We start from the raw sequence: 51,464 nt of genomic DNA, 5'->3' as shown, positions 1-51,464 counted from the left end.
CCGATCCCGGGGCCGATCAGCCACGCTTCGAGCCCCATGACCGCGATCTCCAGCAGGATGAACCAGCCGATCACCAGCAACGGGCCCGTCCAACCCTGCATGGTGAGCACGCTCACCAGGAACGGCAGGCTGGCGATGAGTATGGCGCCGACGAACGGCACGTAGCGAAAAGCGATGGCGAGCAAGCCCCATAGCGGCGCGAACGGGATGCCGATGACGTACAGGCCCAACCCGTAGGCGATGCCGAAGGACGAGTTCACGGTGAATTGAGTGAGCAACATGCGCGTGATGCGCTCGGTCGCCTCGTCGATGGCGCGCGTCGTGATCGGCAGGCGGCTGCGACCGGCGATGCCGAAGATGCGTTCGCGCAGGTCTTCGCGCCGCATGAGAATGAAGGCGAGCAGTGCGAACGCGAGCACCGTGCCGCCGGCGGCCGGCGCAGCCGAGGCTGCGTAGTCCGGCAGACGATCGAGCGTCAGTGGATTGTCCGGCTCGACCACCGTGACCTTCACGGCATCCGCACTGTCGGCGCCGGCCGCGGCCGCTGGCGGTCCGCTGATTTCCTTGTCGACCTTGCGCGCCACGTCGCGCAGCTTGCTGAAGAGCGTACCTTCCCCTCCGCGCAGGATGGCGAGCTTGGCGCGCAGGTTGTCTTCGTATCGCGGAAACGTATCCAGCAGGTCATTGCTCTGCTTCACGACCACCCAGGTGAGGCCGCCCAGCAACACGATGACCGCGAGGACGGCGGCGGTCACCGCGGCGACGCGTGGAATGCGATGCTTCTCGAACCAGCGCACGGCCGGCGTGAGCAGGAAAGCGAGCAGCACCGCGATGCCGATGGGGATCAGCACCGGCGCCGCCCAATGCAGGATGGCAATGGTGAGCGCAAGCGTTCCCAGCCCGAAGAAGGCGCCCGCCCAACGCGTCTTGCTGCTGCCGGAATGAATCATGGTCGCCCTGCTTCGTCTGGGGGCGTTCGAATCCGCGCCTTGCGCACAAACTGCAAGCGCCGAAACGGGCCGGGACCATGACGGCCCCGGCCCGCCTCGGCGCTACTGCTCGATAGCAACCGTTAGCGGCCGAACTCTGCGCGCGCCCGCTGCTGGCATTGGTCCTTCGCGGCGCCGGCGAGCGAATCGCAACGTTCGCGCGCCGCTTCATACTGTGAATCGCGGCTGTCCGCCGTGCCTTCGCGGCGGGCGTCGGCGACGCGCTCGCGCCCGCGGTCCGCGTTCTCGTTCGAGGCACGGGCCACCTTGGCATCGGCCTTCGCCTTGCTTTGCGCCGCCTTGGCGTCCTTCACGCAGACATCCTTGGCGTTGCCCGCCTTGTCGTCGCAGCGCTCCTTGGCTACCTCGTAGTCGGCCTCGGCGCGCGCGACACGCGCTTCATAGCGCGCCTCGGCGGTTGCCTTGTTACGAGCCTTCAACTCGGCCTTGGCGACCTTCTCCTGGCCCTTGGCCTCCGCCATGCAGATGTCCTTGGCGTTGCCCGAGCGGCCATCGCACGCGCGCTTGGCCGCGTCGTACTGCTGCTCGATCCGCTTTTCTTCCGCATTCACCTGGTCGCGCGTCATCGTGTCGGCGGCGGCAGCCGGAGCGCAGAACGCCAGACCGACCGCGGCGGCAACGAACGCTTTCAATGGCATCGTATTCATCCTGATTCCTTCCTCGTTTCGATCGCAACAATAATTGGATTGAGCGCTGGCAGCCCCAATCAGAAATCGCGCTGGCGGCCTTCCCACTCGGAGAGCTGCCGCTCGGCCTCGTCCTTCGCGATTCCGTAGCGCTCCTGAATCTTTCCCGCAAGCTGGTCGCGCCGCCCGGCGATCACATCCAGCTCATCGTCGGTGAGCTTGCCCCATTGCGCCTTGACCGCGCCCTTCATCTGCTTCCAGTTGCCTTCCACACGATCCCAGTTCATGGTTGTCTCCATCCGTGGTTGATTTCATGAGCCCTAAGGACTACAGGCGGGCCACAAGCACTCAGATGCACGTGCTGGGCCCGTGATCAGCGGGCGGCGGCATTTGCGGCGCAATGATCCTTAACTGTTTGGGACCGGCGGTGTGCAGGCGGTTTGGATGAATCACAAGCCGCCGGGGCAATTGACACCCGGAGTTGGAATCCTCATTAGCCGAACGCAGCGCGCGAACGGGTAAACTTCCGGTCGTCATAACCCGATGCATGAAGCGCCACATCGGTGCACGGAGCCTTCGGTTAGAATCGCCGCATGACGGCGAAGAACTGGCGCACGCCCGCGATCGTGCTGCTCGCGGGCGGGGTCGCAATGACCCTCGCGCTCGGCGCGCGGCACTCGTTCGGCTTGTACCTGCAGCCGATGACGAGCGATCTCGGCTGGACCCGGCAGACCTTCGCCTTCGCGCTCGCCGCGCAGAATCTCGTCTACGGCATCGCGCAACCGTTCTCCGGCATGCTGGCGGATCGTTTCGGCGCCGGGCGCGTCATGCTGGGCGGGGCGCTGCTCTACGTGGTGGGGCTGGTGCTGATGTCGGGCGCGACCACGGGCGTCGAGCTCACCTTCTCCGCCGGCTTGCTGATCGGCACGGCGGTCTCGTGCATCAGTTTCCCGATCGTGTTCGGTGTGGTGGCCCGCATCTTCCCGCCGGAGAAGCGCAGCGTCGCGATGGGCATCGCGGGTGCGGCAGGCTCCTTCGGCCAGTTCGTGATGCTGCCCTACGGCCAGGTGCTCATCAACCTGCTCGGCTGGCAACAGTCGTTGCTGGTGCTTGCGGCGACGGTGGCGCTGGTGGCGCCGCTATCGATGCTGCTCGCCGAAGAGCCGCGTGCGAGCGAGCGCAGCGCGCAGCAATCCATACCCGAAGCCTTGAAGGAAGCCTTCGGCCACCGCGGCTTCCTGCTGCTGTGCGCGGGCTACTGGGTGTGCGGATTCCAGCTGATGTTCATCTCGGTTCATTTCCCGGCCTTTCTCATCGATCGCGGCATGGCGCCCGAGACCGGGATGACCGCACTCGCCCTGATCGGGCTGTTCAACATCTTCGGCAGCTATTCGTGGGGTTGGCTGGGCGCACGCTTCAGCAAAAAGCGTCTGCTGAGCCTGCTTTATTTTCTGCGGGCGATCAACATCGCGGTCTTCATCGTCCTGCCGATTACCCCCTCGAGCGTCTATCTCTTCGGCGCGGTCATCGGTTTTCTCTGGCTCGGCACGGTGCCGCTCACCAGCGGGCTCATCGCTCACATCTTCGGCGTGCGTTACCTGTCCACGCTCGGCGGCTTCGCATTTCTCTCACACCAGATCGGCAGCTTCGTCGGTGTCGCGCTCGGCGGCTACCTGTTCGACCAGACAGGCTCCTACAGCGTCATGTGGACGATCGCCATTGGTGCGGGGGTATTCGCGGCAATCGTGAACTGGCCGATCGACGATCGGGAGATCGTGCGCCCGACGGGCAGGACCGCCACCGCCTGAGCGGTGGCCCTGTCAGCGCCGCACTCTGCCACCGCCTGAGCGCCGGTTCTGTCGGCGCCGGCCCTCTCAGCGCATCTCGTTGCCGGCCCCTTTTAGCGGCGTGCGATCAAGGCCGACATGCGCAACCCACGGAACACCGCGGAGCGCCGCCATAGGAGCGCGAACACCATCACGGCCAGGACCGCGGTGACGACGACGAACGGCCGCGCCCCGATCGCTTGCGCCCCGATACCCGCGATGAGCGAGCCGACCGAGATGAACGCGGGCAGCATCGGCAACACACTCGTCACCTGACCCCGCATCGCGTCCGGGGCGCACATCTGCAAGCTGGTGGTGGTGCTCGCTGCCAGCACCATCTCCGCCATTCCCGCGATCACCAGGAACACGATCGCGACCGCGACCGTGGCGCACGACGCGAACGCGATCAAGGCGAGGGCGAACGCAACCAGCGCGTACATCTGCATGCGCGCGACATGCTCATAGCGCGCGAGAGTCGCGGCGAGCGCTCCGCCGACGACGCCGCCGGCGCCGACCGCCGAGAGCATGAGCCCGAGTCCTTCCGGCCCGACCGCGAACACGTCGGCCGCGAATACCGGCATCAAGGCGCTGAACGACGGAATCAGCAGCAGCGGCGGCACCACGCCGAGGATCGCCATCGCGCGTGCGGCCGGATGGGCAGCGACGAAGCGCAAGCCCGCAAACATCGTTCGCCACGCCGCCGCAGGACGCGCCCCCGCAGGTGTGCGAGCGAGACGGATCATGAGCACACTGGCCGTCACGCCGGCGTAGGTGACGCCCTGAATCGCGAAATTCCATGCCGGCCCCAGCGCAGCGATCAGGATCCCGGCCAACGCCGGCCCGAGCGTCCGGGTCACGCTGAACGCGATGGTATTCAAGGCAACCGCATTGGCCGCTTCCTCGCGCGGCACGATGTCGAACACCATGGTGTTGCGCAGCGTGCGCTCGAACACCGTGCCCGAGCTGCCGACCAGCGAAAACAGGAAAAGATGCCAGACCTGCACCACATCGAAAGCGAGCAATCCGGCCAGCAGGAAGGAAACCAGGCAAGGCGCAACCTGGCTCAATGCCAGCGCGTAGCGCCGGTCGAAGCGGTCGGCGACCAGTCCGGAAAGCGGCGCCAAGGCGAGCATGGGCACCGCGCGCACGCCAAGCACTGCACCCAGCAATGCCGCCGAGCCCGTGATGTCGTACACCACCCAGCCGAGTGTGGCCTGCTGAATCCATTGCGCTGCGGTCGAAAAGAAGGTGCCGCACCACAACCAGCGGAAATCGCGGTGTCGCAATGCGGCGACGGTGGAAGCGAGGGATGGCAACGGGAGCGAAAGAAGCGCGCCGTTAGCCGGGCGCTTGAAGCTTCACGCCGGGCCGGGTACGGTCCGTGCGGCATGGCGCTCGAACGATAGCGCCGTGCCATTTGCGGGGAGCATGCCTTCCTGCCGAACGGACCGCGGCCTCGGCTAGGGCTCGGTGGCGGTTTGCACCGGGACGAGTATCCGGCACGAGAGGGAAGACAATGAAAATCTGGTTAATGACGATCGTCATGGCGGTAGCCGCCATGGCCTCGGGATGCAACACCATCGAGGGCGCGGGCCGCGATCTGGAGCGCGGCGGTGAGAAGGTGCAAGACACTGCTAAGGACGTGAAGCAAAGTATGTAGATATCGGTGCAACCGGCACGCTCGCCGGCGCAGCGTGCCGGCCGGTCTCGCGAGACTGCGAGCGACGTCGACCGCAACATCGGATCCGGTCACGCACCCGCTATGCCGTGTGCGTCGCCGGGCGCAGGCGCAACCGGGACGCTTTCGCGCGGGCGCGACGAGCGCCAGCAAGGCGGTGATTGCACGGGAAGAAGGGCGCGGATGAGCGTTCCACTGCCGGGCGCGGAAAGCACGTGCAGACTGCCGCCGCGGGCTTCGGTGCGCTGGCGCATTCCGAACAGTCCTTGCGCGCCGGAGCGCATCTCGCCGGCACGAAAGCCCCGGCCGTTGTCTTCGACTTCCAGCCTGCAGTGCAGCGGCTCGCATCCGAGCCGCACCCGCACGCGCGTCGCCTGCGCGTACTTGGTCGCATTGGTGAGCGATTCCTGCAGCACGCGAAACAGCGCGATCTCGACCTCCTCCGGCAACTGCGGATCGATCTCCGGCAGTTCCAACTCCACATCCCAGCCGGCGCGCTCCGCCACCTGTTCGGTCAGCTCGCGCGCCGCGGTGGCCAGGCCGAATGTCGACAGCGTGCTCGGCCGCAGGCCTTCGACGATGCGACGCTTCGCAACCATGCCCTGATCGAGATGTTGGATCACGCGCGCCAACTTCTGATGCAAGGCTGCATGTTCTTCTCCGAGCCGTCCTCGAATCCAGGCGATATCCATCTTGCTCGCCGTGAGCAGCGCCCCGAGCTCGTCGTGGAGCTCGCGCGCGAGCGCGGAGCGTTCCGCTTCCGCAGCCTCCTGCAGGCGCGAAGCGAGCGAGTCGAGTTGGCGCGTGCGTTCGCGCACGTGGCGGTTCAGCAGATCCTGTCGTTCATTGGAGACACGCCAGTCGCGCTTCAAGCCGAAAAACAGGGCAACGACCAGCACCACGTTGAGGGCCGCGACCAGTGCGATTCCGAGCCGGGACAAGGCAAGGCTCGCGTGCCAACCCTCAGCGATGGTGCGCGCCGAGTTGTCCTCGCGCCGCGAAAGATCCTCCAGCAGGAAGCGGATCTCATCCATGGTACGCTGGCCGACACCGCTCTGGACGATTTCGAGCGCCCGATCGATACGCGCATGCTCGGTGAGATCGAGGGTGAGGTCGATCTCGCCCAGCTTGGCACCGATAGCCGCGATCAGGGTGGCGTAAACTTTCTCGGCGTCCGCATCCGGATGCAGCGCGTAGTGCGGACGCAGCTCGTCCAGCAGCTTGCGGATTTGCGGCACGGCATCCTCGTACGGTTCGAGGTATTCGCGCTTGGCGGTGAGCAGAAAACTGCGCTGGCCGGTTTCGGCGTCCGCGAGCCGCGCCGACAGGGTATTGAGGCGCACGCTCGTGGCTATGGATTGCATGGCGGACTGGTAGCGATGGGTGATGCTGCGATGCCCGAGCTCGGAGACCACCAGGATCCCCGCCGCTACCACCAGGCAGCCGCCCAGCGCGAGCTCCCTGCGCCAGCGTGTCAGCCAAGCGTCCAATCCCAGAATCACCTGCTCCCTCTGTCGTTTTGCCGGGTGTACCGGAGTATTGTCGGAGCGTGCCGCCTGTCCCGTTTTCGTTCACGGCAAGCCTGTTCGATAATAGCTCGTATGGCTCGACGCGGTTTCAGGTGCGCGCGCGCAACGGCATGAACGCAACCCTCCCCATTCGCATTCTGATCGCGGACGACCACGCGATTGTACGCGCTGGCTTGGCGCAGTTCATCTCCGATCAGCCCGACATGCGCGTGGATGCGGAAGCATCCAGTGGCGAAGAGGCGATCCGCCTGGTGCGCGATCACGATTTCGACGTGGTGCTGCTCGACATCGCCATGCCGGACAAGAACGGTATCGATTGCCTGCGCATCATCCGGCAATCCAAGCCGCGCCTGCCCGTCCTGATTCTCAGCGGCTATCCCGAGTCGCATTATGCGATCAATCTGCTGCGTGCTGGAGCCCACGGTTACGTGCCGAAGGAGGCGGCCGCGGCCACGCTGGTGCACGCGATCCGCGTCGTGGCGCGAGGCAGAAAATATTTGAGCGAGACCGCCACCGAGCTGGTGTCGACCGAACTGCGCCGCTCCAGCGACAGGAAGCTGCACGAAACGTTGTCCGAGCGCGAATTCCAGGTCTTTCGCAAGCTTGCCGAGGGTCATACGCCGACCCATATCGCATCGGCGCTGTGTCTGAGCGTGAAGACCGTCAGCACTTATCGCGCGCGCATCCTGGAGAAGATGGGACTCAAGTCCAACGCCGACATCACCTATTACGCGATCAGCAACGGCCTGCTGGAGTAGCGCGATTGGAAGGTGTCAGGGTACGAGGGGTGCTCGCGTGAACTGTGCCCGGATGCGTTCCATGCGCTTGCGGTTGACGCCGAAATCGCTGTAACCCAGGCGCGCGGCCGAGCGCACGTGGACGACGCGAGCCGCAGCGTCGACATGGAATTCCAGATCGTCGACGAATCCGAACACGCGGCTCGACACTTCGGCGCGCAAATAACCCGCCGATTCGGCGACGATGCGCACGCGCTCGAGCCCGCTCAGGATCGACTTCAGCCGCGCCAGCGCGGCATCGGGCGCATCCGCGAATGCGAGCGGGGCGACGTAGTGCTTGCCCTGCGTCTGGCTGCTCACGCAATTGGGCGTTTCGGGACAGGGCTTGAGCCGGCCGTCGCGTACACCGAGATCGGCCGGAGGTGTGGCGGAAAACGTCATCGCGCTCGAGACCGGGCAGGCGCACGCGGCGACAATCGCAGCCGCCGCTCGCACGCAACCCGGCCGCACCCTCATGCTAGAACGGAATGTCGTCGTCCATGTCGGCAATCCCGGCGGGATTCTTGGCGGGCGCCTTGGCTGCCGCACCCGCGGCGGGCTTCGCAGCCGGGCGTGCGGCCGGCGCATCGTCGCCGGCATCGTAGGAGGGCGCGCCTGCGCCTGCGCGCGAACCGAGCATCTTCATCTCGGAGGCGATGATCTCGGTGGTGTACCTCTCCTTGCCTTCCTTGTCGGTCCACTTGCGCGTCTCCAGGCGCCCTTCGACAAATACCTGCGAGCCCTTCTTCAGATACTCGCCCGCGATTTCGGCCAGGCGCCGGTAGAACGTGACGCGGTGCCACTCGGTCTTCTCCTGCCGCTCACCGCTGGTTCGATCCTTCCAGGTGTCGGTGGTCGCGAGCGTCACGTTGGTTACCGCTTCGCCATTGGGCATGTAACGCGTCTCGGGGTCGCGCCCCAGGTTGCCGATCAGAATGACCTTGTTGACCGATGCCATCAGCTCTCTCCCGCAATGAGTTTCAACACATCCTCTTCGTCGAAGGCCCGCGCGTCGACCTTCACGTAAGCCATGCGCGTGCCCGCCTGCAACGTGACCTCGCGCACGCCCGGGAGCGCATGCAGCCGCTCGCGCAAACCGGCCGCACGCTGCCCGTCCAGCGGCGGAAGCGGGTAGGTTCGTATGCTGCTTGCATCATAGCTTCGCATTCCCCAGGCCGCGAGCAGCCATACCGCCATCAGCCCCAGGTTCATCGCCAGCAGCGCGGTGCGGCCCCAGTGTTGGGCGAGATAGCCGGCGAACGCGCTTCCGCACGCGGCGCCCAGGAACTGCACGGTGCTGTAGACCGCGATCGCCGTTCCGCGCCCGCCGGCCGGTGCCGCCCGCGAGACTTGGGCTGGCAGCGCCGCCTCCAGCAGCATGAACCCCGCAAAGAATACCAGCAGGGCAATGCCGATGCCGATAAGACTTTGGGCGCGAAAAAGGAGTAGGACCTGGCTCGCCGCAACGACCGCAATGGAGAGAAGAAACACCGGCCTGGAGCGGCCCTTGCGATCGCCGAAGTGCAGCGCCGGGACCACGTACAGAGCCGATCCGAGCAGCACCAGCGCGTACACCTTCCAGTGTTCGTGGCCGTCGAGCCCGGCCTCGACCAGATCGAACGGAACCGTGATGAACAGCGACATCAGCACCGCGTGCAGAGCGAAAATGCCGACGTTGAGGCGGTTCAACTCCCGGTCGCGCAAGACCTCCGCGACCCGGACCGGTGCGCGCGTCGCGTTCGGATTCGGTGCGGGCGGATCGGGCAGGCGCACGACCACGACCATCGCAGCCAGCGCCAGGATCGCGGTGAGATAGAAGATGCCATCGACGCCGACGACGCGCCCCAGCCAAGGTCCTAGGACCAGAGACGCCGCAAAGCTCGCGCCGATCATGGAGCCGATGATCGCCATGACCTTGGTGCGATGCTCTTCGCGTGTGAGGTCCGCCGCCATCGCCATCGCCACCGCTGAGACCGCACCCGAGCCCTGCAGGATGCGGCCCAGGATCACGCCGTGAATCGAGGTCGAATAGCCCGCGAGCACGCTGCCCGCGGCGAAGATCGTCAAGCCGATGTAGAGCAGCGGCTTGCGGCCGAACTGGTCCGACCAGCGTCCGAACGGGATCTGCAAGATCGCCTGCGACAGGCCGTAGGCCCCCAATGCAATGCCGACCAGCGTGAGATCGTTGCCGCCTTCGAGGCGGGCGGCGTATAGCGCGAACACCGGCAGGATCACGAACAGGCCGAGCATGCGCAGGCCGAAGATGCCCGCGAGGCCGATCGCGGCGCGAAGCTCGCGCGCGCTCATGCGCTCGGATGCGGACATCGGCCAAATGGGATTGGGAAACGAAGTCGAGTATATTAGCAGGTTTGACTTTGCCCGCTCCCAGTCGATGAAGCAGGATTCTTCCGCCGCGCTCGCCGCCGCATCCGACCGAACGGGCGCGGGCCAAGGCGTCATCCGCATCCGCGGCGCGCGCACGCATAACCTCAAGAACATCGATCTCGACCTCCCTCGCAACCGCCTGGTGGTGGTCACCGGCTTGTCGGGCTCGGGCAAGTCTTCGCTCGCCTTCGATACGCTCTATGCCGAAGGCCAGCGTCGTTACGTCGAATCGCTGTCGGCGTATGCGCGCCAGTTCCTGCAGCTGATGGACAAGCCGGACGTCGATCTCATCGAGGGGCTTTCGCCCGCGATCGCGATCGAGCAGAAGGCGACCAGTCACAATCCCCGCTCCACCGTGGGCACGGTGACCGAAATCCACGACTATCTGCGGCTGCTGTTCGCGCGCATCGGCGATCCGCACTGCCCCGAGCACGGCGTGACGCTGAGCGCGCAAAGCGTCTCGCAGATGGTCGATCACGTGCTCGCAGCGCCCGAAGATACGCGCTTGATGATCCTCGCGCCGCTCATCGTCGGGCGCAAGGGCGAGCAGGCGGATCTGTTCGAGGAGCTGCGCGCGCAAGGCTTCGTGCGCGTGCGCATCGACAGCGTGGTGCACGAGATCGACGCGCTGCCCACGCTCGCACGCAACCAGAAGCACACCATCGAGGCTGTCATCGACCGGCTGCGCGTGCGTCCCGACGCGAAGCAGCGCCTGGCCGAATCGTTCGAAACCGCGCTGCGCCATTCGGACGGCCGCGCCATCGCGGTCGAGACCGATAGCGGGCGCTCGCACATGTTTTCGTCGCGCTTCGCCTGCCCGATCTGCAGCTACAGTCTGCCCGAGCTCGAGCCGCGGCTGTTCTCGTTCAACAACCCGCTCGGCGCCTGCCCGCGCTGCGACGGCCTGGGCGCCATCACGCTGTTCGATCCGAAGCGCATCGTCGCCTTTGCGCACTTGTCGCTTGCCGCCGGCGCGATCAAGGGCTGGGACCGGCGCAACCAGTTCTATTTCCAGATGCTCACGGGGCTGGCGGCACACTACGGCTTCGATGTCGATACGCCGTTCGAGCAGCTGCCCGAAGCGGTGCGCGACGTGGTGCTCTACGGCTCCGGAAGCGAGCGCATCCGCTTCAACTATCTCGGCGAGCGCGGCAATCGGTATGTGCGCGAGCATGCGTTCGAAGGCATCGTGCCCAATCTCGAGCGGCGCTATCGCGAGACCGATTCGGCACTCGTGCGCGAGGAGCTGGCGAAGTATCTCAACACGCAGGTGTGCCCGGAATGCAACGGCACGCGCCTTCGCATCGAAGCGCGGCACGTGTTCGTTGCGGGCCACGCGATCTACCAGGTCTCCGCGCTCACCTTGCGCCAGGCCGCAACCCTGTTCCAGTCGCTGAAGTTGAACGGCAACCGCCAGGCGATCGCGGACAAGATCGTGCGCGAGATCCTGAATCGGCTGCGCTTCCTCAACGACGTCGGCCTGGACTACCTGTCGCTGGACCGATCGGCCGATACGCTCTCCGGCGGCGAGGCGCAGCGCATCCGTCTCGCCTCGCAGATCGGCTCGGGCCTGACCGGCGTCATGTACGTGCTCGACGAGCCCTCGATCGGTCTGCACCAGCGCGACAACGACCGGCTGCTCGCCACGCTGCGCAACCTGCGCGACCTCGGCAACTCGGTCGTGGTGGTGGAGCACGATCGCGACGCGATCCTGGCCGCGGATCACGTAATCGACCTCGGACCGGGAGCGGGAGAGCACGGCGGGCGAGTGCTCGCGCACGGCACGCCTGCGCAAATCGCGGCCACCCCCGAGTCGATCACCGGCCAGTATCTGAACGGCAAGCGCTCGATCGCCACCCCGGCGCTGCGGCTGCGGCCCGACAGGACGCGCATGCTCGTCGTTTCGGGCGCGCGCGGCAACAACCTGAAGGCGGTGGATCTCGAGCTTCCGGTGGGCTTGTTCGTGTGCGTGAGCGGCGTGTCCGGCTCGGGCAAGTCGACGTTGATCAACGATACGCTGTACCGGGTGTGCGCGCGCCATCTCTACGGCGCCGCCGACGAACCGGCAGCGCATGCGTCGGTCTCCGGGCTGGAGTTCTTCGACAAGGTCGCAGCCGTCGACCAGGGCCCGATCGGGCGCACGCCGCGCTCGAACCCGGCGACGTATACGGGCCTGTTCACGCCGATCCGCGAGCTGTTTGCCGGGGTGCCGGTGGCGCGCGAACGCGGCTACGGACCCGGACGGTTCTCCTTCAACGTCAAGGGCGGCCGGTGCGAGGCCTGTCAGGGCGACGGCGTCACACGCGTCGAGATGCACTTCCTGCCCGACATCTACGTGCCGTGCGACGTTTGTCACGGCAAGCGCTACAACCGCGAGACGCTGGAAGTTCAGTTCAAGGGCCGCACCGTGGACGAGGTGCTGGCGATGACGTGCGAACAGGCGCGGGAGTTCTTCGCAGCCATCCCGGCCGTCGCACGCAAGCTCGATACGCTGCTCGAGGTCGGCTTGGGCTACGTCAAGCTCGGCCAGAGCGCGACCACGCTCTCCGGTGGCGAAGCGCAACGCGTCAAGCTCGCGCTCGAGCTTTCCAAGCGCGACACGGGGCGCACGCTCTACATCCTGGACGAGCCCACCACCGGGCTGCACTTCCACGACATCGATCTGCTGCTCAAGGTGCTGCACCGGCTGCGCGATCGCGGCAATACCGTGGTCGTGATCGAGCATAATCTCGATGTCATCAAGACCGCCGACTGGGTCGTGGACCTCGGGCCCGAGGGCGGCGAGGCCGGCGGGCGGATCGTCGCCGCAGGACGCCCGGAGGATATCGCCCGCAATCCCGCAAGCCACACCGGGGAGTATCTTCGGAATTTGCTTTGACGCTCGCCGCCGGGCGCGGTCGGCCGGTTCGAGCTGCAGCGTGCCGCGGGAGCGAACAGCGCCGGAAGGATGCGACGATGTACCTGCCAAAGACGTTCGAGGAGACCGATGCGGCGCGGTTGCAGGAGTTCATCCGCCGCCATCCGCTGGCAACGCTCATAAGCAACGATGCGAACGGCCTCTGCGCCGATCACATCCCGATGCTGGTCGCGACCGGCGCCGATGGCGCAACGCTGCTGCGAGGACACGTGGCGCGCGCCAATCCGCTGTGGCGCAACCTCGGTGCCGGCGCTTCGGTGCTCGCGATCTTTCAGGATGCGGGCGGCTACATCACGCCGTCCTGGTACGCCACCAAGGCGGAGACCGGCAAAGTGGTTCCGACCTGGAACTACGTCGCGGTCCACGTCCAGGGCAGCGCACGCGCGGTGGACGATTCCGACTGGCTGCAGGCGTTCCTCACCCGTTTGACCAGCGCGAACGAATCGGCTCGTGCGCAACCCTGGAAGCTCACCGATGCACCGGCCGAGTTCATCGCCGCGCAGCTGAAGGCGATCGTGGGCATCGAGGTGCAGGTCGCGCACATGGTGGGGAAGTGGAAGGCGAGCCAGAACCGCGTTGCGCGCGACATCGATGGCGTGATCTCCGGGCTGCGCGGGCGCGGCGATGCCGATTCGCTGCGCATGGCTGCGGATGTCGAGCAGCGGCGCCCGCGCTGACGGCAAGCTCCGGCGCCGCCACTGGCGACCCTTCTCTTCTTCGAAGTGCGACTGAAGGCCTTTCGGGCACGATGCCGATACGGGTTACACCGATAACCGCTTCGCGTCCGCGCAGATTCGGCAAACCCCGCGCCTGAGCGTCAGCCAACGTCAGGACCGGATATGCACGGAGTCGCCGACCGCGAGTCCGAGCCTTGCAGCTGCGCTGACGCGATTGCAGGCGATCTCGACCAGTCCCACGCTGTTTACGTACCAGAACGCTTCGCCGGCAGGCGCTGCGGCGAACACCTCCGCATGCCGCACGTTGGCGCCATGGATCGTGAGCGTGAGCGGTGTGTTCCGGGCCACGTCGTCTCCGCGCAGCCCCGTGATCGCATTGCCATAGTGGTCGATGTAGACGATCTCGGCGAGGTCCGCTTCGTCCAGCTGGACATCGAAGGCGGCGAGCGGGCGCAGCGCGTCGCTGGGAAAGATACCGAGCGCGAGCCGCGCGGCGATGGGCGCGAACAGATCGCGGCCGTGGAACGAACGCGAGAGCGCTTCCGGGCGCCAGACGATCTCCCACACGGCCTTGTCGCGGCTGCGGGCGGCAACGACGGACAAGAGCCCGTTGTCGGGACCAACGAAGTAAGAATCCCGGGCGCGCAGCACGACAGGCTTGCGGCTCGTGCCGACTCCCGGATCGACGACCGCCAGGATGACGCTGCCCGGTGGGCAGCATTGCGAGAGCGCGGCCAGCAGGTGTGCCCCGGGTTCGACGCGAAACGCCGGCGCTTCGTGCAGCAGGTCGACGACGGCCACAGCCGGCGCGTGCCGCGCCAGCTCGGCCTTGACTTGACCGACGTAGATGTCGGCGGCGCCGAAATCGGTGACGAGGTAGATCACGCTGCCAGTGTAGCGCGATCAGGGGAGGTGGCTGGTCGAGCGCTCTACAAGCGCTATCGGAGCATTGTGCCTCCGACTAACTTCGCCGTTCCTCGCGAAGTAAGTCTACGCCGTAACGCGCCTCACGCTGCTTTTGCTTCCCCGCCCTCTGCCCTTTCGGGCTGGTCGAGGAGCTCCACCAGCGCCATAGGCGCGTTATCACCCTTGCGGAAACCGAACTTCAATATCCGCAGGTAGCCGCCATTGCGGGTTGCATAGCGCGGACCGAGCTCGTCGAACAGCTTCACCACCATGTCGCGGTCGCGCAGCCGGTCGAAGGCGAGCCGCCGATTCGCCAGGCTGGGCGCCTTGCCGAGCGTGATGATCGGCTCGACCACCCGCCGCAGCTCCTTCGCCTTCGGCAAAGTCGTCTTGATCGTCTCGTGGCGCAGCAACGAATTGGTCATGTTGCGTAGCATGGCGAGGCGGTGGCTGGAGGTGCGGTTGAGCTTCCTCAGCCCGTGTCCGTGACGCATGGTTTGCTCCTTATCGCCGCCTTAACGTCGCTCTAGGCCCGACGGCGGCCAGTTCTCGAGCTTCATCCCCAGCGTGAGGCCGCGCGAGGCGAGGACTTCCTTGATCTCGTTGAGCGACTTGCGGCCGAGGTTCGGCGTCTTCAGCAGCTCCGTCTCGGTGCGCTGGATGAGATCGCCGATGTAGTAGATGTTCTCGGCCTTGAGGCAGTTGGCGGAGCGCACGGTGAGCTCCAGGTCGTCCACCGGACGCAGCAGGATGGGATCGATCTGCTGCGGCTTCTGCGGCTCTTCCGAAAGCTGCGTGCCCTTGAGATCCGCGAACACCGACAGCTGCTCGACCAGGATGCGCGCGGCGTAGCGCACCGCTTCCTCGGGCTCGACCACGCCGTTGGTCTCGATATCCATGATGAGCTTGTCGAGGTCGGTGCGCTGTTCCACGCGCGCCGAATCGACGGCATAGCTCACGCGCCGCACCGGGCTGAACGAGGCATCGAGCATGATCGAGCCGATCGGACGCCCTTCCTCTTCGTTCAGGCTCGAGCGCACGGCCGCCGGCTGATAACCACGTCCCTGCTCGATCTTGATCTGCATGTCGAGCTTGCCGCCGGGGGTGAGATGCGCGATCACGTGCTCGGGATTGACGACTTCGACATCGTGCGACACTTCGATATCGCCCGCCGTCACCACGCCTTCGCCCTGCTTCTTGATATTGAGCCACACTTCCTTCTGCGTGTGCAGCTTCAGCACGATGCCCTTCAGGTTGAGCAGGAGGTCGACCACGTCTTCCTGGATGCCGTCGATGGTCGAATACTCGTGCAGCACCCCGCCGATCTTGACTTCGGTGGGGGCGGTGCCCGGCATCGACGATAGCAGCACGCGCCGCAGCGCATTGCCGAGCGTATGGCCGTAGCCGCGCTCGAACGGCTCCATCACCACCTTGGCATGCGTGGGGGAGAAGTTCTCGACGTCGATGATACGGGGCTTCAATAGAGCGCTGCTTTGCATCATCGCTGGTTATCCTCGATCACTTGGAGTAAAGCTCGACCACGAGCGATTCGTTAATGGTCGACGACAATTCGGAGCGCGCCGGACGCGCTTTGAAAGTTCCCTTCAAACCCTTCGCATCCACCTCGACCCATTCCGGAAAGCCGCGCCCCTCGGCCGCTTCCACCGCGGCCTTCACGCGCAACTGCGCCTTGGCCGGCTCCGCGATCTCGACCACGTCGCCCGGCTTGCACTGGTACGACGGGATGTTCACCCGGCGTCCATTCACCAGGATGCCGTTATGGCGCACCACCTGGCGCGCCTCGGTGCGCGAGGCGCCGAAGCCCATGCGGTAGGCGACCGTGTCGAGCCGGCTCTCCAGCAGTTGCAGCAGCTTCTCGCCCGTGATGCCCTTCGCCCGATCGGCTTCGGCATAGATGCGGCGGAACTGGCGCTCGAGGATGCCGTAGGTGCGGCGGATCTTCTGCTTCTCACGCAGTTGCACGCCGTAGCCGGACAGCCGGGATTGCTTCTGGCCATGCTGACCAGGCGGATAGTTGCGGCGTTCCACCGCGCACTTGTCGGTGAAGCACTTCTCTCCCTTGAGAAAGAGCTTCTCGCCTTCCCGCCGGCACTGGCGGCACTTCGCATCGAGATTTCTGGCCACGTAATGCTCCTTACACGCGGCGCCGCTTGGGCGGGCGGCAGCCGTTATGCGGGATCGGCGTCACGTCCGAAATGAGCGTGATCTTCATGCCCAGGGCGTTCAAGGCCCGCACTGCCGACTCGCGACCCGGCCCCGGACCCTTGATCCGCACTTCCAGGTTCTTCACGCCGCATTCCTGCGCGGCCTTGCCGGCCGACTCGGCCGCCACCTGCGCGGCGAACGGCGTGCTCTTGCGCGAGCCCTTGAAGCCGCTCGCGCCGGAAGTCGCCCAGGCGAGCGTGTTGCCCTGACGATCGGTGATCGTCACGATGGTGTTGTTGAACGAGGCGTGAACGTGCGCGATGCCTTCGGCAACGTTCTTCTTCGCCTTCTTGCGCACACGAGTGGGGGCCTTGGCCATTGCCGATATCCTTTACGCGGTGCCCGCGGGCTTGTTCAGTTTGATCGCCGCCTTGCGCGGCCCCTTTCGCGTGCGCGCGTTGGTGCGGGTGCGCTGGCCGCGCACCGGGAGCCCACGCTTGTGGCGCTGCCCCCGGTAGGTGCCGAGGTCCATCAGCCGCTTGATGTTCATCGACATCTCGCGGCGCAGATCGCCTTCGGTGGTGAACTTGCCGACTTGTTCCCGCAGCCGGTCCATCTCCGCGTCCGACAGATCCTTCATCTTGGTCGTGACGACGATGCCGGCCGATTCGCAGATCCGGCGTGCGCGCGAGCGCCCGATGCCGTAAATCGCAGTCAGCGCAATGCACGCATGCTGATGGTTGGAAATGTTTACGCCGCCGATACGGGCCATGCGACCCTCCTAGAATCGAAGTTCGAACTCGTCACGACGAGCGTCCGGGCCCGTCGCCACCGCCAGAGCCTGCTCGATCGCGTCGTTGCCACGGAGATCGGGAATCCAGGATGCCCTGGTTCCCCGATCTCCCGCGCGCGCGGGAACGACGACGAAGTGGCCGGTCGAACATGCCTAGCCTTGCCGCTGCTTGTGCCGGGGATCCTTGCAGATGATCCGGATCACTCGCTTGCGCCGGATCACCTTGCAGTGCCGGCAGATCTTCTTCACCGAAGCCTGTACTCTCATCGCTTGCTCCATCGAGGCCGTCGCGCCGCCGCCCCATCTCACGCGCCGTGAGGACGACCGCCGGTTCGTTCACATCGCCTACTTCGCGCGGAAAACAATACGACCTCGCGTCAGGTCGTACGGCGTCAGTTCCACGGTCACCTTGTCTCCCGGCAGGATGCGGATGTAATGCATCCGCATCTTCCCCGAGATATGTCCCAGGACGATGTGCCCGTTCTCGAGCTTCACCCTGAAGGTTGCATTGGGCAGGGTTTCCACGATCTCGCCCTGCATCTGTATGGTTTCTTCCTTGGCCATCAGCGCGTGGGAAACATCCCTCCCTTGAAGCTCGCCTTCTTCAGCAGGCTTTCGTACTGGTGCGACATCACGTAGGCCTGCACCTGGGACATGAAGTCCATGGTGACGACCACGATGATCAGCAGGCTCGTGCCGCCGAAGTAGAACGGCACGTTCCATTTGACGATCAGGAATTCGGGCAGCAGGCACACCAGCGTGATGTACACCGCGCCGGCGAGGGTGAGCCGCATCATGATGCGCTCGATGTAGCGTGCCGTCTGCTCGCCCGGGCGTATCCCGGGGACGAAGGCGCCGCTCTTCTTCAGGTTATCCGCCGTCTCCTTGGGGTTGAACACCAACGCCGTATAGAAGAAACAGAAGAAGACGATCGCGGCTGCGTACAGCAGGACGTAGATCGGCTGGCCGGGATGCAGCGTATCGGCGATGCTCTTCAACCACCTGACATTGTCGTCGGAAGTTCCGAACCAACCCAGGATGGTCGCCGGAAACAGGATGATCGAGGAGGCGAAGATCGGCGGAATGACGCCCGACATGTTGAGCTTCAGTGGCAGATGCGACGTCTGGCCGCCGTAGACCTTTCGTCCCACCTGGCGCTTGGCGTAGTTCACCAGAATCTTGCGCTGGCCTTTCTCGACGAACACGACCACCCAGGTAACGACGACGACCCCCGCGAACAGCAGCAGCACGAACGGAATCGAATACGCCCCGGTACGCGACAATTCCAGCGTGCCGGCGATCGCCGACGGCAGTCCCGCCGCGATCCCGGCGAAGATGATGAGCGAAATACCGTTGCCGACGCCGCGCTCGGTGATCTGCTCGCCCAGCCACATCAGGAACATGGTGCCGGTAACGAGCGTTACCACCGCCGACAGGCGGAACATCAAGCCGGGCTCGATCACCAGCCCCTGCTGCGACTCGAGCGCGATCGCGATTCCGAGCGCCTGGAACAGTGCCAGCCCCAGCGTTCCGTAGCGCGTGTACTGAGTGATCTTGCGCCGGCCCGCCTCGCCTTCCTTCTTCAACTGTTCGAGCGTGGGCACTGCGACCGTCATGAGCTGCATGATGATCGAGGCCGAGATGTACGGCATGATGCCGAGCGCGAAGATGGTGAAGCGCCCGAGCGCACCGCCCGAGAACAGGTTGAACATGTCCAGGATGCCGCCGCGCTGGGAATTGAACAGCTCGGCGAGCTGCACCGGATCGATCCCCGGCACCGGGATGTGCGCCCCGATCCGGTAGACAATCAAGGCGCCCAGCAAGAACAGCAGGCGACGCTTGAGGTCGCCCAGCTTGCCCGAAAGCCCGAACATCGATGAAGAGTCAGCTGCCAAAACCTGGTCCTTCTTTCCCTAGTCCTTCTTGCCCGCTTCGGCCGCATCGCTTTTTGCGGCCTTACCTTGGGCGGCCTTACCTTGGGCGGCTTTGGCCTTCGCCGCCTTACGCTTGGTGATCTTCGCGGATTCCTCGGCCGCAGCCGGGGCGTTGATCTTGCCGCCCGCCGCCTCGATGGCCGCGCGCGCGCCCTTGGTCGCGCCGATGCCTTCGAGCGTAACCGCCCGCTCCAGCTTGCCCGAGAGGATCACCTTGGCGCCGCGTGCGAGACGCGGGATGACACCCGCAGCGTGCAGCGCGGCGACATCGACCACATCGCCGCTCATGCGCTGCAGATCGGACAGGCGCACTTCAGCCACCCGCCCGCGCAGCGGCGAGACGAAGCCGCGCTTGGGCAGCCGGCGCTGCAGCGGCATCTGCCCGCCCTCGAAGCCGACCTTGTGGAAACCGCCCGAGCGCGATTTCTGCCCCTTGTGACCTCGCCCGGCCGTCTTGCCGAGCCCGCTGCCGATGCCGCGGCCCACGCGCTTGCGCGCCTTGTTCGAACCGGCGGCGGGTTTCAGTGAATTCAGTTGCATCGAGTCACTCGCTTCAATGAGGCCGAGGCACTCTGCCTCGGATTCGGGTCACGCTCACGCAGTACGATCCTCGTTACGCCGCTTCCGAGACGTCGAGCAGGTAGGAGACACGGTTGATCATGCCGCGCACGGCCGGCGTATCGGGCAGCTCCACGCTGCTGTTGCGCCGGCGCAAGCCTAAGCCCCGCACCGTCGCCCGATGCGATTGCTTGGTGCCCATGAGTCCCTTCACCAGCTTCACCCGCAGTTTCTTTTCCTCGGCCATCTCAGGCACCCATGATCTCTTCGACCGTCTTGCCGCGCTTGGCCGCGATCTGGGCCGGGGTATTGAGCTCGTTCAGCCCGGCGATGGTTGCGCGCACGACGTTGTACGGGTTGGTCGAGCCGGTGCATTTGGCCAGGACGTTGCTGACCCCCATGACCTCGAAGATCGCCCGCATCGGGCCCCCGGCGATGATGCCGGTACCTTCGGAAGCGGGTAGCATGAGCACGCGCGAGGCGCCGTGCCGGCCCACCACCGAGTGATGCAGGGTTCCATTCTTGAGCGGGATCTTGACCAGCTTGCGGCGCGCCTCGTCCATCGCCTTCTGCACCGCGACCGGCACTTCGCGCGCCTTGCCCTTGCCCATGCCGATGCCGCCGTCGCCGTCGCCGACCACGGTCAGCGCCGCGAAACCGAGCACCCGGCCGCCCTTGACCACCTTGGTGACGCGATTGATCGCGACCATCTTCTCGCGCAGCCCGTCGGTGCGTTCCTCGCCACCCTGCATGCGCATCCTGGATTGCATCTTGGCCATTGTCGATTCCGTTTAGAACTTCAGTCCGCTCTCGCGCGCAGCCTCGGCCAGTGCCTTGACCCGCCCGTGATACTTGTAGCCGGCACGGTCGAACGCGATCGACTCGATGCCGAGCTGCTTCGCCTTCTCCGCGATCCGCTTGCCCACCTCGGCCGCCGCCTGGACGCTGCCGCCCTTGGCCTGGGCCGCGCGCACTTCGCGCTCCACGGTGGAGGCGGATGCGAGCACCTTGACCCCGGCCGCGTCGATCACCTGCGCGTAGATGTGGCAATTGGAGCGATGCACCGTGAGGCGCGCCGTGTTCAATCCGCTGATCCGGCGGCGGGTCCGCTGTGCGCGGCGAGTCCTGGCACTGTTCTTGTCATGCATGGCGTTGTTCCGAAGAACCAGTCGGCGTCCATCGGACCGTCGGCAGGCGGCGCTTGGCCGTGCCGAAGGGCCTCGGCAGGAGCGCCTACTTCTTCTTGGTCTCCTTCAGCACGATCACTTCATCCGAATACCGCACGCCCTTGCCCTTGTACGGCTCGGGGGGCCGGTATGCTCTTACCTGGGCGGCGACTTCGCCGACCCGCTGCTTGTCGATGCCCTTGATCACGATCTCGGTCTGGGTCGGCGTTTCCACCTTCACCCCCTGGGGCATGGCGTGCACGACCGGATGCGAGAAGCCCAGCGTGAGGTTGAGCTTGTCGCCCTGCGCTTGCGCCCGGTAGCCCACGCCGACCAGGTTCAGGCGCCGCTCGAATCCTTTCGAGACCCCTTGCACCATGTTGGCCGCCAGCGCGCGCAAAGTGCCCGACATCGCCTTCGCCTGGATGCTCTCGCCCACGGCTTCGAACTCCAGGTGATTGTCGACCTTCGACACCTTCACGTCCGCAGACATCGCCTGCGACAGCGTTCCCAGGGGCCCCTTCACGGAGATGCGGCCCTCGGCGACGGTGGCATCGACCCCGGCGGGAATCACCACCGGTATGCGCGCTACTCTGCTCGACATGTCGCGCTCTCCCCTGTCAGGCCACGACGCACAAGACTTCGCCGCCGATTCCCATGCCGCGCGCCTTGCGATCGGTCATGACGCCCTTGGACGTCGACACGATGGCGATACCGAGCCCGTTCATCACGCGCGGAACCGACTTGCTCGGCCGATATACGCGTAGCCCCGGCTTGCTCACGCGCTCGATCTTCTCGATCACCGGCTGGCCCGCGTAGTACTTGAGCCCGATCTCCAGGCGTGGCTTGCCGTCGGCGTCGACCACGTTGAAGTCCTCGATGTAGCCCTCGTCCTTCAGTACCTTCGCGATGGCCACCTTGACCTTGGACGATGCCATGGCGGTGGACGGCTTCTCCGACATCTGCGCATTGCGGATGCGCGTCAGCATGTCGGCGATCGGATCACTCATGCTCATCGCCGTCTCCTACCAGCTCGCCTTGATCACGCCAGGAATCTCGCCGCGCATTGCGATCTCGCGCAACTTGTTGCGCGACAGCCCGAACTTGCGGAAATTGCCGCGCGGCCGGCCTGTGAGCGTGCAGCGGTTGCGCAGCCGCACCGGGCTCGCATTGCGCGGCAGCTGCTGCAGCTTCTCGCGCGCCTGCTGCTTCGCGTCGTCGGTCGCCCGCACATCCTCCAGGATGGCGAACAGCGTGGCGCGCCTGGCCGAATACTTCTTCACCGTGGCGCGGCGCTTCTGTTCGCGATTGATGAGGGAGAGTTTCGCCATTTGTGGGTTCCCGCTCGTTGCCTTCTCAGTTTCGGAATGGGAAGCGGAACGCCGCCAGCAGCGCGCGCGCCTCTTCGTCGTTTCTTGCCGTGGTCGTGATCGTGATGTTCATGCCCCGGATCGCGTCGATCTTGTCGTATTCGATCTCGGGGAAGATGATCTGCTCGCGCACGCCCATGTTGAAGTTGCCGCGCCCGTCGAACGAGCGCACCGGGATGCCGCGGAAGTCCCGGATGCGCGGGATCGCCACCGTGACCAGGCGATCCAGAAATTCGTACATGCGCTTGCCGCGCAGCGTCACCTTGCAGCCGATCGGGTAGCCGTCACGGATCTTGAACATCGCGATCGACTTGCGCGCCTTGGTGATCACCGGCTTCTGCCCGGCGATCTTGGTCATGTCGGCCACCGCGTTGTCCATGACCTTCTTGTCGGCGACCGCCTCGCCCACGCCCATGTTGAGCGTGATCTTCTCGATGCGCGGGACTTCCATGACGGATTTGTAGCCGAACTGCTCGATGAGCTGCTTGACTACGCTCTCGCGGTAATGGTCCTGCAAACGCGCCATGATTGTGCGTACCTCTCGTTTCCGCCGCCTCAGGCGTCGATGACTTCGCCGTTGGACTTGAAGAAGCGCACCTTGCGGCCGTCCTCCAGATTGCGGAAGCCGACCCGGTCGGCCTTGCGCGTCTGGGGATTGAAGATCGCGACCTTCGAGGCGTGCAGCGGCATCTCCTTCTCGATGATGCCGCCCTGCTGCCCGCGCATCGGGTTCGGCCGCTGGTGCTTCTTCACCCGGTTGGCGCCCTCGACCAGCAGATGATCGGCGTCCACCACGCGCAGCACCGTGCCGCGCTTGCCTTTGTCCTTGCCGGCGGTGACCACGACGTCATCGCCCTTCTTGATCTTTCGCATCGCCCTAGTCTCCCTTACAGCACTTCAGGCGCCAGCGACACGATCTTCATGAAGCGCTCGGTCCGCAGCTCCCGAGTCACCGGCCCGAAGATTCGCGTGCCGATCGGCTCGAGCTTGGGAGTGAGCAGCACCGCCGCATTGCCGTCGAAGCGCACCAGCGAGCCGTCCTGGCGGCGCACGCCCTTGGCGGTGCGCACCACCACCGCGTCGTATACCTCGCCCTTCTTCACGCGCCCGCGGGGAGCGGCGTCCTTCACGCTCACCTTGATCACGTCGCCGATGCCGGCATAGCGGCGCTTGGAGCCGCCCAACACCTTGATGCACATCACGGTTCGTGCACCGGTATTGTCAGCGACGTCCAGCATGGTCTGCATCTGGATCATGTTCGTTCTCTTTGGCTACCGCTCAAAACTTTTCCAACTTGGTCCGCCCAACTCCAGTCAAACGGCGGCCAGTATTGGAACCCGTCCGGGTCAAGAACGCCCTGCCGTGCCGAATGGCAGAAAAGCCGGGGCGAATGGAAGCCAGCGATTATAGCTGGCCGTCAAACCATAAGTAAATGCTTGCGCAACGATTTTCTAGACGGTCGGCGCCTTTTCCACCAGCTGGGTCACGCGCCAGCTCTTGTTGCGCGACAGCGGCCGGCACTCCTGGATGAGCACGATGTCGCCGGTGTGGCACTCGTTGTTCTCGTCGTGGGCGTGCAGCTTCACGCTGCGGCGGATGATCTTGCCGTAGATCGGGTGGGTGACCCTGCGCTCGACCAGCACGGTCACCGTCTTGTCGGCCTTGTCGGAAATCACGCGCCCGCTCAACGTGCGTGCGCGGCTGGCTTCGCTCATTGCTTTTGTCCCTTCTGGGCCAGCACGGTGCGCACCCTGGCGATGTCGCGGCGCACCTTGCGCAGCTGGCTGTTGTTCGATAGCTGCTGGGTCGCTTTCTGCATCCGCAAGCCGAACTGGGCACGCAGCAGATCGGTCAACTCGCCCTGCAGGTCGTCAGCGCTTTTCGCTCTCAATTCCGCGGCCTTCATGGCTAGCCTCCGAGTTGCCGGACGACGAACGCGGTGCGCATCGGCAGCTTGGAAGCGGCCAGCCCCAGGGCCTGGCGGGCGAGCGCTTCGTCGACGCCGTCCATTTCGTACAGCACCTTGCCCGGCTGGATCTCGGCCACCCAGTACTCGGGATTGCCCTTGCCGTTACCCATGCGCACTTCCGCCGGCTTCTGCGAAATCGGCTTGTCCGGGAAGATGCGGATCCAGATCCGGCCGCCGCGCTTGATATGCCGCGTCATGGCCCGCCGGGCTGCCTCAATCTGGCGCGCAGTCAGGCGACCCCGGCCAAGCGCCTTCAGCCCGAACTCGCCGAAGCTCACCTTGTTGCCGCGCGTGGCGATGCCCTTGTTGCGGCCCTTCTGTTCCTTGCGGTATTTCCGCCTAGCTGGTTGCAGCATTTTGCTTGGTTCCCGTCTTGCGTGGGCGTCGCGTCGGCGCCGGCGTATCGGCTGCCGGCTCGCCCGCCGCCGGACCGACCGGACGATCGCCCTTGCCGATCGTCTCGCCCTTGAACACCCAGACCTTGATGCCGATCACGCCGTAGGTGGTCTTCGCCTCGGCGAACCCGTAGTCGATGTCCGCACGCAGCGTGTGCAGCGGGACTCGTCCTTCGCGATACCACTCCGAGCGCGCGATCTCGATGCCGTTGAGGCGCCCGGAACTCTGGATCTTGATACCCTGCGCGCCCAGGCGCATGGCATTGGTGATGGCGCGCTTCATCGCGCGCCGGAACATGATGCGCTTCTGCAGCTGGGTGGCAATGGAATCGGCCACCAGTTGCGCATCGAGCTCGGGCTTGCGGATCTCCTCGATGTTCACGTGCACCGGAACGCCGAGCATCCGCTGCAGCTCGGCGCGCAGCACCTCGATGTCCTCGCCCTTCTTGCCGATCACGACGCCAGGGCGCGCGCTGTGCACGGTGATGCGCGCATTCTTCGCCGGGCGCTCGATCACCACGCGCCCCACCGCCGCATGCGAGAGCTTCTTGCGCAGGTAGTCGCGCACCTTGATGTCTTCGTTCAGCATCGAGGCGAAGTTGCGGTTGTTCGCATACCAGCGCGAGGCCCAGGCGCGATTGACTGCGAGACGAAAACCGGTCGGATGAATCTTCTGGCCCATATCAGTTCCTTCCGTCGCCGACCGTCACGAAGATATGACAGGTGGGCTTCATGATTCGGTTGGCCCGCCCCTTGGCGCGCGCCTGGAAGCGGCGCAGGAACGTCCCGCGCTCGACAAAGATGCGCGTGACCTTCAGCTCGTCGATGTCGGCGCCGTCGTTGTGCTCGGCGTTTGCGATCGCCGACTCGACCACCTTGCGGATGATCGTGGCCGCGCGCTTGGGGCTGAACTGCAGCACGTTGAGCGCGCGGTCGACCGGCATGCCCCGAATCTGGTCGGCGACCAGTCGCCCCTTCTGCGCCGAAAGGCGCACGCCGCGTAGCTTCGCTGTGGTTTCCATGTCGTCTTCCGCTACTTCCTCGGGCCAGCGCCGGCCCTCTTGTCCGCGCTGCCGGCCCGCGAGTGGCCCTTGAACGTGCGCGTATGCGAGAACTCGCCCAGCTTGTGGCCGACCATGTTCTCGGTCACGTACACCGGGATGTGCTGCTTGCCGTTGTGGACCGCGATCGTGAGGCCGACGAAATCCGGCAGTACGGTGGAACGGCGCGACCAGGTCTTGATCGGCCGCTTGTCGTTCGACGCCCGCGCCGTCTCCACCTTCTTCACCAGGTGCAGATCGACGAACGGTCCCTTCTTGACGGAACGTGCCATGAGCTTAACCCTTGTTGCTGTTGCGGCGTCGTACGATCATCGTATCGGTGCGCTTGTTCTTGCGCGTCTTGTAGCCCTTGGAGAGCACGCCCCAGGGGCTCACGGGCGGCTGGGCCGCGGCCGTGCGACCTTCGCCGCCGCCGTGCGGGTGATCGATCGGATTCATCGCCACGCCGCGCACGGTCGGCCGGATGCCGCGCCAGCGCTTGGCGCCCGCCTTGCCGATCGAGCGTAGCGAATGCTCTTCGTTGCCGACTTCGCCGATGGTCGCGCGGCAATCGATGTGCGCGCGCCGGATCTCGCCCGAGCGCAGCCGTAGCTGCGCGTAGCTGCCCTCGCGGGCGAGAAGCTGCACCGAGGTGCCGGCCGAGCGCGCGATTTGCGCCCCCTTGCCAGGCAGCATCTCCACGCAATGGATCGTGCTGCCGACCGGAACGTTGCGCAGCGGCATCGCGTTGCCCGCCTTGATCGGCGCCTCGGGACCGCTCACGAGCTGGGCGCCGACCGTGATGCCCTTGGGCGCGATGATGTAGCGCCGCTCGCCGTCGACATAGACCAGCAGCGCGATGTTGGCGCTGCGGTTCGGATCGTACTCGATACGCTCGACACGGCACGGGATGCCGTCCTTGTTGCGGCGGAAATCGATGATCCGATAGTGCTGCTTGTGCCCGCCACCCTGGTGGCGCATCGTGATGTGGCCGCTGTTGTTGCGCCCAGCGCGCCGGCTCTGGCGCTCGGTGAGCGGCGCATACGGGCGGCCCTTGTGCAGGTCGCGATTGACGACCTTGACCAGCGTGCGCCGGCCCGGGGATGTCGGCTTGACTTTGACCAGCGCCATTATCGTCCCTCACCTTCGGCGAAGTTGATCTCCTGCCCCGGCTTCAAGCGCACGTAGGCTTTCTTCCAGCTGTTGCGCCGGCCGATGAAACGCGCGGTGCGCTTCTCCTTGCCCTTGACGTTCAGGACCTGCACGGCCGCGACCTCGACCTTGAACATGAGCTCGACGGCGTCCTTTACGTCGCCCTTGGTCGCGGCACGGTCGACGCGAAAGACGACCTGGTTGTGCTTGTCGCCGACCATGGTGCTCTTTTCCGACACGGTGGGGGCGAGCAGCACCTGCATGAGGCGCTGCTGGCGGGCTACGCTCGCCGGCTTGGCAGCGGGTTTGGCGGACTCGCTCACGCGAACACCTCCTCGAACTTGGCCAGGGCGGCACGGGTGACCAGCACTTGCGGGAAACCGACCAGGCTGACCGGATCGGCCTGCTGCACGCCGCACACGGCGACATGCATCAGGTTGCGCGACGACAGCTCCAGGTTCTCGTCGACGTTGTCGGTGACGATCAGCACGCGCTCGAGCCCCATGTCCTTCAGTTTCGTGGCGAGCAGCTTCGTCTTCGGCGCATCGACTGCGAAACTCTCCACCACCCTCAAGCGCCCCTCGCGCACCAGTTGCGACAGGATGGTCGCGATGCCGGCGCGATAGACCTTGCGGTTCACCTTGTGCGTGAAGTTCTCGTCCGGGCTCGAGGGAAAGATCTTGCCGCCGCCGCGCCACAACGGGCTCGAGGCCATGCCGGCGCGGGCGCGGCCGGTGCCTTTCTGCCGCCACGGCTTGGCCGTGCTCTTGTTGATTTCGCCGCGTGCGCGTTGCGCCCGTGTTCCCTGGCGGCCGTTGGCCAGGTACGACTTGACCAGCTGGTGTACGAGCGCCTCGTTGTAAGCGCGGCCGAACAAGGCGTCCGAACCGGCCACCGATGCCGTCGCCTCGCCCTTGTCATTGATCAGTTGCAATTCCATCACGCCCTCGCTTTGGTCGACGGCGCCACGGTGATCGCGCCTCCGGCATGGCCCGGCACGGCGCCGCGCACGAGCAGGAGCTTGCGCTCGGCATCGATGCGCACCACTTCGAGGTTCTGCGACGTCCGACGCTTGTTGCCGAGGTGTCCCGGCATCTTCTTGCCTGGAAATACCCGCCCCGGATCCTGCGCCTGGCCGATCGAGCCGGGCGCGCGCGTCGTAACCGAGTTGCCGTGGCTCGCCCGGTTGGAGCTGAAGTGATGGCGCTTGATGACGCCCGCGAAGCCCTTGCCGATCGAGGTGCCGACCACGTCGACCCGCTGACCGACCTTGAACACATCCGGGCCCACCTGCGCGCCCGGAGCGAAGTTTGCCGCTTCTTCCAAGCTCACGCGGAATTCGCGCATGACGTTGCCGGCTTCGACACCGGCCTTGGCGAAGTGTCCGGCGAGCGCCTTGTTCACACGCGAGGCGCGGCGGGTGCCGCAGATGATCTGGACCGCGCAATAGCCGTCGCCCTGCTCGGTCTTCACCTGCGAAACCCGGTTGTTGGAGACGTCCAGCACCGTGACCGGAATGCTGTCGCCGTCGGCGGTGAAGATACGTGTCATGCCGACCTTGCGGCCGACCAATCCCATGCTCATTTATCGTTCCCCTTGCTTGAAGGGCCCGGTTGCAATTGACCGGAGGTAAAGGGTTGCAGACGCGACCCGCGACGAGCGCGGATCGCGTCTTTGCTCGTTACAATTTAATTTCGACGTCCACGCCTGCCGGCAAATCGAGCTTCATCAGCGCGTCGACTGTCTTGTCGGTCGGGTCGATGATGTCCATCAATCTGAGGTGCGTGCGGATCTCGAGCTGGTCGCGCGAGGTCTTGTTGACGTGCGGAGAGCGCAGCACGTCGAAGCGCTGCAACCGCGTCGGCAACGGCACCGGTCCCCGGACCACGGCGCCCGTGCGCTTGGCCGTATCGACGATTTCGAGCGCCGACTGATCGATCAGACGGTAGTCGAACGCCTTTAATCGGATACGTATCTTCTGACTCTTGACAGCCATTGGCTTCGCTTTCGCTTCGCGTGAAAAAGTGAAAAGTGAAGGGTGAAAGTGTTCCGGCGCGCGCGAGAGCCGCGCCTCACCTTTCACTCATTCACGCCTCACTGCTATTCAATCACCTTCGAGACCACTCCGGCCCCAACCGTCTTGCCGCCCTCGCGGATCGCAAAGCGCAGCCCCTGCTCCATCGCGATGGGCTGGATCAGCGCCACCGTGATCGACACGTTGTCCCCAGGCATCACCATCTCCGTGCCCTGCGGCAAGTCCACCGAGCCCGTCACGTCGGTCGTGCGGAAGTAAAACTGCGGCCGGTAACCGTTGAAGAACGGCGTATGCCGCCCCCCCTCATCCTTGGAGAGCACGTACACCTCGGCCGCAAACTTCGTGTGCGGGGTGATCGAACCGGGCTTCGCCAGCACTTGACCGCGCTCAACCTCCTCGCGCTTCGTGCCCCGCAGCAGCACCCCGATGTTGTCTCCCGCCTGCCCCTGATCGAGCAGCTTGCGAAACATCTCCACCCCCGTGCACACCGTCTTCAGCGTGGCCTTCAACCCCACGATCTCCAGCTCATCGCCCACCTTCACGATCCCGCGCTCCACCCGACCCGTCACCACCGTCCCACGACCCGAGATCGTGAACACGTCCTCGATCGGCATCAGGAACGTCCCGTCCACCGCACGCTTGGGCTCCGGGATGTAGCTGTCCAGCGCCTCCGCCAGCTTGTGGATCGACTTGATCCCCAGCTCCGTATCCTCCCCCTCCAAGGCCTTCAGCGCAGAGCCCGTCACGATCGGGGTGTCGTCGCCCGGAAACTCGTACTTGGAGAGAAGCTCCCGAACCTCCATCTCCACCAGCTCCAGCAGCTCCTTGTCGTCCACCATGTCGGCCTTGTTCAGGTACACCACGATGTACGGAACCCCCACTTGCCGCGCCAGCAAAATGTGCTCGCGCGTCTGCGGCATCGGCCCGTCCGCGGCCGACACCACCAGGATCGCCCCGTCCATCTGCGCCGCGCCCGTGATCATGTTCTTGATGTAGTCCGCGTGCCCAGGACAGTCCACGTGCGCATAGTGGCGCTTGGTCGTCTCGTACTCCACGTGCGCGGTGTTGATCGTGATCCCGCGCGCCTTCTCCTCCGGCGCCGAGTCGATCTGCGCGTAGCTCTTCGCCTCGCCCCCGAACTGCTTGCTCAACACCGTCGTGATCGCCGCCGTCAGCGTCGTCTTCCCATGGTCCACGTGACCAATCGTCCCTACATTCACGTGCGGCTTCGTCCGCTCAAACTTCGCTCGTGCCATGGCAGCGCTCCGTCAATCTTCGCAGGCAGAAAACTACTTCTTGTTGATGATCGCCTCGGCGACGTTCTTCGGCGCCTCGGCATAGTGTTTGAATTCCATCGAGTACGTGGCCCGGCCCTGGGTCGCCGAACGCAGCGCGGTCGAGTAGCCGAACATCTCCGCGAGCGGCACCTCGGCCTTGATCACCATGGTCCCGACCACTTCTTCCTGGCCCTGGATCATGCCGCGGCGCGACGACAGGTCGCCGATCACATTGCCGACGAAATCGGGCGGCGTCTCGACCTCGACCGCCATCATCGGCTCGAGCAGAACCGGGGTGGCGCGCCGCATGCCTTCTTTGAAGGCGATCGAGCCGGCCATCTTGAACGCGTTCTCGTTCGAGTCGACCTCGTGGTACGAGCCGTCGAACAGCGTGACCTTCACGTCCACCACCGGGTAGCCCGCGAGCACGCCGTTGGAGAGCGAATCGGTAACGCCCTTCTGCACCGCCGGGATGTATTCGCGCGGCACCGAGCCGCCCTTGATCATGTCGACGAACTCGTAGCCGGTGCCCGGCTCCTGCGGATCCATCCGCAGCCACACATGGCCGTACTGGCCACGGCCGCCGGTCTGCTTGACGAACTTGCCCTCGACCTTTTCAACCGGCTTGCGGATGGTCTCGCGGTACGCAACCTGCGGCGCGCCGACGTTCGCCTCCACGCCGAACTCGCGCTTCATGCGATCGACGATGATCTCGAGGTGCAGCTCGCCCATGCCCGAGATGATAGTCTGCCCCGATTCCTCGTCGGTGCGCACGCGGAACGAAGGATCCTCCTGCGCCAGCCGATTGAGCGCGACCCCCATCTTTTCCTGGTCCGCCTTGGTCTTCGGTTCGACCGCGACGTGGATGACGGGATCGGGAAAGTCCATCCGCTCCAGCGTCACGATCTTGTCGATCGCGCACAGCGTGTCGCCGGTCGTGAGGTCCTTCAAGCCCACGCCCGCTGCGATATCGCCGGCGCGCACTTCCTTGATCTCTTCGCGCTGGTTGGCGTGCATCTGCAGGATGCGGCCGACGCGCTCCTTGCGCCGCTTGACCGGGTTGTAGATCATGTCGCCCGAGGACACGATGCCCGAATAGACGCGAAAGAACGTGAGCTGGCCCACGAACGGGTCGGTCATGATCTTGAACGCCAGCGCGGCAAACGGCTCTTCGTCGGAAGACTTGCGCTCGGTCGGCTCGTCGTTCTCGGTCGTGCCCCTGATCGGCGGAATGTCGATCGGCGCCGGCAGGAAATCGATGACCGCATCGAGCATCGCCTGCACGCCCTTGTTCTTGAACGCCGAGCCGCACAGCATCGGCACGATCTCGTTGGCGATGGTGCGGCTGCGCAGGCCGCGCTTGATCTCCTCGACCCCGAGGTCGCCCTCCTCCAGGTACTTGTTCATCAGCTCTTCGGACGACTCGGCCGCCGATTCGACCAGCTTCTCGCGCCAGGCCTTGCAATCGGCCAGCATTTCGGCCGGGATGTCGCGCAGCTCGAAGCGTATGCCTTGCGAGCCCTCTTCCCAGTAGATGGCCTTCATCCGCACCAGGTCGACCACGCCTTCGAACTTTTCCTCCGCGCCGATCGGCAACTGGATGGGAACCGGGTTCGCCTTCAAACGTCCCTTCATCTGCTCGAGGACGCGCATGAAGTCCGCGCCTTGGCGGTCCATCTTGTTGACGAACGCGAGTCGCGGAACGCCGTACTTGCTGGCCTGGCGCCACACCGTCTCGGTCTGCGGCTGAACGCCGCCCACCGCACAGAATACCGTGCAGCAGCCGTCGAGCACGCGCAGGCTCCGCTCCACCTCGATGGTGAAGTCGACGTGTCCCGGCGTGTCGATGATGTTGATCCGGTGCTCCGGGAACGAGCCGTCCATGCCCTTCCAGAAGCAGGTGGTGGCGGCCGAGGTGATGGTGATGCCGCGCTCCTGTTCCTGCTCCATCCAGTCCATCACGGCCGTGCCGTCGTGCACCTCGCCGAGCTTGTGCGACACCCCCGTGTAGAAAAGAATGCGCTCGGTCGTCGTCGTCTTGCCCGCGTCGATATGGGCGACGATGCCGATGTTGCGGTAGCGCTCGATGGGAGTCTTGCGGGCCACTTCAGGAAACTCTCGAAACGTTGGGGGGATACCGATATTCGCTCGGAAACGCGGAATTCAAGGTTTAAAGGCGCAAGGGTTAAAGCGCTAGGATTGGAAGCGCACGGGTCAGAAGCGGTAGTGCGCGAAAGCCTTGTTGGCATCGGCCATGCGATGCACCTCTTCGCGCTTCTTCATCGCGCCGCCGCGACCTTCGGCCGCCTCGAGCAGCTCCCCGGCAAGGCGAGCATCCATCGACTTTTCGCCGCGCTTGCGGGCGGCCTCCCGGATCCAGCGCATGGCGAGCGCCGCGCGCCGGATCGGCCGCACCTCGACCGGAACCTGGTAATTGGCGCCCCCCACACGGCGGCTCTTGACCTCCACGGAGGGCTTGACGTTGCCGACGGCCTGGCCGAACACCCCCAACGGATCCTTGCCGGTCTTCTTGGAGATCTGAGAGAACGCGCCGTACACGATGCGCTCGGCAACCGACTTCTTGCCGTCGGTGGTGATGACGTTGATGAACTTGGCGACCTCCTGATTCCCGAACTTGGGATCGGGGAGGATGTCGCGTTTAGGGATTTCTCGTCTGCGTGGCATGGTCGTCTACCGTGTTGGGGGGGGTGCCTACGCCGCCTTGGGCCGCTTCGCGCCGTACTTGGAGCGGCTTTGCTTGCGATCCTTCACCCCGGCTGTGTCGAGGCTGCCGCGCACGATGTGATAACGCACGCCGGGGAGATCCTTCACGCGGCCGCCGCGAATCAGCACCACCGAGTGCTCCTGCAGATTGTGACCCTCGCCGCCGATATAACCGATCACCTCGAAGCCGTTAGTGAGGCGAACCTTGGCGACCTTGCGCAGGGCCGAGTTCGGCTTCTTCGGCGTCGTGGTGTAGACGCGGGTACAGACACCGCGGCGCTGCGGGCATTCCTGCAGGGCCGGCACTTTGCTCTTCGCGCGCCGCGCGATGCGAGCTCCGCGTACCAACTGATTGATCGTGGGCATAAGGGCTCGAGTTGCTGTTGTGTAACGAAACGACTTCGGTCGAGAAGCGCGCCGCACCGGCCGGCGCGCTGCCAAACAGGGCTTTCAAAAAACGCGACGGCACTTGGGATGAGTGCCGTCGCCCTGCGAGCTGCTAGACACTCGCCTCCGGGTAGTCCGGGCCCGAAGAACGCGAGTGGCCTACAAAAACAAAAGACCGTCGATTTTAGGAGCCACCCATAGGGGTGTCAAGCCACTTGCTCGCTTCCGGACTCCTCCGCGAACGGCGATTCCACGGCCGGCTGGGCGGTGCCGAGTGCATCGGCCAGTTCCTGCTGGCGGCGGCGCATGCGGTGGTATGCAAGCCCCGTCCCGGCGGGAATCAGCCGGCCCACGATGACGTTCTCCTTCAGCCCCCGCAGCTCGTCGCGCTTGCCCATGATGGCAGCCTCGGTGAGCACGCGGGTCGTTTCCTGGAACGAGGCGGCCGAGATGAACGAATCGGTCGATAGCGACGCCTTGGTGATGCCGAGCAGCATGTGCTCGTAGACGGCCGGCTGCTTGCCTTCCTTCACCAGGCGCTCGATCTCCTCCAGGACTTCGGCCCGTTCCAGCTGCTCGCCGACGATGAAGCGGCTCTCGCCGGCATCCGCGATGGCCACGCGCCGCAGCATCTGGCGTACGATCACCTCGATGTGCTTGTCGTTGATCTTCACGCCTTGCAGGCGATAAACGTCCTGCACTTCGTTGCAGATGTAGCGGGCGAGCGCCTCCACCCCGAGCAGACGCAGGATGTCGTGCGGATCGGCCGGGCCGTCGACGATCATCTCGCCCTTGTTCACCACCTGGCCGTCGTGCGCCATCACGTGCTTGTCCTTCGGGATCAGGTACTCGTGCGCGACGCCGTCCAGATCGGTGATCACCAGGCGCTGCTTGCCCTTCGTATCCTTGCCGAACGACACCGTGCCAGTGACCTCAGCCAGTACGCCGGCATCCTTGGGCGAGCGCGCTTCGAACAACTCCGCCACTCGCGGAAGACCGCCGGTGATATCGCGCGTCTTGCTCGTTTCCTGCGGGATTCGCGCAAGCACTTCGCCCACCGACACCTGCTGGCCGTCGCGCACCGTGATGATCGAGCCGATCTGGAAGGTGATGTTGACCGGCAGCTCCGAGCCCGCCATGCGCACTTCCTGGCCCTCGTCGTCGATCAGTTTTACCAGCGGGCGCAGACCCTTCGCTTGCGCGCCGCCGCGGCGCTTCGGATCGACCACGACCAGAGTCGACAGGCCCGTCACCTCGTCGATCTGACGCGCCACGGTCGAGCCTTCCTCGACGTTCTCGAACTTGATGCGTCCGGCATACTCGGTGATGATGGGGCGGGTGTGCGGATCCCACGATGCGAGCACCTGTCCGGCCTTGACCGCATCGCCGTCCTTGGCAGTGAGCGTCGCGCCGTAGGGCACCTTGTGTCGTTCGCGTTCGCGCCCGTTATCGTCGACAACGACCACTTCGCCGCTGCGCGAGATGACGACCGGCTCGCCGCGTGCATTGGTCACGTAGCGCATGCCGGAGGTGAAGCGCGCCGTGCCGAGCGACTTGCTCTCGACCTGGCTTGCGACCGCGGTCCGCGAGGCTGCACCGCCGATGTGGAAGGTGCGCATCGTGAGCTGCGTGCCCGGCTCGCCGATCGACTGCGCGGCGATGACACCCACCGCTTCGCCGACGTTCACCAGGCAGCCGCGGCCGAGATCGCGCCCGTAACACCCGCAGCACAAGCCGTAGCGCGTATCGCAGGTGAGTGGTGTGCGCACCTTTACCTCGTCGATGCCCAGGGCTTCGATCGCGTCGACCTCTTCCTCGTTGAGCAGCGTGCCGGCCTCGAACAGCGTCTCCTGACTTTCCGGATGGATGACATCCATGGCGGTCACGCGACCGAGGATGCGCTCGCGCAGCGGCTCGACCACTTCGCCGCCCTCGATCAGCGCCTTCATCGACACGCCGTTGGTCGTGCCGCAGTCCTCTTCGGTAACGACGAGATCCTGCGTGACGTCGACCAGGCGCCGAGTGAGGTAGCCCGAGTTCGCCGTCTTCAACGCCGTGTCGGCGAGACCCTTGCGGGCGCCGTGGGTGGAAATGAAGTACTGCAGCACGTTCAGGCCCTCACGGAAATTCGCTGTGATGGGCGTCTCGATGATGGAGCCGTCGGGCTTGGCCATGAGGCCGCGCATGCCGGCGAGCTGCCGGATCTGCGCCGCCGAGCCGCGCGCGCCGGAGTCGGCCATCATGTAGATGGAGTTGAACGACTCCTGCGACACCGAGTGCCCCTTGTCGTCCTTGAGCGGCAACCAGCCCCTGGCGCGCTCGTCCCATTTCATGACGGGCTCCGAGCCGAGCTGCTCCATCATCGCTTTCGCCACCACATCGCCGGCGCGGCCCCAGATGTCGACCACCTTGTTGTAGCGCTCGCCCTGGGTGACCAGGCCCGAGGTGTACTGCGACTCGATCTCCTGCACTTCCTTCTCGGCCGCGTCGATGATCTCGCTCTTCTGGCGCGGGACCAGCATGTCGTCGACGCAGATCGACAGACCCGCGCGGGTCGCCATCGAGAAGCCGGTATACATGAGCTGGTCGGCGAAGATGACCGTCTCGCGCAGACCGCAGCGGCGGAAGCCGGCGTTGATCAGGCGCGAGATCTCCTTCTTCTTGAGCGGCTTGTTGATGAGCTCGAAGGAAAGCCCGTCGGGCAGGATCTCGGACAGGAGCGCGCGGCCCACCGTGGTGTCGTAGCGGGTGGATTTTTCGCGCATCTCCCCGGCCGAATCGATCTGCTTCTGCCGGATGCGCACCTTGATGCGGGCGTTGATGTCGGACTGGCGGCTGCCGTAGGCGCGCTGCACCTCGGCCACATCGGCGAACACCGAGCCTTCGCCGCGCGCGCCGACGCGCTCGCGCGTCATGTAGTACAGGCCCAGCACGATGTCCTGCGAGGGCACGATGATCGGATCGCCGTTGGCGGGCGAGAGCACGTTGTTCGAGGACAGCATGAGTGTCCGCGCCTCGAGCTGCGCTTCCAGCGACAACGGCACGTGCACCGCCATCTGGTCGCCGTCGAAGTCGGCGTTGAACGCCGCGCACACCAGCGGATGCAGCTGGATCGCCTTGCCCTCGATCAGCACCGGCTCGAAGGCCTGGATGCCGAGGCGGTGCAGGGTCGGCGCGCGGTTGAGCATCACCGGATGCTCGCGGATGACTTCCTCCAGGATGTCCCAGACCTCGGGGACTTCCTGCTCGACCAGGCGCTTGGCTGCCTTGATGGTGGTCGCCAGGCCCATGACCTCGAGCTTGTGGAAGATAAACGGCTTGAACAGCTCCAGCGCCATCTTCTTCGGCAGACCGCATTGGTGCAGCTTCAATTGCGGCCCGACCACGATCACCGAGCGGCCCGAGTAGTCGACGCGCTTGCCGAGCAGGTTCTGGCGGAAGCGCCCGCCCTTGCCCTTGATCATGTCGGCGAGCGACTTGAGCGGCCGCTTGTTGGCGCCGGTCATCGCCTTGCCGCGACGGCCGTTATCCAGCAGCGAGTCGACCGCCTCCTGCAGCATGCGCTTTTCGTTGCGCACGATGATCTCGGGCGCCTTCAGCTCCAGCAGGCGCTTCAGGCGGTTGTTGCGGTTGATCACGCGCCGGTACAGGTCGTTCAGGTCGGAAGTCGCGAAGCGGCCACCGTCGAGCGGTACGAGCGGGCGCAGCTCCGGCGGCAGCACCGGCAGCACCTCCATGATCATCCACTCGGGCTTGATGCCGGACTTGTGGAAGGCTTCCATCACCTTCAAGCGCTTGGCGAGCTTCTTGATCTTGGTATCCGACGAAGTCGCCTCGAGCTCGCCGCGCAGCTTCTCGATCTCCTTCTTCAACTCCATGTGCTTGAGCAGCGCGCGCACACCCTCGGCGCCCATGGACGCGGCGAAGTCGTCACCGAACTCCTCCACCTTGCCGAGGTAATCCTCCTCGGTGAGGAGCTGGCAGCGCGCGAGCGGCGTCATGCCGGGATCGGTCACGACGTAAGCTTCGAAGTAGAGCACGCGCTCGATGTCGCGCAGCGTCATGTCGAGCACCATCCCCAGGCGCGAGGGCAGCGACTTGAGGAACCAGATGTGCGCGGTGGGGCTTGCGAGCTCAATGTGACCCATGCGCTCGCGCCGCACCTTCGACAACGTCACCTCGACGCCGCATTTCTCGCAGATGACGCCGCGGTGCTTGAGGCGCTTGTACTTGCCGCACAGGCACTCGTAATCCTTCACCGGGCCGAAGATCTTCGCGCAGAAGAGGCCATCGCGCTCCGGCTTGAAGGTGCGGTAGTTGATGGTTTCGGGTTTCTTGACTTCGCCGTAGGACCAGGAACGGATCTTCTCCGGCGACGCGATGCCGATGCGGATGGCGTCGAATTCCTCTTCCTGCGTGACTTGCTTGAACAGATCCAGAAGCGCCTTCATGTTTCCTCCGGTACGGGGAACCTGGGGTTTCGCGTGTGCGTAAAGCGGGCCTAGAAGCGGTTGCCGACTTCGAGATCGATATCGATGCCGAGCGAGCGGATCTCCTTCACCAGCACGTTGAACGATTCCGGCATGCCGGCCTCGATCTTGTGCTCGCCCTTGACGATCGACTCGTACACCTTGCGTCGGCCTTCCGTGTCGTCGGACTTGACGGTCAGCATCTCCTGCAGCGTATAGGCCGCGCCGTACGCTTCGAGCGCCCACACCTCCATCTCGCCGAAGCGCTGGCCGCCGAACTGCGCCTTGCCGCCCAGCGGCTGCTGGGTCACGAGGCTGTACGGTCCGGTGGAACGCGCGTGCATCTTGTCGTCGACCAGGTGGTGCAGCTTCAGCATGTGCATGTAGCCGACGGTGACCGGCCGGTCGAAAGCTTCGCCGGTGCGCCCGTCGTGGAGCGCGATCTGGCCGCTGCGCGGCAGGCCCGCCAGCTCCAGCATGTCCTTGATCTCGTCCTCGGTCGCGCCGTCGAACACCGGCGTGGCGAAGGGAACGCCTTGGCGCAAATTGCGCGCGAGCTGGACGATCTCGTCGTCGGAGAGATCCTGCAAGCGCTCGGCCCGTCCGCTGGAGTTGTAGATCTTCTCCAGGATCTTGCGCAGCTCGTTGCCGGCGGCCTGCGCCTCCAGCATCTTGCCGATGCGAAGCCCCAGGCCCTTGGCGGCCCAGCCCAGGTGCGTTTCCAGGATCTGGCCGACGTTCATCCGCGACGGCACGCCCAGCGGATTCAGCACGATGTCGAGCGGCGTGCCGTCCTGCATGTAGGGCATGTCCTCGACCGGCACGATCTTGGAGATGACGCCCTTGTTGCCGTGCCGGCCCGCCATCTTGTCGCCCGGCTGCAGGCGGCGCTTGACCGCGAGATAGACCTTCACCATCTTCTGCACGCCCGGCGGCAACTCGTCGCCGCTGGTGAGCTTTTTCTTCTTCTCCTCGAACATGCGGTCGAACTTCTCGCGCGTGGCAACGATGCTCTCGTGCAACTGTTCGAGCTGCTTCGCCGCGTCGTCCGCCACCAACCGGATGTCGAACCACTGGTTGCGCTCGAGCTCCCCCAGATAGCTCTTGGCGATCTTGGTGCCCTTGGCGAGCTTCTTCGGCCCGCCGTTGGCGGCCTTGCCGATGAGCAGACGCTCGGCGCGTCCGAAGGCGTCGTCTTCGACGATGCGCAGCTGATCGGTCAGGTCCTTGCGATAGCGCTTCAACTCGTCGTCGATGATCTGCTGGGCGCGCTTGTCGCGCTCGATGCCCTCGCGGGTGAAGACCTGGACGTCGATCACCGTACCCGACATGCCCGAAGGCACGCGCAGCGAGGTGTCCTTCACGTCGGAAGCCTTCTCGCCGAAGATCGCGCGCAGCAGCTTCTCTTCCGGCGTGAGCTGGGTTTCACCCTTGGGCGTGACCTTGCCCACCAGCACGTCGCCGGCCTCGACTTCGGCGCCGATGTAGATGATGCCGGACTCGTCCAGGCTCGCCAGCATGTTCTCCGACAGGTTGGAGATGTCGCGTGTGATCTCCTCGGGCCCGAGCTTGGTGTCGCGCGCGACCACCGAGAGCTCCTCGATGTGGATCGAGGTGAAGCGTTCGTCGGCCACCACGCGCTCCGAGATCAGGATCGAATCCTCGAAGTTGAACCCGTTCCAGGGCATGAATGCGACCAGCATGTTCTGACCGAGCGCCAGCTCGCCGGTGTCGGTGGAGGCGCCGTCGGCCACCACGTCGGCGTGCGCGATCACATCGCCCCGGCGCACCAGCGGACGCTGGTTGATGTTGGTGTTCTGGTTCGAGCGCGTGTACTTGACCAGGTTGTAGATGTCGACGCCGACCTCGCCCGCGGAGGTCTCCTCGTCGTTCACCCGCACCACGATCCGGCTCGCGTCCACGTAGTCGACCACGCCGCCGCGATGCGCCTGCACCGCGGTACCCGAGTCGACCGCGACCGTGCGCTCCAGGCCCGTGCCGACCAGCGGCTTCTCCGCCCGCAGGCAGGGAACGGCCTGGCGCTGCATGTTCGATCCCATGAGCGCGCGGTTGGCGTCGTCGTGCTCGAGGAACGGGATGAGGGAAGCCGCCACCGACACGATCTGCGAGGGCGCCACGTCCATGTACTGAATCTTGTCGGATTGAGAGAGCTCGAACTCGTTCTTGTGCCGGCACGAGACCAGCTCGTCGACGAAACGGCTGCCCTTGTCCAGGGCCGCGTTCGCCTGCGCGATCACGTACTGGCCTTCCTCGATCGCCGACAGGAAGTGGATCTCGTTGCTCACGACGCCGTCGACCACCTTGCGGTAAGGCGTTTCGAGAAAACCGAACTCGTTGGTGCGCGCATAGAGCGCGAGCGAGTTGATGAGGCCGATGTTCGGGCCTTCCGGGGTCTCGATCGGGCACACCCGGCCGTAATGGGTGGGGTGGACGTCGCGCACTTCGAAGCCCGCGCGCTCGCGCGTGAGCCCGCCCGGCCCGAGCGCCGATACGCGCCGCTTGTGTGTGATCTCCGACAGCGGATTGGTCTGGTCCATGAACTGCGACAGCTGGCTCGAGCCGAAGAACTCGCGAATCGCCGCCGACACGGGCTTGGCGTTGATCAGGTCGTGCGGCATCAGGTTCTCGCTCTCGGCCTGCGACAGGCGCTCCTTCACGGCGCGCTCGACGCGTACCAGCCCCGCCCGGAACTGGTTTTCCGCCAGCTCCCCGACCGAGCGCACCCGGCGGTTACCCAGGTGGTCGATGTCGTCGATCTCGCCTTTGCCGTTGCGCAGATCGACCAGGATCCTGATGACCGCGACGATGTCCTCGTTGGACAGCGTTCCCTGCCCGGTCAGCTCTTCACGGCCGACACGGCGGTTGAACTTCATGCGCCCGACGGGCGAAAGATCGTAGCGCTCCTCGGCGAAGAACAGTCCCCGGAAAAGCGTCTTTACCGCTTCTTCCGTGGGCGGCTCGCCCGGTCGCATCATGCGGTAGATCGCCACCTGCGCCGCCAGCTGGTCGGGCGTCTCGTCCATGCGCAAGGTGTTGGCAATGTACGGGCCCTGGTCCAGATCGTTGGTGTAGATCGTCTCGAACCGCTCGATCCCGGCCGCGCGCAGCTTCGCCAGCAGTTGGTCGGTGATCTCCTCGTTGGCCTTGCCGACGATCTCGCCGGTATCGGTATCGACGATGTTCTTCGCCAGCACTCGCCCGAGGATGAATTCGTCGGGCACGGCTACGCGATTGATGCTGGCCGCCTCCATCTCGCGCACGTGCTTGACGGTGATGCGCTTGTCCTTCTGGACGATCGGCTTGCCCTGCTTGTTGAGAATGTCGAAGCGCGCGATGTCGCCCCGCATGCGCTCGGGATGCAGCTCGAATTCGATGGCCTGCTCGTTCAGCGTGAAGGTGTCGAAGACGAAGAATTCGGCCAGGATCTGCTCCAGGCTCATGCCGAGCGCCCTCAGCAGGATCGTGACCGGCATCTTGCGGCGCCGATCCACCCGGAAATACAGGTAGTCCTTGGGGTCGAACTCGAAGTCGAGCCAGGACCCCCGGTAGGGGATGACCCGGGCCGAGAACAGGAGCTTGCCCGAGGAGTGCGTCTTGCCGCGGTCGTGCTCGAAGAACACGCCCGGCGAGCGGTGCAACTGGGAGACGATGACGCGCTCGGTGCCGTTGATCACGAACGAGCCCGTGGGCGTCATGAGCGGGATCTCGCCCATGTACACTTCCTGCTCCTTCGACTCCTTGACCGGGTGACGATCACGCCCATCGGGCTGGCGCGCCTTCGGCGCCTCCCGGTCGCGGATCGTGAGCCGCACCTTGGCCCGCAAGGGCGCGGCGTAGGTGAGCCCGCGCTGCTGACATTCCTTCACGTCGAAGGGCGGGATGCCGAGCGTGTAGCTGACGAAGTTGAGCTCGGCCGTTCCGGAGTGGCTCTCGATCGGGTAGATCGATTCGAAAGCCGCCTGCAAGCCGATGGTGCGCCGTGTCTCGGGCGCGGTTTCGGCCTGCAGGAAGGTCGCATACGACTCGAGCTGGGTCGCCAGCAGGTAAGGCACCGGCAGCACGTTGGCGCGCTTGGCGAAGCTCTTGCGTATGCGTTTCTTTTCGGTGAACGAATAACTCATGGTCACTCCGTGGCACGAGGCTCGGAGCCGGGCCGGGCGGGCTGCCCGCGGCTCCCATCATCCTGCAGCACCCGACGGCCGGGCACTGCGGGGTCTTTACTGCATCAACCAGACGACTCCGGCGGGCCGGTCCGGCCCGCCGGAAAACCGCATTACTTCATCTCCGCGAGGGCACCCGCCTCGGTCAGCTGCTTCATGATGTTGTCGGCGTCGGCCTTGGAAACGCCTTCCTTGACCGCCTTGGGAGCACCATCCACCAAATCCTTCGCCTCCTTCAGGCCAAGCCCGGTGAGGGCGCGTACGACCTTGATGGTGTTGACCTTGTTCTCACCGGCCTTGGTGAGAACGACCGTGAACTCGGTCTGCTCTTCGGCAGGCGCCGCAGCGGCGGCACCGCCGCCGGCCGGAGCGGCCACGGCCACGGCCGCAGCCGCCGACACGCCGAACTTTTCTTCCATGCGCTTGATGCACTCGGCCAGTTCCAGCACGGTCATGGCGGAGACTTTTTCAAGCACTTCGTCGATCACTGCACTCATCGTTGGACTCCTGATTCGGGATTTGATTGCTCGATTGAAAAGATGCTCAGGCCGGTTGCTTTTCCCGCTCGGCATGCAATGCCGCGAGCGTGCGCACGAACTTGCCGGGAACCTCGTTCAGCGTTTGCACGAACTTCGCCACCGGCGCCTGCATCGTGCCCATCAATTGGGCAAGCAGCTGTTCGCGGCTTGGCATCGATGCGAGGGTGACGACGTCCCTGGCGGACATGACCTTGTTGGCCATCGCACCGCCCTTGATCACCAGCTTGGCGTTCGCTCTGGCGTAGTCGCTGAGTACCTTCGCCGCGGCCACCGGATCGGTCGAGATGCCGTAGGCCAGCGGACCGACCAACTGCTCGGACAGTCCGTGGAACGGCGTATCCGCCACCGCGCGGCGTGCGAGGGTGTTCTTGACAACGCGCAGATACACCCCGGCACCGCGCGCCCTGCGGCGCAGCTCGGTCATGTCCGCGACGGTGAGATTGCGGTACTCCGCGATCACGACCGTCTGCGCTTTGGCGACCTGCTCACCCACTTCGGCCACCATGTCCTGCTTCTGCTGCAGACTGAGACCCAAGGTCAACCTCCATAAACATTGAAAACGCGAAGGAACGTGTGCGCCAGCCCCTGCCGATCGCATCGTGCGCCGGCACTGCTGTCGCGCTCGCCCTTCTCCGTACGGCGACCTTGGCAACAAGCTTCGGGTGCGCCATCTGCGTAGGAATCGGCGGAAGCCGCCGGCCGGAAAAAAGGCCGGGGCGTCCGGAACGAAATTGAGCCCCGAAGGACTCCTACGGTCTTTGATGACCGCCGGTGCGACCCGGCAGCCCAAAGTTCTGTCATTGCGTCGTGCGATCCCGACTGCGCGGCCCACCGGGGCGGCGCTGCACAGCGGCCCGCTTCTGCATTCATCAGGCTTGTGCATTCATCAGTTTGGTTCGAGCTCCCGACGGTCCACTTGGTCCACTTGTTCTACTGGGCGCTCAGCGTTGCCTGGTCGACGCGCACGCCAATGCCCATGGTGCTGGAAATGCTGATCTTCTTCAGATACACGCCTTTCGCGCCGGCCGGCTTGGCCTTGTTGAGGGCGTCCACCAGGACCAGCAGGTTTTCGCGCAGCGCCTCGACCGGGAAGGAAGCGCGCCCGAGGGTGCACTGAACGATGCCGCCCTTGTCCGTGCGGTACTGGATCTGCCCGGCCTTGGCGTTACGCACGGCAGTCGCCACGTCGGGCGACACGGTGCCGACCCGGGGGTTCGGCATTAGGCCGCGCGGTCCGAGAATCTGACCCAAGGGGCCGACGATGCGCATCGCTTCGGGCGCTGCGATCACGATGTCGAAGTCCAGGTTACCGCCCTTGATCCTTTCCGCCAGGTCTTCGAACCCGACGATATCGGCACCGGCATCCGCAGCCGCCTTGGCCTTATCTCCCTGGGCGAACACGGCCACGCGCTTGGTCTTGCCGGTGCCTTTCGGCAGCACCACCGAGCCGCGCACGGTCTGATCGCTCTTCTTCGCATCGATGCCGAGATTGATTGCGACGTCGACCGACTCGTCGAACTTCGCCGTCGCAGCCGTCTTGATCAGCTGGAACGCCTCGTTCACCGGATACAGCCGGGTGCGATCGGCCTGGGCGTGAATCGCCTTGACGCGCTTGGATTCCTTCACCATGTCAGACTCCCTCGACTTCCACGCCCATGCTGCGGGCGCTGCCGGCAACCGTACGTATGGCCGCTTCGAGGTCCGCCGCGGTCAAGTCGGGCGTCTTGGTCTTGGCGATCTCCTCGGCTTGCGCGCGGGTAAGCGTGCCGACCTTCTCCTTGTTCGGGCGCGCGCTGCCCTTCTCGATCTTGAGCGCCTTCATGATCAGGACGGCCGCGGGCGGGGTCTTGAGCACGAAGCTGAAGCTCTTGTCGGCGTAAGCGGTAATTTCGACCGGGATCGGCAACCCGACTTCCAGCTTCTGCGTGGCGGCGTTGAATTGCTTGCAGAACTCCATGATGTTCAGACCGCGCTGGCCGAGCGCCGGCCCGATCGGGGGGCTCGGATTGGCCTTGCCCGCGGGCACCTGCAGCTTGATCATGCCGACGATTTTCTTTGCCATTGCCTGCTCCTGCTTGAGCGGGTGCGAACGAGGTTATATGGCCTCTCCCCGAAAAATTTCCAGGCCCGAGATGAAATACCCGGGCTAGGCCTTCTCCACCTGGCCGAAATCGAGCTCGACCGGGGTCGAGCGGCCGAAGATCGTGACCGACACGCGCAGCTTGCTCTTGTCGTAGTTCACGTCCTCGACGTTGCCGTGGAAGTCGGTGAAGGGACCTTCCCTGACCCGCACGGCCTCCCCAACCTCGAACAGGACCTTGGGCCGCGGCTTCTCGACCCCTTCCTTGATCTGGTTGAGGATGTTCTGCACTTCCTGCTCGGAGATCGGCGTGGGCTTGGTGGCGGTGCCGCCGACGAAGCCGGTGACCTTGGGCGTGTTCTTCACCAGGTGCCAGGACTCGTCGGTCATGTCCATCTCGACCAGGACATAGCCGGGGAAGAACTTGCGCTCGCTGATCGCCTTCTGCCCGCTCTTCATCTCCACGACTTCTTCCACCGGGACCATGATCTGGCCGAACTGGTCCTCCATGTGGGCGCGTTTGATGCGCTCCTGGAGATTGCGCGAAACCGACTTCTCGAAGCCGGAATACGCATGCACGACATACCACTTCTTGTTCATCAGTCGCTCCGGCCCATCAGCATCTTGACCATCCACAACAATCCCGTATCGACGACCCAGAGAAACAACGCCATGACGACCACGAACAGAAACACGATCCCGGTGGTCTGGAATGATTCCTTGCGCGAAGGCCACACCACCTTGCGCGTCTCGACCGACGATTCCTGCGCGAAGGCGTAGAACTGCTTGCCGGGAGCCGAGGTGAGCGCAACCGCCGCGCCCAGCGCCACGCCCGCCAGCACCGCGGTGACGCGAATGATGGCCGGGCTCTCTGCAAGCAGGTAGAAGCCGGTTACACCGGCGCACACCAGCAGGACCGCGATAGCTAGCTTGACCTTATCGACCATCGATTCCTTGCCGTGTCCTCGATCATCGCGATCCGTTCGACCTTCGCGATCATCGCGATCTTCGTTCTGGCAGGCCAGGAGGGTCTCGAACCCCCAACCTTCGGTTTTGGAGACCGACGCTCTGCCAATTGAGCTACTGGCCTGTGCTTCGCGTGAAGGGTGAAGAGTGAAAAGTGAAAGGGGTTCGGCGCGCGTGAGTCGCGCCTCACGTTTCACTCTTCACGTTTCACTCCATCGCACTGTTCACTCGTTATTCAAGGACCTTCGAGACCACTCCGGCCCCAACCGTCTTGCCGCCCTCGCGGATCGCAAAGCGCAGCCCCTGCTCCATCGCGATGGGCTGGATCAGCGCCACCGTGATCGACACGTTGTCCCCAGGCATCACCATCTCCGTGCCCTGCGGCAAGTCCACCGAGCCCGTCACGTCGGTCGTGCGGAAGTAAAACTGCGGCCGGTAACCGTTGAAGAACGGCGTATGCCGCCCCCCCTCATCCTTGGAGAGCACGTACACCTCGGCCGCAAACTTCGTGTGCGGGGTGATCGAACCGGGCTTCGCCAGCACTTGACCGCGCTCAACCTCCTCGCGCTTCGTGCCCCGCAGCAGCACCCCGATGTTGTCTCCCGCCTGCCCCTGATCGAGCAGCTTGCGAAACATCTCCACCCCCGTGCACACCGTCTTCAGCGTGGCCTTCAACCCCACGATCTCCAGCTCATCGCCCACCTTCACGATCCCGCGCTCCACCCGACCCGTCACCACCGTCCCACGACCCGAGATCGTGAACACGTCCTCGATCGGCATCAGGAACGTCCCGTCCACCGCACGCTTGGGCTCCGGGATGTAGCTGTCCAGCGCCTCCGCCAGCTTGTGGATCGACTTGATCCCCAGCTCCGTATCCTCCCCCTCCAAGGCCTTCAGCGCAGAGCCCGTCACGATCGGGGTGTCGTCGCCCGGAAACTCGTACTTGGAGAGAAGCTCCCGAACCTCCATCTCCACCAGCTCCAGCAGCTCCTTGTCGTCCACCATGTCGGCCTTGTTCAGGTACACCACGATGTACGGAACCCCCACTTGCCGCGCCAGCAAAATGTGCTCGCGCGTCTGCGGCATCGGCCCGTCCGCGGCCGACACCACCAGGATCGCCCCGTCCATCTGCGCCGCGCCCGTGATCATGTTCTTGATGTAGTCCGCGTGCCCAGGACAGTCCACGTGCGCATAGTGGCGCTTGGTCGTCTCGTACTCCACGTGCGCGGTGTTGATCGTGATCCCGCGCGCCTTCTCCTCCGGCGCCGAGTCGATCTGCGCGTAGCTCTTCGCCTCGCCCCCGAACTGCTTGCTCAACACCGTCGTGATCGCCGCCGTCAGCGTCGTCTTCCCATGGTCCACGTGACCAATCGTCCCTACATTCACGTGCGGCTTCGTCCGCTCAAACTTCGCCCTGGCCATTTCGTGCTCCGCTCCGTCGTCTTCTATCGAGTCGCTTGTCTGCCGCCCGGCTCGTCCCCGTGGACGGCTGCCGAACGAATCCTGAATTCGCTGGTGCCCATGGCCCGGATTGAACGGGCGACCTCTCCCTTACCAAGGGAGTGCTCTACCACTGAGCTACATGGGCGTGGAAAACCCGTACCCGGTGACTGCCTGCCCACGCCGTGAAGCGCTGGAGCGGGTGAAGGGAATCGAACCCTCGTCGTAAGCTTGGAAGGCTTCTGCTCTACCATTGAGCTACACCCGCGCGCGTATCGACCTGCCCACTGCTACCCGCTCTTCGCAGACGGATGCACCTGGTGGAGGGGGAAGGATTCGAACCTTCGAAGGCAGAGCCGGCAGATTTACAGTCTGCTCCCTTTGACCGCTCGGGAACCCCTCCGGGATTCCTGACGAAACCGCCTATTGTCTGTAGCCGACATGGGAGTGTCAAGCAAGACGCACGCGCCTCCAAGCATTTCCATGCCCGGCTGGCCGGGGAGGGCTCGTATGCTCGGTGTGCCAGGGCGAACGCGGGCGTCAACACACCATTTCTCCAATTGGGCAGGCCCCGGGATTCCAGTCCGGGTCCGGGATTAGCCGCTGCCGCGCTTGCAGCTGGGCCAGGTTCGGTACAGGGCAGGCGAGGGAGGCTCGATTATACGTCGGAGCCGGCATTCCCGCCCGGGACGGGGACCAGGTCCGTGCCCGGGAGTGGAACCAGGCCCGTGCCCGGGAGTGGAACCAGGCCCGCGCGCGGGAGTGGAAGTAGGCCCGCGCGCGGGCCGTGCGCCTCCGACTTGCGGTTGCCATTAACATCGGCCATTCGAACAAGTATGGAGGAGGAAACCGTCGTGGAAACGAATCGGCTGGGCTGGCGTGCCGCCTGCCTCGTTGCGGCCCTGGCCGCTACTCTCCCCGCTGCAGCCCAGACTTATCCCGTCAAACCCGTGCGCATGGTGGTCGGCTTCTCGGCCGGGGGCGCGACCGACATCGTCGCCCGCGCGATCGGCCAGAACCTGCACCAGGCCTTCGGCCAGCCCGTCATCGTCGATAACCGGCCCGGCGCAGCCAGCAACATCGCCGCCGATCACGTGGCCAAGTCGCCGCCGGACGGATACACGCTCTTCATGGGCAGCATCTCACTCGCCAACAATGCGACGCTGTACAGCAACCTGCCCTACAACGCGCTGCGCGATCTGGCGCCGATCGTGCACGTGACCAATACCCCCTTCATGCTCTGCGTCCATCCTTCCATCCCGGTCAAGAGCGTGAAGGAGCTGGTCGCCTTCGCCAAGGCTCGTCCCGGCCAAGTACAGTACGGGACGGCCGGCAACGGCTCGGGCGCGCACCTCTTTACCGAGCTCTTCGCCAGCATGGCCGGCATCAAGATGCAGGCGATCCCCTACAAGGGCGCCGCACCGGCGGTCAACGACCTGGTGGGCGGCCAGCTCGCGTTCGTGTTCGACAACGTGATCGGGATGGTGCCGCTGCACAAGGCGGGCAAGCTGCGCTGCCTGGCCGCCTCGTCCCGTAGCCGGTCACCCATCGCACCGGACATCCCGACCATGCAGGAAGCCGGTATCGCGGGCTACGTGGCCGACGCGTGGTTCGGCCTGTTCGCGCCGGCCGGGACCCCGGCCGCGGTCATCGAGCGGGTCAACGCCGAGGTCAATCGCGCCATGCAGGCTCCCGCGATCCGGAACCGCTTCGAGACGCTGGGCTGCGAGCCCGCGGGCGGGAGCGCGGCGGCATTCGGCGCTTACTTCAAATCCGAAATCGAGAAGTGGGGCAAGGTGATCCGCAGCGCCGGGGTACGGCTGCAATAGCCGGTCAGCGGCGCTTTGCAGCCATGCCGGCTCGCGTTACTTCACTTGGATCACGCACGTAGCTCCTTGCCGCCCGCGCCCTTGCCGCCCGCTTTGCGAAGCAAACGCGGGCGGCTGTCATCCGCGCCGTCGCGACGCGGCATCGATTCCGGCGAAGCGGCCGAACACCGCGCCTTTCAGCACCGAGGTGGCACCGGTATACACCTTGTAGTAGAGCCCGACCGTTTCGCCGGCGGCATACAGGCCAGGTATCACCTCGCCATCGGCATTGAGCACGCGCGCATGCGCATCGACCTTGAGCCCGCCGTAAGTCAGCACGCATGACGCCATGATCGGCCAGGCCTGGTAGGGCGGACGATCGAGCGGACGCGCCCAGTTCGACTTACGCGGCTCGATGCCGCGGGTGGACAGGCTGTCGAGCTCGAGTGGCTTGAAGGCGCCGGGCCGGCAGCCTTCGTTGTAGCGCGCGATGCTGGCCTCGAGCCGCATCGGCGGCAAGCCGAGCGAGCGCTCGAGCGCCGCGATGCTGTCCGCGGCGATCGGCGGCTGGTCGGTGCGCAGACCGCGCCGATAGTTGGGCACGTCGGCAAGCTTGGCGTCGAACACCGCGTAGGCGATGCCCTCGGGTTGCTGCCAGATCGTTTTGGTGATGATGTCGTACACCGCATCGACGGTTCCCGGCGCTTCGTCGACGAAGCGTTCGCCGCGGCGGTTGATCAGAACGCCATAGGGGAACACGAACACGGAAGCTTCCGCGACCCCCGAGCGCGGATCCACCGGCTCGGCATGGAAGCTCGCGTAGTCCCCACCGGGCGCGGCACCGATTTCCAATGCCATGCGGATGCCCTCGCCCTTGTTGTAATAGCCGCCGCGCGCGACCGGGCGAAGATGAATGGCTTGGCGGCCCATGTATTGCGCCAGCATCTCCCAGTTGCCTTCGAATCCGCCGGTCGCGAGCACCACCGCCTTGGCGCGAATCTCGATCGGCCGGTGATCGGCGCCGACGCAGCGCAGTCCCACGACCGCACCGCTGTCGTTCTGGACCAGCGTGCGCGCCGTGGTCTGGTAGAAGAAGCGGCCGTTCATGCGCTCGACCTGGGCCGCAAGCGCTTCCAGCAACGCCAGGCCGCCGCCGACGGGCAGCAGCCGCGGCTGCGCGGCGGTAAGAAACTGCGTGGGCAGGAAATCGAAGCGCACGCCGAAGCGCTTGAGCCATTGCACCGTCGGTCCGCAGCCGTCGGCGAACGCGCCGACCACTTCGGGATCGGCGAACGAAAGCGCCTTCACGACGCCGGGCCAGCTCGCATACGGCGCTTGAGTGGCTGCGACCAGCGTCGGATCGAGATAGCCGCCGCTGTTTTCGCTGAAGTGCACGGCGAAGTCGTCTGTGACTTCGGTCTCGCTCTTCATGCGCAGGTACGCTTCGGTATAGCGGGTGTTGCCGCCGCGCTCCGCGAGCGGCGCGCGCTCGATGATCGCCACGCTGGCGCCCTCCTCGAGCGCACTGACCGCGGCAGAGAGGCCCGCGATGCCGCATCCGGCCACCACGACGTCGAAGGCATGCGATTCGATCGCCACGCGATTTCTCCACGCTGCATGGACATGCACAAGGCCAGGACAACCGGCCAGGACAACCGAGCCGGCCTGTGCGAGACATTCTACGCTCGGCCCACGACGATACCGCCCCAACGCCCGAGCGACTGCCGGCCGTAGTCGTTTTACTCGGCACGCCACGCTCAGTACACTCGCCACACTGGTTCAGCGAGGCGGCGCGGCCGATGCACGCCCGTCCAGGCGCAGCATCGCCCCGACAATGCGCCCGCGACCAACCGAACTCCCCAGGCGAGCACCATGACCCTACGCATCTGGCATCAGAGCTTCACCGTGCTTTCCGACTTGCCCGCCTACGAGGCGGCCTTGGCGGCCCATTTCCGGCGCGTCGCAAGGGCCGACACCGAAGTCGTGATGCACGGCATGCGGCCCGGCACCTACGAGACCGAATATCCGGGGATAGACATCCGCCATCATGTTGCGCAGCACTTGCACGCCGGTCAGTTCATCGCCGCCGCGCTAGCGGCCGAGCGCCAGGGGTTCGACGCGTTCGCGATCATGAGCATCCCCGACGTGGGTCTGCCGGAGTCACGGCAAGTGGTCGACATTCCGGTCGTCGCTTACGGCGAAAGCGCGATGCTCACCGCCTGCATGCTCGGCGCCCGTTTCGGCGTCATCACCTTCATCGAGGACTTTCCCGAGCTCATCGCCGCGAACGTCGAGCGCTACGGTCTGAGCAGCCGTTGCGCCGCGTCCCGGCCAGCTGGATTCGGCTTTCACGACGTGTTGGCGGGCTTCGCGAATCCCGCACCGCTGATCGAGCGCTTCACCGCCGCTGCCCGAGCGTTGATCCGCGAAGGGGCCGACGTGATCATTCCGGGGGAGGCGCCGCTCAACGTGCTGCTTGCCCTGAACGGCATCAATCGGGTCGACGATTGCCCGGTGATGGACTCGATCGGAGCGACCATCAAGATGGCCGAGTCGCTCGTCGACCTGCGCCGCGCCACCGGCGTGATGCAAAGCAGGAAGGGTTATTTCCGCCGCCGGCCGCCGCGCGAGCGCGTGGACGAGCTGATGCGCTTCTACGGGCTCGACCGGCACGGCCCGCCCTGA

59 protein-coding genes and 4 tRNA genes are annotated in these 51,464 nt (G+C 65.1%); 7 read left to right on the top strand and 56 right to left on the bottom strand.

Going from position 1 to position 51,464, the window contains the following annotated elements; all coding sequences use genetic code 11:
- The 3 genes from GEV05_13750 to GEV05_13740 all read right to left on the bottom strand — a co-directional run.
- Positions 1-950 (bottom strand): AI-2E family transporter (locus GEV05_13750; protein ID MPZ44442.1); only part of this gene is annotated, 950 nt, incomplete at its 3' end.
- Between the two features lie 122 nt (positions 951-1,072).
- A complete protein-coding gene (locus GEV05_13745) occupies positions 1,073-1,657 on the bottom strand; it encodes a hypothetical protein (protein MPZ44441.1) in 585 nt (194 codons plus the stop codon).
- A gap of 59 nt (positions 1,658-1,716) precedes the next feature.
- Positions 1,717-1,923 (bottom strand): CsbD family protein, encoded by a 207-nt coding sequence (locus GEV05_13740; GenBank protein MPZ44440.1) that lies wholly within the window; start codon positions 1,921-1,923, stop codon positions 1,717-1,719.
- 306 nt (positions 1,924-2,229) lie between these two features.
- Between GEV05_13740 and GEV05_13735 the strand changes: the two genes are divergently transcribed.
- Positions 2,230-3,444, top strand: coding sequence for an MFS transporter (locus GEV05_13735; GenBank protein MPZ44439.1), 1,215 nt, complete (start codon positions 2,230-2,232; stop codon positions 3,442-3,444).
- A 92-nt stretch (positions 3,445-3,536) separates the two neighbouring features.
- On the opposite strand, the gene GEV05_13730 is transcribed toward GEV05_13735, so the two are convergent.
- Complete coding sequence (locus tag GEV05_13730) at positions 3,537-4,778, bottom strand: MFS transporter (GenBank protein ID MPZ44438.1); 1,242 nt, start codon at positions 4,776-4,778, stop codon at positions 3,537-3,539.
- A gap of 200 nt (positions 4,779-4,978) precedes the next feature.
- Between GEV05_13730 and GEV05_13725 the strand changes: the two genes are divergently transcribed.
- Positions 4,979-5,122 (top strand): entericidin A/B family lipoprotein, encoded by a 144-nt coding sequence (locus GEV05_13725; protein ID MPZ44437.1) that lies wholly within the window; start codon positions 4,979-4,981, stop codon positions 5,120-5,122.
- Positions 5,123-5,211: 89 nt separating this feature from the next.
- Here the strand turns inward: GEV05_13725 and GEV05_13720 are convergent, their stop codons facing one another.
- Positions 5,212-6,630, bottom strand: a complete 1,419-nt coding sequence (locus GEV05_13720; GenBank protein ID MPZ44436.1) for a histidine kinase — start codon at positions 6,628-6,630, stop codon at positions 5,212-5,214.
- Between the two features lie 149 nt (positions 6,631-6,779).
- On the opposite strand from GEV05_13720, the gene GEV05_13715 reads away from it, so the two are divergent.
- Positions 6,780-7,427, top strand: coding sequence for a response regulator (locus GEV05_13715; GenBank protein ID MPZ44435.1), 648 nt, complete (start codon positions 6,780-6,782; stop codon positions 7,425-7,427).
- 15 nt (positions 7,428-7,442) lie between these two features.
- On the opposite strand, the gene GEV05_13710 is transcribed toward GEV05_13715, so the two are convergent.
- The 3 genes from GEV05_13710 to GEV05_13700 all read right to left on the bottom strand — a co-directional run bounded on the left by GEV05_13710 (position 7,443) and on the right by GEV05_13700 (position 9,752).
- Complete coding sequence (locus tag GEV05_13710; GenBank protein ID MPZ44434.1) at positions 7,443-7,847, bottom strand: DUF1499 domain-containing protein; 405 nt, start codon at positions 7,845-7,847, stop codon at positions 7,443-7,445.
- Positions 7,848-7,923: 76 nt separating this feature from the next.
- Entirely contained in the window at positions 7,924-8,403 is a 480-nt protein-coding gene (ssb, locus tag GEV05_13705) for a single-stranded DNA-binding protein (protein MPZ44433.1), read from the bottom strand.
- Complete coding sequence (locus GEV05_13700) at positions 8,403-9,752, bottom strand: MFS transporter (protein MPZ44432.1); 1,350 nt, start codon at positions 9,750-9,752, stop codon at positions 8,403-8,405. Before GEV05_13700 ends, ssb begins: the two co-directional genes overlap by 1 nt.
- Before the next feature lie 85 nt (positions 9,753-9,837).
- Between GEV05_13700 and uvrA the strand changes: the two genes are divergently transcribed.
- Both uvrA and GEV05_13690 read left to right on the top strand, forming a co-directional pair.
- Positions 9,838-12,708, top strand: coding sequence for an excinuclease ABC subunit UvrA (gene uvrA / locus GEV05_13695; protein MPZ44431.1), 2,871 nt, complete (start codon positions 9,838-9,840; stop codon positions 12,706-12,708).
- 77 nt (positions 12,709-12,785) lie between these two features.
- Entirely contained in the window at positions 12,786-13,424 is a 639-nt protein-coding gene (locus GEV05_13690; GenBank protein MPZ44430.1) for an FMN-binding negative transcriptional regulator, read from the top strand.
- 150 nt (positions 13,425-13,574) lie between these two features.
- Here GEV05_13690 and GEV05_13685 read toward each other — a convergent pair whose 3' ends face one another.
- The 47 genes from GEV05_13685 to GEV05_13455 all read right to left on the bottom strand — a co-directional run bounded on the left by GEV05_13685 (position 13,575) and on the right by GEV05_13455 (position 47,374).
- Positions 13,575-14,309, bottom strand: a complete 735-nt coding sequence (locus tag GEV05_13685) for a hypothetical protein (GenBank protein MPZ44429.1) — start codon at positions 14,307-14,309, stop codon at positions 13,575-13,577.
- Positions 14,310-14,431: 122 nt separating this feature from the next.
- Positions 14,432-14,824 (bottom strand): 50S ribosomal protein L17, encoded by a 393-nt coding sequence (gene rplQ / locus GEV05_13680; GenBank protein MPZ44428.1) that lies wholly within the window; start codon positions 14,822-14,824, stop codon positions 14,432-14,434.
- 21 nt (positions 14,825-14,845) lie between these two features.
- Complete coding sequence (gene rpoA, locus GEV05_13675) at positions 14,846-15,829, bottom strand: DNA-directed RNA polymerase subunit alpha (GenBank protein MPZ44427.1); 984 nt, start codon at positions 15,827-15,829, stop codon at positions 14,846-14,848.
- 19 nt (positions 15,830-15,848) lie between these two features.
- Positions 15,849-16,475 (bottom strand): 30S ribosomal protein S4, encoded by a 627-nt coding sequence (gene rpsD, locus GEV05_13670; GenBank protein ID MPZ44426.1) that lies wholly within the window; start codon positions 16,473-16,475, stop codon positions 15,849-15,851.
- A 10-nt stretch (positions 16,476-16,485) separates the two neighbouring features.
- The gene (gene rpsK, locus GEV05_13665; protein MPZ44425.1) at positions 16,486-16,875 is read right to left on the bottom strand and encodes a 30S ribosomal protein S11; all 390 of its coding nucleotides are present in this window, start codon (positions 16,873-16,875) and stop codon (positions 16,486-16,488) included.
- Positions 16,876-16,887: 12 nt separating this feature from the next.
- On the bottom strand, positions 16,888-17,268 hold the full coding sequence (gene rpsM, locus GEV05_13660) for a 30S ribosomal protein S13 (protein MPZ44424.1): 381 nt from the start codon (positions 17,266-17,268) through the stop codon (positions 16,888-16,890).
- A gap of 174 nt (positions 17,269-17,442) precedes the next feature.
- Positions 17,443-17,556, bottom strand: a complete 114-nt coding sequence (gene rpmJ / locus GEV05_13655; GenBank protein ID MPZ44423.1) for a 50S ribosomal protein L36 — start codon at positions 17,554-17,556, stop codon at positions 17,443-17,445.
- Positions 17,557-17,634: 78 nt separating this feature from the next.
- Positions 17,635-17,853, bottom strand: a complete 219-nt coding sequence (gene infA, locus GEV05_13650; GenBank protein ID MPZ44422.1) for a translation initiation factor IF-1 — start codon at positions 17,851-17,853, stop codon at positions 17,635-17,637.
- A complete protein-coding gene (gene secY, locus GEV05_13645) occupies positions 17,853-19,163 on the bottom strand; it encodes a preprotein translocase subunit SecY (protein ID MPZ44421.1) in 1,311 nt (436 codons plus the stop codon). The genes infA and secY overlap by 1 nt, the downstream gene beginning before the upstream one ends.
- 39 nt (positions 19,164-19,202) lie before the next feature.
- On the bottom strand, positions 19,203-19,763 hold the full coding sequence (rplO, locus tag GEV05_13640; GenBank protein MPZ44420.1) for a 50S ribosomal protein L15: 561 nt from the start codon (positions 19,761-19,763) through the stop codon (positions 19,203-19,205).
- A 73-nt stretch (positions 19,764-19,836) separates the two neighbouring features.
- Positions 19,837-20,028, bottom strand: a complete 192-nt coding sequence (gene rpmD / locus GEV05_13635; protein ID MPZ44419.1) for a 50S ribosomal protein L30 — start codon at positions 20,026-20,028, stop codon at positions 19,837-19,839.
- Position 20,029: 1 nt separating this feature from the next.
- Positions 20,030-20,560, bottom strand: a complete 531-nt coding sequence (gene rpsE, locus GEV05_13630) for a 30S ribosomal protein S5 (GenBank protein ID MPZ44418.1) — start codon at positions 20,558-20,560, stop codon at positions 20,030-20,032.
- A 12-nt stretch (positions 20,561-20,572) separates the two neighbouring features.
- Positions 20,573-20,929, bottom strand: coding sequence for a 50S ribosomal protein L18 (gene rplR / locus GEV05_13625; GenBank protein MPZ44417.1), 357 nt, complete (start codon positions 20,927-20,929; stop codon positions 20,573-20,575).
- An 85-nt stretch (positions 20,930-21,014) separates the two neighbouring features.
- On the bottom strand, positions 21,015-21,551 hold the full coding sequence (gene rplF, locus GEV05_13620; protein ID MPZ44416.1) for a 50S ribosomal protein L6: 537 nt from the start codon (positions 21,549-21,551) through the stop codon (positions 21,015-21,017).
- Between the two features lie 16 nt (positions 21,552-21,567).
- Entirely contained in the window at positions 21,568-21,963 is a 396-nt protein-coding gene (rpsH, locus tag GEV05_13615) for a 30S ribosomal protein S8 (protein MPZ44415.1), read from the bottom strand.
- 9 nt (positions 21,964-21,972) lie between these two features.
- The gene (rpsN, locus tag GEV05_13610) at positions 21,973-22,278 is read right to left on the bottom strand and encodes a 30S ribosomal protein S14 (GenBank protein ID MPZ44414.1); all 306 of its coding nucleotides are present in this window, start codon (positions 22,276-22,278) and stop codon (positions 21,973-21,975) included.
- 25 nt (positions 22,279-22,303) lie between these two features.
- A complete protein-coding gene (gene rplE, locus GEV05_13605; GenBank protein ID MPZ44413.1) occupies positions 22,304-22,843 on the bottom strand; it encodes a 50S ribosomal protein L5 in 540 nt (179 codons plus the stop codon).
- 29 nt (positions 22,844-22,872) lie between these two features.
- Entirely contained in the window at positions 22,873-23,190 is a 318-nt protein-coding gene (gene rplX / locus GEV05_13600; GenBank protein ID MPZ44412.1) for a 50S ribosomal protein L24, read from the bottom strand.
- Between the two features lie 14 nt (positions 23,191-23,204).
- Complete coding sequence (gene rplN, locus GEV05_13595; protein MPZ44411.1) at positions 23,205-23,573, bottom strand: 50S ribosomal protein L14; 369 nt, start codon at positions 23,571-23,573, stop codon at positions 23,205-23,207.
- Positions 23,574-23,768: 195 nt separating this feature from the next.
- On the bottom strand, positions 23,769-24,032 hold the full coding sequence (gene rpsQ, locus GEV05_13590) for a 30S ribosomal protein S17 (protein MPZ44410.1): 264 nt from the start codon (positions 24,030-24,032) through the stop codon (positions 23,769-23,771).
- Positions 24,029-24,223: a 50S ribosomal protein L29 gene (gene rpmC / locus GEV05_13585; GenBank protein MPZ44409.1), complete on the bottom strand. Its 195-nt coding sequence runs from the start codon at positions 24,221-24,223 to the stop codon at positions 24,029-24,031. Before rpmC ends, rpsQ begins: the two co-directional genes overlap by 4 nt.
- Before the next feature lie 2 nt (positions 24,224-24,225).
- Positions 24,226-24,642 carry a 50S ribosomal protein L16 gene (gene rplP, locus GEV05_13580; GenBank protein ID MPZ44408.1) on the bottom strand — a complete coding sequence of 139 codons (417 nt, stop codon included), beginning with the start codon at positions 24,640-24,642 and terminating at the stop codon, positions 24,226-24,228.
- Entirely contained in the window at positions 24,626-25,363 is a 738-nt protein-coding gene (gene rpsC / locus GEV05_13575) for a 30S ribosomal protein S3 (protein ID MPZ44407.1), read from the bottom strand. The genes rplP and rpsC overlap by 17 nt, the downstream gene beginning before the upstream one ends.
- Position 25,364: 1 nt before the next feature.
- Positions 25,365-25,703, bottom strand: coding sequence for a 50S ribosomal protein L22 (gene rplV, locus GEV05_13570; GenBank protein MPZ44406.1), 339 nt, complete (start codon positions 25,701-25,703; stop codon positions 25,365-25,367).
- Between the two features lie 11 nt (positions 25,704-25,714).
- Positions 25,715-26,014, bottom strand: coding sequence for a 30S ribosomal protein S19 (gene rpsS / locus GEV05_13565; GenBank protein MPZ44405.1), 300 nt, complete (start codon positions 26,012-26,014; stop codon positions 25,715-25,717).
- A gap of 4 nt (positions 26,015-26,018) precedes the next feature.
- Complete coding sequence (gene rplB / locus GEV05_13560) at positions 26,019-26,852, bottom strand: 50S ribosomal protein L2 (GenBank protein MPZ44404.1); 834 nt, start codon at positions 26,850-26,852, stop codon at positions 26,019-26,021.
- A complete protein-coding gene (rplW, locus tag GEV05_13555; GenBank protein ID MPZ44403.1) occupies positions 26,852-27,136 on the bottom strand; it encodes a 50S ribosomal protein L23 in 285 nt (94 codons plus the stop codon). Before rplW ends, rplB begins: the two co-directional genes overlap by 1 nt.
- A 56-nt stretch (positions 27,137-27,192) precedes the next feature.
- Positions 27,193-27,813, bottom strand: coding sequence for a 50S ribosomal protein L4 (gene rplD / locus GEV05_13550; protein MPZ44402.1), 621 nt, complete (start codon positions 27,811-27,813; stop codon positions 27,193-27,195).
- Complete coding sequence (rplC, locus tag GEV05_13545; GenBank protein MPZ44401.1) at positions 27,813-28,457, bottom strand: 50S ribosomal protein L3; 645 nt, start codon at positions 28,455-28,457, stop codon at positions 27,813-27,815. Before rplC ends, rplD begins: the two co-directional genes overlap by 1 nt.
- A 97-nt stretch (positions 28,458-28,554) precedes the next feature.
- Entirely contained in the window at positions 28,555-28,869 is a 315-nt protein-coding gene (rpsJ, locus tag GEV05_13540; protein ID MPZ44400.1) for a 30S ribosomal protein S10, read from the bottom strand.
- 104 nt (positions 28,870-28,973) lie between these two features.
- Positions 28,974-30,164, bottom strand: coding sequence for an elongation factor Tu (gene tuf / locus GEV05_13535; GenBank protein MPZ44399.1), 1,191 nt, complete (start codon positions 30,162-30,164; stop codon positions 28,974-28,976).
- 33 nt (positions 30,165-30,197) lie between these two features.
- Entirely contained in the window at positions 30,198-32,291 is a 2,094-nt protein-coding gene (gene fusA, locus GEV05_13530; GenBank protein ID MPZ44398.1) for an elongation factor G, read from the bottom strand.
- Between the two features lie 108 nt (positions 32,292-32,399).
- Entirely contained in the window at positions 32,400-32,870 is a 471-nt protein-coding gene (gene rpsG / locus GEV05_13525) for a 30S ribosomal protein S7 (protein ID MPZ44397.1), read from the bottom strand.
- Between the two features lie 27 nt (positions 32,871-32,897).
- Positions 32,898-33,275 carry a 30S ribosomal protein S12 gene (gene rpsL / locus GEV05_13520; GenBank protein ID MPZ44396.1) on the bottom strand — a complete coding sequence of 126 codons (378 nt, stop codon included), beginning with the start codon at positions 33,273-33,275 and terminating at the stop codon, positions 32,898-32,900.
- Positions 33,276-33,502: 227 nt separating this feature from the next.
- Complete coding sequence (rpoC, locus tag GEV05_13515) at positions 33,503-37,747, bottom strand: DNA-directed RNA polymerase subunit beta' (GenBank protein MPZ44395.1); 4,245 nt, start codon at positions 37,745-37,747, stop codon at positions 33,503-33,505.
- Between the two features lie 50 nt (positions 37,748-37,797).
- Positions 37,798-41,907: a DNA-directed RNA polymerase subunit beta gene (gene rpoB / locus GEV05_13510; GenBank protein MPZ44394.1), complete on the bottom strand. Its 4,110-nt coding sequence runs from the start codon at positions 41,905-41,907 to the stop codon at positions 37,798-37,800.
- A gap of 152 nt (positions 41,908-42,059) precedes the next feature.
- Positions 42,060-42,443, bottom strand: coding sequence for a 50S ribosomal protein L7/L12 (gene rplL / locus GEV05_13505; protein ID MPZ44393.1), 384 nt, complete (start codon positions 42,441-42,443; stop codon positions 42,060-42,062).
- Between the two features lie 46 nt (positions 42,444-42,489).
- Positions 42,490-43,020 (bottom strand): 50S ribosomal protein L10, encoded by a 531-nt coding sequence (gene rplJ, locus GEV05_13500; protein ID MPZ44392.1) that lies wholly within the window; start codon positions 43,018-43,020, stop codon positions 42,490-42,492.
- Between the two features lie 395 nt (positions 43,021-43,415).
- Positions 43,416-44,114 (bottom strand): 50S ribosomal protein L1, encoded by a 699-nt coding sequence (gene rplA, locus GEV05_13495; protein MPZ44391.1) that lies wholly within the window; start codon positions 44,112-44,114, stop codon positions 43,416-43,418.
- A gap of 1 nt (position 44,115) precedes the next feature.
- Positions 44,116-44,547, bottom strand: a complete 432-nt coding sequence (gene rplK / locus GEV05_13490; GenBank protein ID MPZ44390.1) for a 50S ribosomal protein L11 — start codon at positions 44,545-44,547, stop codon at positions 44,116-44,118.
- An 84-nt stretch (positions 44,548-44,631) separates the two neighbouring features.
- On the bottom strand, positions 44,632-45,165 hold the full coding sequence (nusG, locus tag GEV05_13485; protein MPZ44389.1) for a transcription termination/antitermination protein NusG: 534 nt from the start codon (positions 45,163-45,165) through the stop codon (positions 44,632-44,634).
- On the bottom strand, positions 45,165-45,512 hold the full coding sequence (gene secE / locus GEV05_13480; GenBank protein ID MPZ44388.1) for a preprotein translocase subunit SecE: 348 nt from the start codon (positions 45,510-45,512) through the stop codon (positions 45,165-45,167). Before secE ends, nusG begins: the two co-directional genes overlap by 1 nt.
- A gap of 67 nt (positions 45,513-45,579) precedes the next feature.
- Positions 45,580-45,655: transfer RNA gene (locus GEV05_13475), tRNA-Trp, on the bottom strand.
- 107 nt (positions 45,656-45,762) lie between these two features.
- Positions 45,763-46,953: an elongation factor Tu gene (tuf, locus tag GEV05_13470; protein ID MPZ44387.1), complete on the bottom strand. Its 1,191-nt coding sequence runs from the start codon at positions 46,951-46,953 to the stop codon at positions 45,763-45,765.
- A gap of 91 nt (positions 46,954-47,044) precedes the next feature.
- Positions 47,045-47,119 (bottom strand) — tRNA-Thr (locus tag GEV05_13465).
- A gap of 46 nt (positions 47,120-47,165) precedes the next feature.
- Positions 47,166-47,239: transfer RNA gene (locus GEV05_13460), tRNA-Gly, on the bottom strand.
- Between the two features lie 50 nt (positions 47,240-47,289).
- Positions 47,290-47,374, bottom strand: a tRNA-Tyr gene (locus tag GEV05_13455).
- Positions 47,375-47,807: 433 nt separating this feature from the next.
- Between GEV05_13455 and GEV05_13450 the strand changes: the two genes are divergently transcribed.
- Entirely contained in the window at positions 47,808-48,800 is a 993-nt protein-coding gene (locus GEV05_13450; protein MPZ44386.1) for a tripartite tricarboxylate transporter substrate binding protein, read from the top strand.
- Between the two features lie 117 nt (positions 48,801-48,917).
- On the opposite strand, the gene GEV05_13445 is transcribed toward GEV05_13450, so the two are convergent.
- Complete coding sequence (locus GEV05_13445) at positions 48,918-50,378, bottom strand: FAD-dependent oxidoreductase (GenBank protein MPZ44385.1); 1,461 nt, start codon at positions 50,376-50,378, stop codon at positions 48,918-48,920.
- 273 nt (positions 50,379-50,651) lie between these two features.
- Here GEV05_13445 and GEV05_13440 point away from each other — a divergent pair, with 273 nt between their 5' ends.
- Positions 50,652-51,464, top strand: a complete 813-nt coding sequence (locus GEV05_13440) for a racemase (protein ID MPZ44384.1) — start codon at positions 50,652-50,654, stop codon at positions 51,462-51,464.

The sequence above is a fragment of the Betaproteobacteria bacterium genome (assembly GCA_009377585.1).
Taxonomy (GTDB): Bacteria; Pseudomonadota; Gammaproteobacteria; order Burkholderiales; family WYBJ01; genus WYBJ01.
Note: the sequence above shows the minus strand (reverse complement) of the source record. Positions and strands in the feature narration are given on the sequence as shown.

What these genes read in the sequence shown, in the direction of transcription:
- GEV05_13745 (MPZ44441.1), bottom strand. Translation starts at nt 1,657, where the DNA reads ATGAATACGATGCCATTGAAAGCGTTCGTTGCCGCCGCGGTCGGTCTG.
- GEV05_13740 (MPZ44440.1), bottom strand. Translation starts at nt 1,923, where the DNA reads ATGAACTGGGATCGTGTGGAAGGCAACTGGAAGCAGATGAAGGGCGCG.
- GEV05_13735 (MPZ44439.1), top strand. Translation starts at nt 2,230, where the DNA reads ATGACGGCGAAGAACTGGCGCACGCCCGCGATCGTGCTGCTCGCGGGC.
- GEV05_13725 (MPZ44437.1), top strand. Translation starts at nt 4,979, where the DNA reads ATGAAAATCTGGTTAATGACGATCGTCATGGCGGTAGCCGCCATGGCC.
- GEV05_13715 (MPZ44435.1), top strand. Translation starts at nt 6,780, where the DNA reads ATGAACGCAACCCTCCCCATTCGCATTCTGATCGCGGACGACCACGCG.
- GEV05_13710 (MPZ44434.1), bottom strand. Translation starts at nt 7,847, where the DNA reads ATGACGTTTTCCGCCACACCTCCGGCCGATCTCGGTGTACGCGACGGC.
- ssb (MPZ44433.1), bottom strand. Translation starts at nt 8,403, where the DNA reads ATGGCATCGGTCAACAAGGTCATTCTGATCGGCAACCTGGGGCGCGAC.
- GEV05_13700 (MPZ44432.1), bottom strand. Translation starts at nt 9,752, where the DNA reads ATGAGCGCGCGCGAGCTTCGCGCCGCGATCGGCCTCGCGGGCATCTTC.
- uvrA (MPZ44431.1), top strand. Translation starts at nt 9,838, where the DNA reads ATGAAGCAGGATTCTTCCGCCGCGCTCGCCGCCGCATCCGACCGAACG.
- GEV05_13690 (MPZ44430.1), top strand. Translation starts at nt 12,786, where the DNA reads ATGTACCTGCCAAAGACGTTCGAGGAGACCGATGCGGCGCGGTTGCAG.
- rplQ (MPZ44428.1), bottom strand. Translation starts at nt 14,824, where the DNA reads ATGCGTCACGGACACGGGCTGAGGAAGCTCAACCGCACCTCCAGCCAC.
- rpoA (MPZ44427.1), bottom strand. Translation starts at nt 15,829, where the DNA reads ATGCAAAGCAGCGCTCTATTGAAGCCCCGTATCATCGACGTCGAGAAC.
- rpsK (MPZ44425.1), bottom strand. Translation starts at nt 16,875, where the DNA reads ATGGCCAAGGCCCCCACTCGTGTGCGCAAGAAGGCGAAGAAGAACGTT.
- rpsM (MPZ44424.1), bottom strand. Translation starts at nt 17,268, where the DNA reads ATGGCCCGTATCGGCGGCGTAAACATTTCCAACCATCAGCATGCGTGC.
- rpmJ (MPZ44423.1), bottom strand. Translation starts at nt 17,556, where the DNA reads ATGAGAGTACAGGCTTCGGTGAAGAAGATCTGCCGGCACTGCAAGGTG.
- infA (MPZ44422.1), bottom strand. Translation starts at nt 17,853, where the DNA reads ATGGCCAAGGAAGAAACCATACAGATGCAGGGCGAGATCGTGGAAACC.
- secY (MPZ44421.1), bottom strand. Translation starts at nt 19,163, where the DNA reads ATGTTCGGGCTTTCGGGCAAGCTGGGCGACCTCAAGCGTCGCCTGCTG.
- rplO (MPZ44420.1), bottom strand. Translation starts at nt 19,763, where the DNA reads ATGCAACTGAATTCACTGAAACCCGCCGCCGGTTCGAACAAGGCGCGC.
- rpmD (MPZ44419.1), bottom strand. Translation starts at nt 20,028, where the DNA reads ATGGCCGAGGAAAAGAAACTGCGGGTGAAGCTGGTGAAGGGACTCATG.
- rpsE (MPZ44418.1), bottom strand. Translation starts at nt 20,560, where the DNA reads ATGGCCAAGATGCAATCCAGGATGCGCATGCAGGGTGGCGAGGAACGC.
- rplR (MPZ44417.1), bottom strand. Translation starts at nt 20,929, where the DNA reads ATGCATGACAAGAACAGTGCCAGGACTCGCCGCGCACAGCGGACCCGC.
- rplF (MPZ44416.1), bottom strand. Translation starts at nt 21,551, where the DNA reads ATGTCGAGCAGAGTAGCGCGCATACCGGTGGTGATTCCCGCCGGGGTC.
- rpsH (MPZ44415.1), bottom strand. Translation starts at nt 21,963, where the DNA reads ATGAGCATGAGTGATCCGATCGCCGACATGCTGACGCGCATCCGCAAT.
- rpsN (MPZ44414.1), bottom strand. Translation starts at nt 22,278, where the DNA reads ATGGCGAAACTCTCCCTCATCAATCGCGAACAGAAGCGCCGCGCCACG.
- rplE (MPZ44413.1), bottom strand. Translation starts at nt 22,843, where the DNA reads ATGGCGCGTTTGCAGGACCATTACCGCGAGAGCGTAGTCAAGCAGCTC.
- rplX (MPZ44412.1), bottom strand. Translation starts at nt 23,190, where the DNA reads ATGCGAAAGATCAAGAAGGGCGATGACGTCGTGGTCACCGCCGGCAAG.
- rplN (MPZ44411.1), bottom strand. Translation starts at nt 23,573, where the DNA reads ATGATCCAGATGCAGACCATGCTGGACGTCGCTGACAATACCGGTGCA.
- rpsQ (MPZ44410.1), bottom strand. Translation starts at nt 24,032, where the DNA reads ATGAGCGAAGCCAGCCGCGCACGCACGTTGAGCGGGCGCGTGATTTCC.
- rpmC (MPZ44409.1), bottom strand. Translation starts at nt 24,223, where the DNA reads ATGAAGGCCGCGGAATTGAGAGCGAAAAGCGCTGACGACCTGCAGGGC.
- rplP (MPZ44408.1), bottom strand. Translation starts at nt 24,642, where the DNA reads ATGCTGCAACCAGCTAGGCGGAAATACCGCAAGGAACAGAAGGGCCGC.
- rpsC (MPZ44407.1), bottom strand. Translation starts at nt 25,363, where the DNA reads ATGGGCCAGAAGATTCATCCGACCGGTTTTCGTCTCGCAGTCAATCGC.
- rplV (MPZ44406.1), bottom strand. Translation starts at nt 25,703, where the DNA reads ATGGAAACCACAGCGAAGCTACGCGGCGTGCGCCTTTCGGCGCAGAAG.
- rpsS (MPZ44405.1), bottom strand. Translation starts at nt 26,014, where the DNA reads ATGGCACGTTCCGTCAAGAAGGGACCGTTCGTCGATCTGCACCTGGTG.
- rplB (MPZ44404.1), bottom strand. Translation starts at nt 26,852, where the DNA reads ATGGCGCTGGTCAAAGTCAAGCCGACATCCCCGGGCCGGCGCACGCTG.
- rplW (MPZ44403.1), bottom strand. Translation starts at nt 27,136, where the DNA reads ATGCAGGTGCTGCTCGCCCCCACCGTGTCGGAAAAGAGCACCATGGTC.
- rplD (MPZ44402.1), bottom strand. Translation starts at nt 27,813, where the DNA reads ATGGAATTGCAACTGATCAATGACAAGGGCGAGGCGACGGCATCGGTG.
- rplC (MPZ44401.1), bottom strand. Translation starts at nt 28,457, where the DNA reads ATGAGCATGGGATTGGTCGGCCGCAAGGTCGGCATGACACGTATCTTC.
- rpsJ (MPZ44400.1), bottom strand. Translation starts at nt 28,869, where the DNA reads ATGGCTGTCAAGAGTCAGAAGATACGTATCCGATTAAAGGCGTTCGAC.
- tuf (MPZ44399.1), bottom strand. Translation starts at nt 30,164, where the DNA reads ATGGCACGAGCGAAGTTTGAGCGGACGAAGCCGCACGTGAATGTAGGG.
- rpsG (MPZ44397.1), bottom strand. Translation starts at nt 32,870, where the DNA reads ATGCCACGCAGACGAGAAATCCCTAAACGCGACATCCTCCCCGATCCC.
- rpsL (MPZ44396.1), bottom strand. Translation starts at nt 33,275, where the DNA reads ATGCCCACGATCAATCAGTTGGTACGCGGAGCTCGCATCGCGCGGCGC.
- rpoC (MPZ44395.1), bottom strand. Translation starts at nt 37,747, where the DNA reads ATGAAGGCGCTTCTGGATCTGTTCAAGCAAGTCACGCAGGAAGAGGAA.
- rpoB (MPZ44394.1), bottom strand. Translation starts at nt 41,907, where the DNA reads ATGAGTTATTCGTTCACCGAAAAGAAACGCATACGCAAGAGCTTCGCC.
- rplL (MPZ44393.1), bottom strand. Translation starts at nt 42,443, where the DNA reads ATGAGTGCAGTGATCGACGAAGTGCTTGAAAAAGTCTCCGCCATGACC.
- rplA (MPZ44391.1), bottom strand. Translation starts at nt 44,114, where the DNA reads ATGGTGAAGGAATCCAAGCGCGTCAAGGCGATTCACGCCCAGGCCGAT.
- rplK (MPZ44390.1), bottom strand. Translation starts at nt 44,547, where the DNA reads ATGGCAAAGAAAATCGTCGGCATGATCAAGCTGCAGGTGCCCGCGGGC.
- nusG (MPZ44389.1), bottom strand. Translation starts at nt 45,165, where the DNA reads ATGAACAAGAAGTGGTATGTCGTGCATGCGTATTCCGGCTTCGAGAAG.
- secE (MPZ44388.1), bottom strand. Translation starts at nt 45,512, where the DNA reads ATGGTCGATAAGGTCAAGCTAGCTATCGCGGTCCTGCTGGTGTGCGCC.
- tuf (MPZ44387.1), bottom strand. Translation starts at nt 46,953, where the DNA reads ATGGCCAGGGCGAAGTTTGAGCGGACGAAGCCGCACGTGAATGTAGGG.
- GEV05_13450 (MPZ44386.1), top strand. Translation starts at nt 47,808, where the DNA reads ATGGAGGAGGAAACCGTCGTGGAAACGAATCGGCTGGGCTGGCGTGCC.
- GEV05_13440 (MPZ44384.1), top strand. Translation starts at nt 50,652, where the DNA reads ATGACCCTACGCATCTGGCATCAGAGCTTCACCGTGCTTTCCGACTTG.